The sequence below is a fragment of the Salipiger thiooxidans genome, assembly GCF_900102075.1.
Classification (GTDB): Bacteria; Pseudomonadota; Alphaproteobacteria; order Rhodobacterales; family Rhodobacteraceae; genus Salipiger; species Salipiger thiooxidans.
In genome coordinates, this window is the sequence record NZ_FNAV01000003.1 from 282,800 (window position 1) to 338,956 (window position 56,157).

General features: G+C 68.2%; 53 protein-coding genes (1 of these 53 running past the window's edge). 37 read left to right on the forward strand and 16 right to left on the reverse strand.

The window, feature by feature from the left end; translation table 11 throughout:
- Positions 1 to 185: 185 nt before the first annotated feature.
- Together BLQ77_RS05710 and BLQ77_RS05715 are read right to left on the reverse strand one after the other, a co-directional pair.
- Complete coding sequence (locus BLQ77_RS05710; protein WP_008886579.1) at positions 186 to 389, reverse strand: hypothetical protein; 204 nt, start codon at positions 387 to 389, stop codon at positions 186 to 188.
- Positions 390 to 573: 184 nt separating this feature from the next.
- Positions 574 to 1,134, reverse strand: coding sequence for a L,D-transpeptidase (locus BLQ77_RS05715; protein WP_040384666.1), 561 nt, complete (start codon positions 1,132 to 1,134; stop codon positions 574 to 576).
- 144 nt (positions 1,135 to 1,278) lie between these two features.
- Between BLQ77_RS05715 and trxC the strand changes: the two genes are divergently transcribed.
- Positions 1,279 to 1,710: a thioredoxin TrxC gene (trxC, locus tag BLQ77_RS05720; protein ID WP_040384669.1), complete on the forward strand. Its 432-nt coding sequence runs from the start codon at positions 1,279 to 1,281 to the stop codon at positions 1,708 to 1,710.
- Between the two features lie 15 nt (positions 1,711 to 1,725).
- Here the strand turns inward: trxC and BLQ77_RS05725 are convergent, their stop codons facing one another.
- From BLQ77_RS05725 to BLQ77_RS05735, 3 genes are read right to left on the reverse strand one after another with little or no spacing between them, the layout of a single operon-like run.
- Positions 1,726 to 2,361 carry a MotE family protein gene (locus BLQ77_RS05725; protein WP_089956509.1) on the reverse strand — a complete coding sequence of 212 codons (636 nt, stop codon included), beginning with the start codon at positions 2,359 to 2,361 and terminating at the stop codon, positions 1,726 to 1,728.
- Positions 2,358 to 2,723: a hypothetical protein gene (locus BLQ77_RS05730; RefSeq protein ID WP_089956511.1), complete on the reverse strand. Its 366-nt coding sequence runs from the start codon at positions 2,721 to 2,723 to the stop codon at positions 2,358 to 2,360. The genes BLQ77_RS05725 and BLQ77_RS05730 overlap by 4 nt, the downstream gene beginning before the upstream one ends.
- A 10-nt stretch (positions 2,724 to 2,733) precedes the next feature.
- Complete coding sequence (locus tag BLQ77_RS05735) at positions 2,734 to 3,291, reverse strand: flagellar basal body-associated FliL family protein (RefSeq protein WP_089956514.1); 558 nt, start codon at positions 3,289 to 3,291, stop codon at positions 2,734 to 2,736.
- A 117-nt stretch (positions 3,292 to 3,408) separates the two neighbouring features.
- Here BLQ77_RS05735 and fliF point away from each other — a divergent pair, with 117 nt between their 5' ends.
- The 4 genes from fliF to fliP are packed head-to-tail and all read left to right on the forward strand — an operon-like array spanning position 3,409 to position 6,648.
- Positions 3,409 to 5,034: a flagellar basal-body MS-ring/collar protein FliF gene (gene fliF, locus BLQ77_RS05740; protein WP_089956515.1), complete on the forward strand. Its 1,626-nt coding sequence runs from the start codon at positions 3,409 to 3,411 to the stop codon at positions 5,032 to 5,034.
- Complete coding sequence (locus tag BLQ77_RS05745) at positions 5,031 to 5,636, forward strand: FliH/SctL family protein (RefSeq protein WP_089956517.1); 606 nt, start codon at positions 5,031 to 5,033, stop codon at positions 5,634 to 5,636. Before fliF ends, BLQ77_RS05745 begins: the two co-directional genes overlap by 4 nt.
- The gene (locus BLQ77_RS05750; protein WP_008887219.1) at positions 5,629 to 5,916 is read left to right on the forward strand and encodes a FliM/FliN family flagellar motor switch protein; all 288 of its coding nucleotides are present in this window, start codon (positions 5,629 to 5,631) and stop codon (positions 5,914 to 5,916) included. The genes BLQ77_RS05745 and BLQ77_RS05750 overlap by 8 nt, the downstream gene beginning before the upstream one ends.
- A 3-nt stretch (positions 5,917 to 5,919) precedes the next feature.
- Entirely contained in the window at positions 5,920 to 6,648 is a 729-nt protein-coding gene (gene fliP / locus BLQ77_RS05755; RefSeq protein ID WP_089956519.1) for a flagellar type III secretion system pore protein FliP, read from the forward strand.
- 198 nt (positions 6,649 to 6,846) lie between these two features.
- Here fliP and trhO read toward each other — a convergent pair whose 3' ends face one another.
- Complete coding sequence (trhO, locus tag BLQ77_RS05760; protein ID WP_089956521.1) at positions 6,847 to 7,773, reverse strand: oxygen-dependent tRNA uridine(34) hydroxylase TrhO; 927 nt, start codon at positions 7,771 to 7,773, stop codon at positions 6,847 to 6,849.
- A 225-nt stretch (positions 7,774 to 7,998) separates the two neighbouring features.
- On the opposite strand from trhO, the gene BLQ77_RS05765 reads away from it, so the two are divergent.
- From BLQ77_RS05765 to BLQ77_RS05815, 11 genes are all read left to right on the forward strand, one after another.
- Positions 7,999 to 9,444, forward strand: coding sequence for an alanine/glycine:cation symporter family protein (locus BLQ77_RS05765; RefSeq protein ID WP_089956523.1), 1,446 nt, complete (start codon positions 7,999 to 8,001; stop codon positions 9,442 to 9,444).
- 60 nt (positions 9,445 to 9,504) lie between these two features.
- Positions 9,505 to 10,098, forward strand: coding sequence for a bifunctional nicotinamidase/pyrazinamidase (gene pncA, locus BLQ77_RS05770; protein ID WP_089956526.1), 594 nt, complete (start codon positions 9,505 to 9,507; stop codon positions 10,096 to 10,098).
- A 70-nt stretch (positions 10,099 to 10,168) separates the two neighbouring features.
- On the forward strand, positions 10,169 to 12,520 hold the full coding sequence (locus BLQ77_RS05775; protein ID WP_089956529.1) for a hybrid sensor histidine kinase/response regulator: 2,352 nt from the start codon (positions 10,169 to 10,171) through the stop codon (positions 12,518 to 12,520).
- A complete protein-coding gene (gene pncB / locus BLQ77_RS05780; RefSeq protein ID WP_089956532.1) occupies positions 12,457 to 13,746 on the forward strand; it encodes a nicotinate phosphoribosyltransferase in 1,290 nt (429 codons plus the stop codon). Before BLQ77_RS05775 ends, pncB begins: the two co-directional genes overlap by 64 nt.
- A gap of 86 nt (positions 13,747 to 13,832) precedes the next feature.
- Positions 13,833 to 15,254, forward strand: coding sequence for a homospermidine synthase (locus tag BLQ77_RS05785; protein ID WP_089956537.1), 1,422 nt, complete (start codon positions 13,833 to 13,835; stop codon positions 15,252 to 15,254).
- A 225-nt stretch (positions 15,255 to 15,479) separates the two neighbouring features.
- Positions 15,480 to 16,565, forward strand: coding sequence for a histidinol-phosphate transaminase (gene hisC, locus BLQ77_RS05790; RefSeq protein ID WP_008886589.1), 1,086 nt, complete (start codon positions 15,480 to 15,482; stop codon positions 16,563 to 16,565).
- A complete protein-coding gene (locus BLQ77_RS05795; RefSeq protein WP_089956540.1) occupies positions 16,562 to 17,491 on the forward strand; it encodes a prephenate/arogenate dehydrogenase family protein in 930 nt (309 codons plus the stop codon). Before hisC ends, BLQ77_RS05795 begins: the two co-directional genes overlap by 4 nt.
- Before the next feature lie 91 nt (positions 17,492 to 17,582).
- Positions 17,583 to 18,521 carry an extensin family protein gene (locus BLQ77_RS05800; RefSeq protein WP_089956544.1) on the forward strand — a complete coding sequence of 313 codons (939 nt, stop codon included), beginning with the start codon at positions 17,583 to 17,585 and terminating at the stop codon, positions 18,519 to 18,521.
- Between the two features lie 54 nt (positions 18,522 to 18,575).
- The gene (locus BLQ77_RS05805) at positions 18,576 to 19,010 is read left to right on the forward strand and encodes a VOC family protein (RefSeq protein ID WP_089956547.1); all 435 of its coding nucleotides are present in this window, start codon (positions 18,576 to 18,578) and stop codon (positions 19,008 to 19,010) included.
- 150 nt (positions 19,011 to 19,160) lie between these two features.
- Positions 19,161 to 20,213, forward strand: a complete 1,053-nt coding sequence (locus tag BLQ77_RS05810) for a cytochrome-c peroxidase (protein ID WP_089956550.1) — start codon at positions 19,161 to 19,163, stop codon at positions 20,211 to 20,213.
- A 205-nt stretch (positions 20,214 to 20,418) separates the two neighbouring features.
- Positions 20,419 to 20,961, forward strand: a complete 543-nt coding sequence (locus tag BLQ77_RS05815) for a hypothetical protein (RefSeq protein WP_089956554.1) — start codon at positions 20,419 to 20,421, stop codon at positions 20,959 to 20,961.
- A 110-nt stretch (positions 20,962 to 21,071) separates the two neighbouring features.
- Here the strand turns inward: BLQ77_RS05815 and BLQ77_RS05820 are convergent, their stop codons facing one another.
- Positions 21,072 to 21,632: a TlpA family protein disulfide reductase gene (locus BLQ77_RS05820; protein WP_040384794.1), complete on the reverse strand. Its 561-nt coding sequence runs from the start codon at positions 21,630 to 21,632 to the stop codon at positions 21,072 to 21,074.
- A 22-nt stretch (positions 21,633 to 21,654) separates the two neighbouring features.
- On the opposite strand from BLQ77_RS05820, the gene argH reads away from it, so the two are divergent.
- The 9 genes from argH (at position 21,655) to cueR (ending at position 32,376) form a co-directional block, all read left to right on the forward strand.
- The gene (argH, locus tag BLQ77_RS05825) at positions 21,655 to 23,046 is read left to right on the forward strand and encodes an argininosuccinate lyase (RefSeq protein WP_008886680.1); all 1,392 of its coding nucleotides are present in this window, start codon (positions 21,655 to 21,657) and stop codon (positions 23,044 to 23,046) included.
- A complete protein-coding gene (locus BLQ77_RS05830; protein WP_089956558.1) occupies positions 23,043 to 23,189 on the forward strand; it encodes an argininosuccinate lyase in 147 nt (48 codons plus the stop codon). Before argH ends, BLQ77_RS05830 begins: the two co-directional genes overlap by 4 nt.
- On the forward strand, positions 23,186 to 23,503 hold the full coding sequence (locus BLQ77_RS05835; protein WP_089956561.1) for a DUF2834 domain-containing protein: 318 nt from the start codon (positions 23,186 to 23,188) through the stop codon (positions 23,501 to 23,503). The genes BLQ77_RS05830 and BLQ77_RS05835 overlap by 4 nt, the downstream gene beginning before the upstream one ends.
- Positions 23,504 to 23,684: 181 nt before the next feature.
- Entirely contained in the window at positions 23,685 to 24,950 is a 1,266-nt protein-coding gene (gene lysA / locus BLQ77_RS05840; protein WP_089956565.1) for a diaminopimelate decarboxylase, read from the forward strand.
- Positions 24,951 to 24,987: 37 nt separating this feature from the next.
- On the forward strand, positions 24,988 to 27,558 hold the full coding sequence (locus BLQ77_RS05845; protein ID WP_089956569.1) for a TIGR02302 family protein: 2,571 nt from the start codon (positions 24,988 to 24,990) through the stop codon (positions 27,556 to 27,558).
- A gap of 182 nt (positions 27,559 to 27,740) precedes the next feature.
- On the forward strand, positions 27,741 to 28,937 hold the full coding sequence (gene rlmN / locus BLQ77_RS05850) for a dual-specificity RNA methyltransferase RlmN (RefSeq protein WP_089956573.1): 1,197 nt from the start codon (positions 27,741 to 27,743) through the stop codon (positions 28,935 to 28,937).
- Positions 28,938 to 29,031: 94 nt separating this feature from the next.
- The gene (locus BLQ77_RS05855) at positions 29,032 to 29,463 is read left to right on the forward strand and encodes a hypothetical protein (protein ID WP_242661635.1); all 432 of its coding nucleotides are present in this window, start codon (positions 29,032 to 29,034) and stop codon (positions 29,461 to 29,463) included.
- Between the two features lie 46 nt (positions 29,464 to 29,509).
- Entirely contained in the window at positions 29,510 to 31,993 is a 2,484-nt protein-coding gene (locus BLQ77_RS05860; RefSeq protein ID WP_089956576.1) for a heavy metal translocating P-type ATPase, read from the forward strand.
- Entirely contained in the window at positions 31,990 to 32,376 is a 387-nt protein-coding gene (gene cueR, locus BLQ77_RS05865) for a Cu(I)-responsive transcriptional regulator (protein ID WP_089956580.1), read from the forward strand. Before BLQ77_RS05860 ends, cueR begins: the two co-directional genes overlap by 4 nt.
- A gap of 496 nt (positions 32,377 to 32,872) precedes the next feature.
- On the opposite strand, the gene aspS is transcribed toward cueR, so the two are convergent.
- Positions 32,873 to 34,654: an aspartate--tRNA ligase gene (gene aspS / locus BLQ77_RS05870; protein ID WP_089956582.1), complete on the reverse strand. Its 1,782-nt coding sequence runs from the start codon at positions 34,652 to 34,654 to the stop codon at positions 32,873 to 32,875.
- Between the two features lie 185 nt (positions 34,655 to 34,839).
- On the opposite strand from aspS, the gene BLQ77_RS05875 reads away from it, so the two are divergent.
- The 9 genes from BLQ77_RS05875 to BLQ77_RS05915 all read left to right on the forward strand — a co-directional run bounded on the left by BLQ77_RS05875 (position 34,840) and on the right by BLQ77_RS05915 (position 46,136).
- The gene (locus tag BLQ77_RS05875; RefSeq protein WP_089956585.1) at positions 34,840 to 36,072 is read left to right on the forward strand and encodes an SAM-dependent methyltransferase; all 1,233 of its coding nucleotides are present in this window, start codon (positions 34,840 to 34,842) and stop codon (positions 36,070 to 36,072) included.
- A gap of 292 nt (positions 36,073 to 36,364) precedes the next feature.
- Positions 36,365 to 39,700, forward strand: a complete 3,336-nt coding sequence (gene carB, locus BLQ77_RS05880) for a carbamoyl-phosphate synthase large subunit (protein WP_089956588.1) — start codon at positions 36,365 to 36,367, stop codon at positions 39,698 to 39,700.
- 179 nt (positions 39,701 to 39,879) lie between these two features.
- Entirely contained in the window at positions 39,880 to 40,341 is a 462-nt protein-coding gene (locus BLQ77_RS28405) for a hypothetical protein (RefSeq protein WP_131821991.1), read from the forward strand.
- Between the two features lie 409 nt (positions 40,342 to 40,750).
- On the forward strand, positions 40,751 to 40,924 hold the full coding sequence (locus BLQ77_RS28675) for a hypothetical protein (protein ID WP_165617036.1): 174 nt from the start codon (positions 40,751 to 40,753) through the stop codon (positions 40,922 to 40,924).
- A 146-nt stretch (positions 40,925 to 41,070) separates the two neighbouring features.
- Positions 41,071 to 42,591 carry a 2,3-bisphosphoglycerate-independent phosphoglycerate mutase gene (gene gpmI / locus BLQ77_RS05895; RefSeq protein WP_008887217.1) on the forward strand — a complete coding sequence of 507 codons (1,521 nt, stop codon included), beginning with the start codon at positions 41,071 to 41,073 and terminating at the stop codon, positions 42,589 to 42,591.
- Positions 42,588 to 43,715, forward strand: coding sequence for a murein hydrolase activator EnvC family protein (locus BLQ77_RS05900; protein WP_089956614.1), 1,128 nt, complete (start codon positions 42,588 to 42,590; stop codon positions 43,713 to 43,715). The genes gpmI and BLQ77_RS05900 overlap by 4 nt, the downstream gene beginning before the upstream one ends.
- Positions 43,716 to 43,722: 7 nt before the next feature.
- Entirely contained in the window at positions 43,723 to 45,072 is a 1,350-nt protein-coding gene (locus BLQ77_RS05905) for a S41 family peptidase (RefSeq protein ID WP_040384795.1), read from the forward strand.
- 114 nt (positions 45,073 to 45,186) lie between these two features.
- A complete protein-coding gene (locus BLQ77_RS05910) occupies positions 45,187 to 45,672 on the forward strand; it encodes an RNA pyrophosphohydrolase (protein ID WP_089956844.1) in 486 nt (161 codons plus the stop codon).
- Positions 45,669 to 46,136: a hypothetical protein gene (locus BLQ77_RS05915; protein ID WP_089956617.1), complete on the forward strand. Its 468-nt coding sequence runs from the start codon at positions 45,669 to 45,671 to the stop codon at positions 46,134 to 46,136. Before BLQ77_RS05910 ends, BLQ77_RS05915 begins: the two co-directional genes overlap by 4 nt.
- Before the next feature lie 52 nt (positions 46,137 to 46,188).
- On the opposite strand, the gene BLQ77_RS05920 is transcribed toward BLQ77_RS05915, so the two are convergent.
- Both BLQ77_RS05920 and BLQ77_RS05925 read right to left on the reverse strand, forming a co-directional pair.
- The gene (locus tag BLQ77_RS05920) at positions 46,189 to 47,460 is read right to left on the reverse strand and encodes a lytic murein transglycosylase (RefSeq protein WP_089956620.1); all 1,272 of its coding nucleotides are present in this window, start codon (positions 47,458 to 47,460) and stop codon (positions 46,189 to 46,191) included.
- Between the two features lie 65 nt (positions 47,461 to 47,525).
- Positions 47,526 to 48,236, reverse strand: coding sequence for a helix-turn-helix transcriptional regulator (locus BLQ77_RS05925; RefSeq protein WP_089956624.1), 711 nt, complete (start codon positions 48,234 to 48,236; stop codon positions 47,526 to 47,528).
- 85 nt (positions 48,237 to 48,321) lie between these two features.
- On the opposite strand from BLQ77_RS05925, the gene BLQ77_RS05930 reads away from it, so the two are divergent.
- Positions 48,322 to 49,044 (forward strand): glutathione S-transferase family protein, encoded by a 723-nt coding sequence (locus tag BLQ77_RS05930; protein ID WP_165617037.1) that lies wholly within the window; start codon positions 48,322 to 48,324, stop codon positions 49,042 to 49,044.
- Here BLQ77_RS05930 and rnr read toward each other — a convergent pair.
- Both rnr and dapE read right to left on the reverse strand, forming a co-directional pair.
- Positions 49,016 to 51,322, reverse strand: coding sequence for a ribonuclease R (rnr, locus tag BLQ77_RS05935; protein WP_089956631.1), 2,307 nt, complete (start codon positions 51,320 to 51,322; stop codon positions 49,016 to 49,018). The genes BLQ77_RS05930 and rnr overlap by 29 nt on opposite strands.
- Positions 51,323 to 51,596: 274 nt before the next feature.
- The gene (gene dapE, locus BLQ77_RS05940; protein WP_089956635.1) at positions 51,597 to 52,739 is read right to left on the reverse strand and encodes a succinyl-diaminopimelate desuccinylase; all 1,143 of its coding nucleotides are present in this window, start codon (positions 52,737 to 52,739) and stop codon (positions 51,597 to 51,599) included.
- 156 nt (positions 52,740 to 52,895) lie between these two features.
- Between dapE and BLQ77_RS05945 the strand changes: the two genes are divergently transcribed.
- Positions 52,896 to 53,237 carry an ArsR/SmtB family transcription factor gene (locus tag BLQ77_RS05945; protein ID WP_089956638.1) on the forward strand — a complete coding sequence of 114 codons (342 nt, stop codon included), beginning with the start codon at positions 52,896 to 52,898 and terminating at the stop codon, positions 53,235 to 53,237.
- A complete protein-coding gene (locus tag BLQ77_RS05950; protein WP_089956641.1) occupies positions 53,234 to 53,698 on the forward strand; it encodes an SRPBCC family protein in 465 nt (154 codons plus the stop codon). The genes BLQ77_RS05945 and BLQ77_RS05950 overlap by 4 nt, the downstream gene beginning before the upstream one ends.
- 56 nt (positions 53,699 to 53,754) lie before the next feature.
- Here the strand turns inward: BLQ77_RS05950 and BLQ77_RS05955 are convergent, their stop codons facing one another.
- The 4 genes from BLQ77_RS05955 to dapD form a co-directional block, all read right to left on the reverse strand.
- On the reverse strand, positions 53,755 to 54,087 hold the full coding sequence (locus BLQ77_RS05955) for a DUF8846 family protein (RefSeq protein ID WP_008886844.1): 333 nt from the start codon (positions 54,085 to 54,087) through the stop codon (positions 53,755 to 53,757).
- 96 nt (positions 54,088 to 54,183) lie between these two features.
- A complete protein-coding gene (locus BLQ77_RS05960) occupies positions 54,184 to 55,218 on the reverse strand; it encodes a sodium:calcium antiporter (RefSeq protein ID WP_089956647.1) in 1,035 nt (344 codons plus the stop codon).
- Positions 55,219 to 55,222: 4 nt separating this feature from the next.
- Positions 55,223 to 55,468 (reverse strand): GlsB/YeaQ/YmgE family stress response membrane protein, encoded by a 246-nt coding sequence (locus BLQ77_RS05965; RefSeq protein ID WP_008886602.1) that lies wholly within the window; start codon positions 55,466 to 55,468, stop codon positions 55,223 to 55,225.
- 131 nt (positions 55,469 to 55,599) lie between these two features.
- Positions 55,600 to 56,157 carry the 3' portion of a 2,3,4,5-tetrahydropyridine-2,6-dicarboxylate N-succinyltransferase gene (dapD, locus tag BLQ77_RS05970; protein WP_008887233.1) on the reverse strand. The gene runs 270 nt beyond the window's last position, so only the last 558 of its 828 coding nucleotides appear in the window; its start codon lies off the right edge, out of view; the stop codon is at positions 55,600 to 55,602.

The following is a 56,157-nucleotide window of genomic DNA, read 5'->3' on the forward strand; positions in this document are numbered from 1 at the left end:
TCTGGGTCTGGGTCTGGGTCTGGGTCTGGGTCTGGGTCTGGGTCTGGGTCTGGGTCTGGGTCTGGGTCTGGGTGACCCTGCGGAGATGCGTCTTACGCAGACCCGCCCGGATCGACCTGACCACGTTTGCGATTACAAGCCCGTCCACCGGGCGCCATCGCCCCTTGCGACCGTCCTGCCAATGATCAGTTCGGCGCGGTTGCGGCCAGAGCCTTGGAACTGGCGCCCCGGCGCAGGGCAGCTGCAACGAAGGGGAGCAGCCCCAGACCGAGCGCGAGGGCGAAGTAGAGGGTGACGGCGGACCCGGCCGACCATCCGAATATGCCCCAGGCGGTGAAACCACCGAAGAAGCCAAGAAAGCTGCCCATCAGAAGCGCGATAACTGCCATGCGACTCTCCATCTCCACCCCCCGGTTTAGGTCCAAAGTCCTTACAAGTCGTTAATCGCCACGGATTCGGGCGCGAATGTGGCATGGAACGGGCGCGAGCCGGCTTGTCAGTGGGGCAAATGGATAGGGCCGCACCGATGTGGCGCGGCCCCGGACTGGCCTGATCAGGCGATCTGTTTTCCGCTCAGAGAACGGTGACCGGCGTGCCGACGGGCACGCGGTTGTAGAGGTCGATGACATGCTCGTTCAGCATCCGGATGCAGCCGTTCGACACCGAGCGCCCGATCGATTGCGGCTCGGTGGTGCCGTGGATGCGATAGAACGTGTCGCGCCCGTTCTGGAACAGGTAGAGCGCGCGGGCCCCGAGCGGATTCGTGGGGCCGCCGGGCTGCACGTAGTCGTTGTTGCGGAAGCGTCCATAGGAGGACGGGTCCCGCTCGATCATTTCCTGCGTCGGACGCCAGGTCGGCCATTCCTTCTTGACCTGGATGACCGCGTCCCCGGTGAACTCCAGCCCGGCGCGGCCGACGCCGACGCCGTAGCGGATGGCCTGGCCCGGTGCGGTCACGAAATAAAGGAAATGCGCACGGGGCAGGATCAGGATCTGGCCGGGCAGGAGGTCGGCCTTGATGCGGACCTGCTGCGGGCGAAACTTCTCTTCGACTTCGAATGCGTGGGCCGGAAGGCCTGCGGCAATCGCGGTCCCGGCAGTGGCGGTGGCAATGAAATTGCGACGGGTGATCATGGACAAAGCTCGAATTCCCTCGGGTCAGCGGTTCTCATTCTCTCCAGCCCTAACGCGAAATCAATGCGGAGTTTCCTCCGGGGATTGTCACGATGGCGTGGGGGACACATATATTTTAAAATGAATGTGAAAAAGGGGCCAATCATGGTCAAATTGATCTGTTTCGACTGCGGGCAGACCAACCGCGTGCCCGAGGACCGGCTCGACGCGGGTCCGAAATGCGGAACCTGCGGCGCCGCGCTGGTCGAAGGCAAGGCGCGCGAGTTGGATGCGTCGACGCTGGCGAAGGCGATTCGCACCGACGAGATGCCGCTCGTGGTGGACTTCTGGGCGCCCTGGTGCGGGCCCTGCCGAATGATGGGGCCCGAGTTCTCGAAGGCGGCCGGTGCGATGAAGGGGCGGGCGCGGCTGGTCAAGGTCAACACCGAGATGCACCCGCAGGCCGCCGCGTCGTTCGGCATCCGCGGCATCCCCACGATGATCGCCTTTTCCGGCGGGCGCGAGGCAGGCCGGCAGTCGGGCGCCCTGCCCGCGGCGCAGATCGAGGCCTTCGCCTCGGGTGCCGGTCGTCGCTGAGCCCGCATCGCCAGGTCACTGGCGGGGCGCGCCCGCGTTGCGCCCCGCCAGCATGACGCTGATCGTGTAGGCCTTTTGCGGTGTCAGCCCGGCCATGATCGCGGCGGCGGCATCGGGCCTCATTCGGGCGAGAAAACCTGCGGCGAACTCAGGATCCATCTCTTCGAAGAGGATGGCGGCCTGCTTGGGCTTCATGGTCGCATAGACCTGCGTGAGCCGCTCGACGTCGTCCTCGGCGGCGCTCTGTGCGGTGGCGAGGGTGGCGCGGAGCTTCTGTTCGGCCTCCTCCATGGCGACGAGCTTGCGCTCGATCTCGGCCTCGGCGACCGAGAGCGCCTGCATCCGGGCCTGAATCGCCTCCTCCCGGGTGGCGACGCGTTCCTCGCGCTGGCGCAGCGCCTCCAGGATGGGCGCGATATCCTCCTCGGCGGCGCAGGAGAGCGGATCCTGCGCGTCATGCTTCGCGGCGGGCTGGCCCGCCTGATCGCCGCCGGGTTCCAGCGCAAACGCCGCGCCGGCCTGCACCGCGAGGCGCGCCACGGCCGAAGCGATGAGCAATCCCCCGATCACCGCGAGCACCCCCTTGTTGCGACGGCGCGGACGCCGGGCGGGTTTGCCCTTGGCGGGCGTCTTGCGCAGCCACGAGATCACCGCGAGGCTCCGCGCGCGGGATGGCGGAAGAACACCGGTTCCGGCTCGTTGCCGGGCCTGGATGCGGGCTCGGCACCGGCGGGCATGTCGTGCATCGAGGCGAGCATCAGCTCGAGCCGCTTCGCCACGTCCTCGGCCCGGGTGGTGAGCGTCTCGAGCGAGGCGGAGGAGTCCTTGGCCGCGGTCTGCGCCGCCCCCAGCGTGCGCGTCAGGTCGTCGACCTGCACCGAGAGCACCGCGACCGCGCCGCCGACCCCGTTTTCGAGATCGGTGAAGCGCGACAGGCGCCGGGACAGCACGAAGCAGTAGAAGCCGGCGCCCAGGGCACCTGCCGCGAGCAGGATGTCAGCGATCAGTTCCATCTGGGACCCCTCAATTCAGCACGAATTCCATGATCAGCAGGTCGCGCACGCGATCCTCGCCGGCCACGAGCTGGACCCGGCGCAGCATCTGCGAGCGAATCCGGATGAGCGCGCCGGGTGCCTCGATGTCCGAGGGGTGCAGCGCGCGCAGGTAGTTGTTCAGAACGTCGACCACCCGCGGCTTCAGCGATTCGACCTCGGCCATGTGGGACGGGGGCACCTCGAGACTGGCGAGGAAGCGCAGGTGATGCATGTCCGAGCTCGGCCCCATCGAGATGATCATCTGCGGCATCTCGATGAAGGCGACGTTGGCGTCGGGCAGGGGCGCGCCATGATCGTCGGCGGCATGCGGGTCGTGGGCGCCGGCCGCGGCGGTATCACCATGACCATCGGCGGGCGCGGTGTGGTCGCCCCCGCCACCGAATGGCAGCAGCCCCGAGAACGCGGCATAGAACCCGCCGCCGCCGCCCACGAGCGCCAGAACGACGCCGATGATCAGCGGCAGTTTCGAAGATTTCTTCTTCGGTTCTTCATCCTCGCCGGGGACATCCGCAGCGGCATCCGTCATGGGCCGACCTCTTCTTCAACCTCGCCCCGTTATAGCCCTGCAGGGACTAACCGATTGTTAAGCCTGATAGTCCAATGATGCGGGTACCGAGCAGAACGGTCGGAACGGAGGTTGGTCTTGCAACAACTCGCGCAAATCTGGGAGGGGCTCGGCGCCCGGCGGCGGATCATCGTCCTCGCCGCGACGGTGGGCGTGATTCTCGCGGTCCTGACGATGGCACGGATGGCGGGGACGCCGTCCATGGCGCTGCTCTACGCCGGGCTCGAGAACGGCGCCGCGGGTGAGGTCGTCGAGGCGCTTGAACAGCGCGGCGTCGTCTACGAGGTGCGCGGCGGTGCCATTTTCGTGCCCGAAATGGAACGCGACGCCCTGCGCATGACCCTCGCGAGCGAGGGGCTGCCCGCCAATTCCAACAAGGGATACGAGCTGCTCGACGGGCTGTCCGGGTTCGGCACCACCTCGCAGATGTTCGACGCCGCCTACTGGCGCGCGAAGGAGGGCGAGCTGGCGCGCACCATCGTCGCCAGCCCCTACATCGCCAGCGCGCGGGTGCACATCGCCAACAGCTCGGCCAATCCCTTCCAGCGTGACGTGCAGCCCTCGGCCTCGATCTCGGTCACCAGCACCGGCGAAGTGCTGTCGCCCGCCCAGGCGCGGGCGCTGAAATATCTCGTGGCCTCGGCGGTGCCCGGGCTCGTGCCCGAGCAGGTGGCGGTGATCGATGGCAAGGGCGGGCTGATCGGCGCCGAGGACGAGGTCGGCAGCGGCCCCACCGCCGAGGACAAGGCCGACCTGCTGCGCGACCGGGTGCAGCGGCTGGTCGATGCGCGCGTGGGGCTCGGCAACGCGGTGGTCGAGGTCAGCGTCGACACGGTCACCGAGAGCGAGACGATTCGTCAGCGCCAGTTCGACCCCGAGAACCGGGTGGTGATCTCGACCGACACCGAGGAGCAGTCGAGCACCTCGCAGGACACCGGAAGCGGCAACGTGACCGTGGCCTCGAACCTGCCGGACGGGCAGGCGGGCGGCGGCGACAGCTCCTCGAGCCAGAGCAATGAGACCCGCGAGCGGGTGAACTACGAGGTCTCCGAGACCATGCGCGAGGTGACCCGCGTACCCGGCGCCATCAAGCGGCTGACCGTCGCGGTGCTGGTCAACGGCACCTACGACACCGCCGCCGACGGTACCCAGCTTTTCGTGCCGCTGCCCGACAACGAGCTGACGGCGCTGCGCGATCTCGTGGCCTCGGCGGTCGGCTTCGAAGAGCAGCGCGGCGACGAGATCACCATCCGCTCGCTGCCCTTCGAGCGCCCCGAGGGTCTGGGCACCGGCCCGATCGAGCCCGACTGGTTCGCCCTGCAGCTCGATCCGATGATGCTGATCCAGATGGCGGTCCTGGCGCTGGTGGCGCTGATCCTCGGCCTCTTCGTGGTGCGCCCGATCCTGACCGGTTCCGCCCGCGCGGCGCTGCCGGGGGCGGAAGGCGGCGCGCTGGCGCTGCCCTCGGGCGGCACCGTGCTCGACGGTGAAATCGACGACGGCGACGAGGGCTTCGCGCCACTGGCGGACCTGGGCAGCGGCGAGGGGTTCGGAGGCGGGTTCGGCGGCATGGGCATGGTCGATTTCGACTCGCCCGTGGCTGAGGACCCGGTGGACCGGCTGCGCGGCCTCATCGAGCAGCGTAAATCCGAGACGGTCGAGATCCTGCGCAGCTGGCTTGACGAGAAGGAAGAGGCGCAATGACCCGGCTCGCGGAGGTGCTCGAGGATTTCGGCAGCGCGGTGGCCACGCCCGCGGCGCCCGCTGCGCTGCATGACGACGGCGCGATCGAGGCGGCGCGGCTCGAGGGGTTCGACACCGGCTACCGCGCGGGCTGGGATGACGCGATCAAGGCGCAGAACGACGACCACGCCCGCATCGCCAGCGATTTCGCCCAGAACCTGCAGGACCTCTCCTTCACCTATCACGAGGCCTACAGCCAGGTGCTGAACGGCATTTCGCCGCTGCTCGAGGACGTGGTGGGCAAGCTGCTGCCCGGCACGCTGCGCGATACGCTCGGCCTGCACATCTCGGACCAGCTGGGCGCCATGGCGCGCGAGATCGGTGCGCTCGAGGTTCAGATCGCCGTGGCGCCCGGAAACGCCGAGACGGTCACTCCGTTGATCGAGCAGGACTTCGGCTTCCCGCTCACGCTGGTCGAGGATGACACGCTGACCGACGGGCAGGCCGATATCCGCTTCGGAGAGACCGAGAAACAGATCGACCTGCGCGGCCTGCTGAGCGACGTCGCGCAGGCGGTGCAGGGGTTCGTGCACGACAACCGGAGAAAGAACTCCCATGGATGACCAGACCGAAGCCACGCGCCCCGAGACAGCGACGCCCTTCACCTCGGTTCCCATCGAGATCACCGTCTCGGTGGGCCGCGCGCGGCCGCTGGTGCGCGACCTGCTGAAGCTCGGCGAGGGGTCGGTGCTGACGCTGGACAAGCGGCTCGAGGACCCGGTGGAGCTTTACGTCGGCGACCGGCTGATCGGCATCGGCGCGCTCGAGGTGCTCGAGGGCGGCGAGAACGGCCAGCTCGCGGTGCGCCTGACCGAGGTGGTCGATCTGAAGAACCCGTCCTGAGCGATGCACCGGCTCATCGCGCTTACGGGATTTGCGCTGCTGATGCAGGCCGGCCCCGCCGCGGCACAGGAAATCACCCTGAACCTCGGCGAGGGTGGCTCGGTCACCGCCGCGAGCCTGCAGCTCATCGCCCTGATCACCCTGCTGAGCCTCGCGCCCGGCATTGCGATCATGGTGACCTGCTTCCCCTTCCTCGTCACCGTGCTGTCGATTCTCCGGCAGGCGATCGGGTTGCAGCAGTCGCCGCCCAACATGCTGATCGTGAGCCTCGCGCTCTTCCTCACCTATTTCGTCATGGAGCCGGTGTTCACCGAGGCCTGGACCAACGGGGTCGCGCCGCTGCTCGACGAGCAGATCGAGGCCCGCGAGGCCTTCGAGCGCACACTCGAGCCGTTCCGCGGGTTCATGGCCACGCGGATCGACCCGGACACCTTCGCCAACATTGCGGACCTGCGTCCCGATGCGCGCGGCACCGAGCTCGATCCCGGCGCACCGCTGTCATTGCTGGTGCCGAGCTTCATGCTCTCCGAGATCGCCCGCGCCTTCCAGGTCGGCTTCCTGATCTTCCTGCCGTTCCTGATCATCGACCTCGTGGTCGCGGCGGTGCTGATGTCGATGGGCATGATGATGGTGCCGCCCGCCATCGTGTCGCTGCCCTTCAAGCTGGCCTTCTTCGTCATCGCCGACGGCTGGTCGCTGCTCGCCGGGTCACTGGTGCGAAGTTATTTCTGAAGGAAGACGGAAGACGGAAGACGGAAGACGGGTGCGATGCGCGTGGCGCGTGGCCCAATGACGTCATGACGTCGAAAGTTGCGGTCCCGCCGAGCCATTGCGCCAAGGCTCATGACATCATGTGCTGAAGGCCAATAGGCGGCACCCAAGGCACTCAAGGCGCGCGACGCCATCACGCCCAGACCGGAAGCCCCCCGCTCAATACTCCGGATCCTCGGGGACGTCCGCGTGCAGGTGGCGCTCGCCGCGGGCGCGGGCGAGCGCGATCTGCTTCTGGCGCTCACGGAAGCGGGCCTTGTCCTCGTCCGAGGTCTCGTCGATGCAGAGATGGCAGGACACGCCCTGCTCGAATTCGGGGCGCTCGCGGTCCTGCGGCAGGATCGGCCGGCGGCAGGCGTGGCACAGCTGGTGCGGCCCCTCGCGCAGGCCGTGTCCGACCGACACGCGGCCGTCGAAGACGAAGCATTCGCCCTGCCACGAGCTGTCGTCGGCTGGCACGTCCTCGAGGTACTTCAGGATTCCGCCCTTGAGGTGGAAGACCTCTTCGACGCCCTGTCCGAGCAGGTAGTTGGTCGATTTCTCGCAGCGGATCCCACCGGTGCAGAACATCGCGATGCGCTTGTTGTGGAAGCGCTCCTTGTTGACCTCCCACCACGCGGGAAACTCGCGGAAGCTCGCGGTGTGCGGGTCGATGGCGCCCTCGAAGGTACCGATGGCGATTTCGTAGTCGTTGCGGGTGTCGATGACCGCCACGTCCGGCGCACGGATCAGGTCGTTCCAGTCCGCGGGCTCGACGTAATGCCCCACGCGCGCAAGCGGGTCGACGTCGGGCTGGCCCATGGTCACGATCTCGCGCTTCAGCCGCACCTTCATGCGGGCGAAGGGGCGCTCCTCGGCGGTCGAGAGCTTCCACTCGATGTCGGCGCAGCCGGGCAGGGCGCGGACATGGGCGAGCACCGCGTCGATGCCCTCACGCGGGCCGGCGACGGTGCCGTTGATGCCCTCGCGCGCCAGCAGCAGCGTGCCGGTGACGGCGTGGTCGCGGCACAGATCGAGCAGCGGTTGCCGCAGGGAGTCCGGATCGTCGAACCGGGTGAAATGATAGAGCGCGCAGACGGTGAACATGGCGCGACAGATAGGCCCGCGACACGGCCCCACGCAAGCGGTCAGGACGCCGCGGTCCCGAAATTTCCGCCGCATGCCGCGCATATTCGTGGCGAAATCTGCGCAAATCTCTGGAGAATAGGGTTTTTCGCTTTGCTGATCAGGCCCCGGCTCCTAGGGTCGTGCCAATATCCGGCGGATCCCGCGTCAGAGACGGGGCCGGGAACACAAGCGGGGGACAGGCGCATGGGCTTTCTCGACACGATCTTCAACGCGATCAACGATCTGACATGGGGGTGGGCGCTGGTGCCCTTCCTCGTCGTCCTCGGGGTGTTCTTCACCGTGGCGAGCGACTTCGTGCAGTTCCGCTTCTTCAAGCGCATGTTCAACGTCCTGCGGGCGGGCAGCGAGACCGACGACCCGACGAAGATCAGCGCCCGCGAGGCGCTTTTCGTGTCGGTCGGCGGCCGCGTCGGCGGCGGCAACATCGCGGGCGTCGCCGTGGCGATCACCGCCGGCGGCCCGGGCGCTGTGTTCTGGATGTGGGCGATCGCGCTGGTGGGCATGTGCTCGGGGCTGATCGAGGCCACGCTGGCGCAGGCATACAAGCGCACCAGCGCCGCGGGCGACTACCGCGGTGGTCCCGCACGGTCGATCATCCACGGGCTGGGCGAGAACTACCGCTGGCTTGCGATCATCTACGCGGTCTGCCTGATCGCCTCCTTCGCCATCGGCTTCAACGCCTTCCAGGGCAACACCGTCGCGGGTGCGGCGCAGGACAGCATGGGCATCCCGCGGGTCGCCACCGGCGCGCTGCTCGCGGTGCTGACCGGGATCATCGTCTTCGGCGGCATCCACCGCATCGCCAAGGCCGCGGACGTGATCATTCCGGTCATGGCCATCGGCTACATCGGCATGGCGCTGATCATCATCCTGCTGAACATCACCAGCCTGCCCGGCGTGATCTGGGACATCGTCGCCAACGCCTTCGGTTTCCGCGAGGCGGTTGCCGGTGGCATGGGGGCGGCCATTGCCAACGGGCTGCGCCGCGGGCTCTTCTCGAACGAGGCCGGGCTCGGCTCGGCGCCCAACGTCGCGGCCACCGCCTACAACCTGCACCCGGTGAGCCAGGGCATCACCCAGAGCTTCTCGGTCTTCATCGACACCATCGTCATCTGCTCCTGCACCGCCTTCGTCATCCTGCTGGGCGACGTCTACCAGCCGGGGGCCGAGGGCATCGACGGCGTGGCGCTGACCCAGCAGAGCATGGTCAACCATGTCGGCACCTGGGCGCAGTACTTCCTGACCTTCGCCATCCTGCTCTTCTCGTTCAGCTCGATCATGTACAACTACTACCTCGGCGAGAACGCGCTGACCTTCATGACCGAGAAGCCCGTCGCGCTGCTGGTGCTGCGCATCGCGATCATCGGCATCGTCTTCCTCGGCGCGACCGCGCCCGGGGCGACGGTGGTGTTCTCGTTCTCGGACCCGATGATGGGCATCCTGGCCATCGTGAACCTGCTGGCGCTGATGATGCTCTTCCCGATCGCGCAACGGCTGATCCGCGATTTCCGCGACCAGATCAGGCGGGGCGTCGCCAAGCCGATCTTCGATCCGGCCGACTTCCCCGACCTCGACGTCGACCCGGGCGCCTGGCCCGATGCGCCCTCCGCGCGCCGCCCCGCGGAGTGACCCCCGGGCGCCCCCTGTCCGCGGGGGCGCTCCTGACGCCGTATTGAGGGAGCCGCGCCGATGCATGCGCTGATCGTCATCGACCTGCAGGTGGATTTCTGCCCGGGCGGCGCGCTCGCGGTGGCGGGCGGCGACGAGATCGTCGGCCCGGTCAACGCGATGATGGCGGAGTTCGACGCCGTCATCCTGACCCAGGACTGGCACCCGGCAGAGCATTCCTCCTTCGCCGCCAACCATCCCGGCAAGGCGCCCTACGAAATGACCGAGATGCCTTACGGGCCGCAGGTGCTCTGGCCTGTGCATTGCGTGCAGGGCAGCGCCGGGGCCGCCTTCCACCCCCGGCTCGACACCGACCGCGCCGATCTGGTGATCCGCAAGGGCTTCCGGCCCGCCATCGACAGCTATTCCGCCTTCTTCGAGAACGATCGCAGCACCCCCACCGGGCTCGAGGGCTACCTGCGCAGCCGCGGCATTGACACGCTGACCATGGTCGGGCTCGCGCTGGATTTCTGCGTGCAGTACTCGGCGCTGGATGCGGCCAGGCTGGGCTTTGACGTCACCGTGCGCGAGGGCGCCTGCCGCGGCATCGACCTCGACGGATCGCAGGCGGCGGCGCAGGCGGCGATGGCGGCGGCGGGCGTCACGCTGGCCTAGGCGCCGGGCTTGCGCATTTCTTAACCATCAGCGCGCTACAAGGGCCGGGCCAACTTCTCGGGGTCCGCTCATGGCCGAAAGCCACGCAGAGGAAAATCCGTCCCTCGCCGCGTTCGAGGTGCGCAACAGTCCCGAGGGGCTGCTGCGTCGCTATGCGCGCGGCCGGGTCCGGCATTTCGCGGCGCGGCAGATCGCGACGGTGAGCGGAGCAATCGCGCTGTGGCTGCTGGTGTCGCCCAGTGCGGCGCTGCTGGTGACGGTGCTCGCCATTGGCGGCGAACTTGTGGACTGCGCGCTGCTCGCACGGGTTCCGGCACTGCTGGCGCGCGGGGTTCCGGTGCACCGGCTGCTCGCGCTTACCAGCTTCACCGCCGGGATCCAGGGGCTGACCGTCGCGGCGACGGTGCTGGTCGCGCAGGGCACCGCGTTGGAGGGCGAGGCATCGCTCTTCAGCTTTGCCTTCCTCCTGGCGGCGGTGCTGAACGCGGGCGTGGTGCGGCGCTACCACCCGCAGGCCGCCAATATCCGCATCGCGATCTTTGCGGTCACCGGCGTCGCGGGCTACGCGCTCGAGGAGATGTTCGGCGAAAGCGTCGAGGGGCTGATCTACAACGCCTTCGGTCTGGCGATGCTCGGCTTCATCGCCTTCGTCTTCCTGCGCTTCGTCGACCGCGCCGAGCGTCGCCGCACCGAGGACAGCCGCCGCCTGCTGGTCGGGCAGGAGGCGCTGGAGCGCGCCAACAGCGACCTGCGCGAGTCGCAGGCCGAGGCGCGGCAGCTGGCGCTCGTGGCGCGGCACGCCAACGATTCCTTCATGCTGCTCGACAACGCCCTGCGCATCATCTGGGTGAACGAGGGCTTCACCCGGATGAAGGGCTTCCACGCCGATGAGGTCATGGGCCGCACCCCGGTCGAGGTGCTCGCCGGGCCCGACAGCGATCTCGAGGCGCTGACCGAGATCTCGCGCAGCGCTCTCGCCGGCGAGCCGCTGCGCATAGAGATCCTCAACTATACCAAGGACGGTCGCCAGATCTGGGTCGAGGCGGTGTTCGCGCCGATGCTCGACGCCAGCGGCACCGTCGAGAAGGTCATCGTGACCGAGCGCGACATCACCGACGCGCGGCTGCGCGCGATCGAGCTTGCCGACGCCAAGGAGCGGGCGGAATCCGGCGCCCGCGCCAAGGCCGCCTTCCTTGCCACCATGAGCCACGAGATCCGCACGCCGATGAACGGCATCATCGGCATGGCGGACCTGCTCTCCGACGGGGCGCTGTCCGAGGACCAGCAGCTCTACGTCGCGACGATCCGGACCTCGGCCGAGGCACTGCTGAAGATCATCAACGACATTCTCGACTACTCGAAGCTCGAGGCGGACAAGTTCGCCATCGTGGCCGAGCCCTTCTCGCTTGCTGCCTGCATCCGCGACGCCGCCGGCATCCTGCGGCCGCAGGCGCTCGAGAAGGGGCTGTTCCTCGACATCTGCCACGAGCGACCGCTGCCCGACAGCGTGCTCGGCGACAGCGGGCGGCTGCGGCAGATCCTCATCAACCTGCTGGGCAACGCGGTGAAGTTCACCGCGACCGGAGGGGTGACGCTGACCACGCGGGTCGAGGGCGACGATGCCGGCGTGGCGCTGACGGTGACCGTGCAGGACAGTGGCATCGGCGTGGCGCCCGACCGGGCCGAGCGCATCTTCGACCAGTTCGAGCAGGCCGATGCCGAGACCACCCGGCGATTCGGCGGCACCGGGCTCGGGCTCGCCATCTCGCGCGAGCTGGCGGTGCGCATGGGCGGCGGGCTGCGGCTGGTCGAGGGCCGTGGCCCAGGCGCCTGTTTCGAGCTGACGCTGCGGCTGGCGAAGGCCGGCGCCGAGCCCGCGGCGCCCAATGTCCGGATCCCGCTGGACGAGCAGCTGCTGCCGTTCCGCCTTCTGCTGGCCGAGGACAACGGCACCAACCGGCTGCTGGTGAAGCGCTTCCTCGAAGGGCACATGATCACCATCACCGAGGCGCTCAACGGCCGCGACGCGGTCGAGCGGGTGCGCATCGACCAGCCCGACGTGGTGCTGATGGACATGTCGATGCCGGTGCTCGACGGGCTCGCGGCCACCCGCGCCATCCGCGCCTCGGACCAGCCGCAGCCGTGGATCATCGCGCTCACCGCCAATGCCTTCGACAGCGACCGCGAGGCCTGCCTCGCCACCGGGATGGACGACTTTCTCGGCAAGCCGCTGCGGAAAAGCGCGCTGCTGGCGGCACTTGCACGGGCGCAACGGCACTGGACGGGGGAGAAAGCCCTTGGCCCTCCGGCGCAGGATGCCGTATCAGGGGGCTCGACCCCTTCGGATGAGGCCTCGCAGTGGAAATCGCCACCAGAGTCTGGAACCACAAGTGGAAGATCGATCCGATCGTCCGCTCGCTGATCGATACCGACTTCTACAAGCTGCTGATGTGTCAGTCGGTCTTTCACAACCGGCGCGACGTGAAGGTGACCTTCAGCCTCATCAACCGCTCCAAGCACGTCCCGCTCGCCAAGCTCATCGACGAGGGCGAGCTGCGCGAACAGCTCGACCACATCCGGTCGCTGTCGCTGACCCGGGGCGAAAGCACATGGCTGCGCGGCAACACCTTCTACGGCAAGCGCCAGATGTTCCGCTCGGACTTCATGGAGTGGTTCGAGAACCTGCGCCTGCCGCCCTATTTCCTCGAACGCGTCGGCGACCAGTACGAGCTGACCTTCGAAGGCTCCTGGCCCGAGGTCATGCTGTGGGAGATCCCGGCGCTCGCGGTGCTGATGGAGCTGCGCAGCCGCGCCGTGCTCAATGACATGAAGAAGTTCGAGCTGCAGGTGCTCTACGCGCGCGCCGCCACCAAGCTTTGGGAGAAGATCGAGCGCCTGCGCGAGCAGCCCGGGGTGAAGATCGCGGATTTCGGCACGCGGCGGCGACACAGCTTCCTCTGGCAGGACTGGTGCGTGCAGGCGATGACCGAGGGGCTGGGCGAGAACTTCACCGGCACCTCAAACTGCCTCATCGCCAAGAACCGGGATCTCGAGGCCATCGGCACCAATGCCCACGAGCTGCCCATGGTCTACGCCGCGCTTGCGCAGGATGACGCGGCGCTGGCCCGCGCGCCCTATGACGTGCTCGCCGACTGGCACCAGGAGCACGAAGGCAACCTGCGCATCATCCTGCCCGACACCTACGGCACCGAGGGCTTTCTCGAGCGCGCCCCCGACTGGCTCGCCGGCTGGACCGGCATCCGCATCGACAGCGGCGCGCCCGAGCAGGGCGCCGAGGCGGCCATCGCCTGGTGGAAGGCGCGCGGCGAGGATCCGACCCGGAAGCTGGTGATCTTCTCGGACGGGCTCGATGTGGAGAAGATCCTCGAGCTCTACCGCAAGTTCCAGGGCCGGGTGCGGGTCTCGTTCGGCTGGGGCACGCTGCTCACCAACGATTTCCGCGGGCTCACCCCCGACGACCGGCTGGCGCCGTTCAGCCTTGTCTGCAAGGCGGTGAGCGCCGATGGCCACCCGACGGTGAAGCTCTCGGACAACCCCAACAAGGCGATGGGGCCCGCCGCCGAGATCGAGCGCTACAAGAGGGTGTTCCGCGTCGGCGAGCAGGAGCGGCGCGACGTCGTCGTCTGAAGCGCGCGGGGCACTAAGTCTCGCCTGTTGCAACCCGGTTGGCGCTGACCCACAGGCAGCTCCCGCACATCAGAAGGACGGCACGCATGGCAGAGGAATACCCGGTCTACGGACGCATCGACGGGCCCATCGTCATGATCGGCTTCGGGTCGATCGGCAAGGGGACCTGGCCGCTGATCGAACGGCACTTCGACTATGACGCCGACAAGTTCACCGTGATCGAGCCCGACCCGAGGCAGACCAACTTCCTGCGGCAGCACAAGATCAACCACGTGACCACCCGGCTCACGCCCGAGAATTACCGCGAGGTGCTGGGCGGGCTGTTCTCCGAGGGCAAGGGCTTCTGCGTCAACCTCTCGGTCGATACCTCGTCGCTCGACATCATGAAATTCTGCCGCGAGATCGGGGTGCTCTACATCGATACCGTGGTCGAGCCCTGGGCCGGTTTCTACTTCGACACCGAGAACAACGCCGAGCGCACCAACTACGCGCTGCGCCAGAAGGTGCGCGACGAGAAGGCGGCGAACCCCGGCGGCACCACCGCGGTCAGCTGCTGCGGCGCCAACCCGGGCATGGTGAGCTGGTTCGTCAAGGAAGCGCTGCTGACCCTGGCGCGCGACACCGGCCGCAGCGTCGATACGCCCAGCGACCGCGCCGGCTGGGGCAAGCTAATGCAGAGCCTCGGCGTGCAGGGCGTACACATCGCCGAGCGCGACACCCAGGCCCGCCGCCAGCCGCGGCCGCGCGGCGTCTTCGTCAACACCTGGTCGGTCGAAGGCTTCATCGCCGAGGGCTTCCAGCCCGCGGAGCTTGGCTGGGGCACGCACGAGCCGTGGTTCCCCGAAAACGGCCACAGCCACGACACCGGTTGCAAGGCGGGCATCTGGATCGAGCGTCCCGGCGCCATCACCCGCGTGCACACCTGGTGCCCGACGCCTGGCCCGCAGTTTGGCTTCCTCGTGACCCACAACGAGGCGATATCGATCTCGGACTACTACACCGTCGGCGACAAGGACGCGCCCGATTTCCGGCCGACCTGCCACTACGCCTACCACCCGTCCGACGACGCGGTGCTGTCGCTGCACGAGATGTTCGGCTCGGGCCGCCAGCAGGAGAAGCACCACATCCTCGACGTGGACGAGATCGTCGAGGGCATCGACGAGCTTGGTGTGCTGCTCTACGGCCACGAGAAGAACGCGCTCTGGTACGGCTCTCGCCTGTCCAACGACGAGACCCGCGACCTCGCGCCCTACCAGAACGCCACCGGCATGCAGGTCACCAGCGCGGTGCTCGCGGGCATGGTCTGGGCGATCGAGAACCCGCAGGCCGGCATCGTCGAGACCGACGAGATGGACCACGCCCGCTGCCTCGAGGTGCAGACGCCCTACCTCGGCCCGGTCGAGGCGCATTACACCGACTGGACCCCGCTGCAGGACCGCTGGGAGCATTTCCCCGAGGACATCGACGAGACCGAGCCCTGGGCGTTCCGCAACGTGCTCGCCACCTGAACGCCGTGGCATGGCGCGGGGCATCCCCTGCGCCATGCGCGCCGGAACGGGCGGCGCCGGGCGCCTGTCGAAAGAGCAGCCCCCGCGCCCCGGAAAATTCGCAATAACTTGTATCGCTTTCCGACATCTCGCCCATTGGTCGTGCGTCGAAAGCGACACATGGTGTTGCGGGTGGTTCCCGAAACGCTCTAGAAGGGCGCGGCACGTTATTTTGAAGGTGGTAACATGGCTGGCATCGAACCGCGGCCCGGCATCATGGACATCGCCCTTTACGTCGGCGGCAAGTCGCGCGTCGAGGGCGTTTCCAACGTCATCAAGCTCAGCTCGAACGAGAACCCGTTCGGCCCGTCTCCGGCGGCGCAAGAGGCGGTCCGCCGTGTCGTGCACGAGATGCATCGTTACCCCTCCACCGACCATGCCGAGCTGCGCCAGGCGATTGCCGAGGTGCACGGGCTCGAGGCCGAGCGCATCATCCTCGGCGTCGGCTCCGACGAGGTGCTGCAGTTCCTCGCCCAGGCCTATGCCGGCCCCGGCGACGAGGTGATCCACACCGAGCACGGCTTCGCGATGTACGAGATCCTCGCCCGCGCGGTCGGAGCGACGCCGGTCGAGGTGGCCGAGACCGAGCGCGTGGTCAGCGTCGACAACATCCTCGCGGCCTGCAACGAGCGCACGCGGCTGGTGTTCATCGCCAACCCCAACAACCCGACCGGCACCATGATCGGCCTCGCCGAGATCGAGCGGCTGGCCGAGAACCTGCCGCCGCAGGCGATCCTGGTGCTCGATGGCGCCTACGCCGAATACGTCGAGGGCTATGACGGCGGCGCCCGTCTCGTCGAGGCGCGCGGCAACGTCTTCATGACCCGTACCTTCTCCAAGCTCTACGGGCTTGGCGGGATGCGCGTCGGCTGGGGCTATGGCCCGCAGGAGATCATCGACGTGCTGAACCGGGTCCGGCAGCCGTTCAACCTGTCGAACGTCGCGCTGGTGGCCGCCGAGGCGGCGCTGCGCGACACCGCCCACGTCGAGAAGAGCCGCGAGGACAACACCCGCCTGCGCGCCTGGCTGGCCGAGGCGCTGGCCGAGCATGGCGTGCCGTCGGACGCCTCGACCGCCAACTTCGTGCTGGCGCGTTTCGCCAGCGCCGACGAGGCCGGGGCCTGCGACGCGTACCTGCAGAAGCAGGGGATCATCGTGCGCCGGGTGACCGGCTACGGGCTGCCGGCGGCGCTGCGCATCACCGTGGGCGACGAGGCATCGTGCCGCCGCGTGGCGCATTGCATCGGCCTGTTCAAGGCGGGCGAGCGATGACCTACCGCCGTGTCGCGCTGATCGGGCTCGGGCTCATCGCCTCCTCGATGTTCTGGGCCATGCGTCGCGCCGGGATGGACGCGCATGTCACGGGCTATGCCCGCAGCGAGGAAACCCGCGAGACCGCCCGCCGCATCGGCCTGTGCGACACGGTCTGCGATAGCGCCGAAGAGGCGGTGAAGGATGCCGATCTCGTGGTGCTCGCCGTTCCGGTGGGCGCCATGGGCCGGGTGGCCGAGGCCATCGCGCCCTATCTGAAGCCGGGCTGCACCGTGACCGACGTGGGCTCGGTGAAGAAGGCGGTGATCGAGGCGGTGGGTCCGCACATCCCCGAGGGCGTTGATTTCGTCCCCGCCCACCCGATGGCGGGGACCGAGCATTCCGGCCCCGAATCCGGCTTCGCCTCGCTCTTCGACAACCGCTGGTGCCTGATCGTGCCCGACGGTGCGCGCGAAGAAGCGACCGACCGGCTCGAGGCCTATTGGCGGGCGCTGGGCGCCAACACCCAGCGCATGGAGGTCGAGCATCACGACCTCGTCTGCGCGGTGGTGAGCCACGTGCCGCACCTCATCGCCTACACCATGGTGGGCGTGGCGGACGACCTGCGCCGGGTCTCGGACCAGGAGGTCATCAAGTTCTCGGCCGCCGGTTTCCGCGACTTCACCCGGATCGCGGCCTCGGACCCGACCATGTGGCGCGACGTGTTCCTGACCAACAAGGAAGCCTCGCTCGAGATCCTCGGGCGCTTCACCGAAGAGCTCTTCGCGCTGCAGCGGGCGATCCGCACCGGCGACGGGGACACGCTTTTCGACTATTTTACCCACACGCGGGCGATCCGCCGTGGTATCGTCCAGGCGGGGCAGGACACCGATGCCCCCGACTTCGGACGGATCAGGAAAGAGCAAGGCGGTTCGGGACAAGGCTGAATCGCCCTGCGCGGCCTCATCCTCGCCGGGTCGGTGCGAACTCGGATCCCGGGCGGCCACGCGCTTCCCGGAGCAGGATGAAAGGGCAGGCATGCGGATAGTTTGGGCGTCGGCGCTGACGGCAGGGCTTGCGGTGCAGGCGATGGCGGCAGCTCCCGAAAGCTCGGTGCGCCCGATGCCGCGGGCCGCGGTCGAGACGGTGGCGCCCGCGCCTGTTGCCGAAACCAGGACCCCTCTCAAGCCCATGGTCGCGGACGCCGAAGCGCAGATCCGCCCCGCCGCCCGTCCCTCGAGCATCGAGGCGATCTTCCACCGCGACGTCGCCGACGAGCTGCGCGCCGCAGGCGTGCCCGGCTTCGTGCCCGAGGATGCCGCGCTGGGCATCGCCCGCGCCACCGCCTTTGCCGCGCGCTCGCCGCAGGCCATCGCGCTGTCGCTGCGGCCGCTGCTGCGCCCGCCGGCGATGGTGGAAAAGGCCATGGCCCGGCGGCAGGAGCGTGCGCGCGGCGCGGTCTGCGGCGATCTGGCATTGCAGGGCCAGCACGTCGGGCACGTGCCGGGCCGGATCCCGGCCTGCGGGGTGCAGGACGCGGTGAAGATCCGTTCGGTCGCGGGCGTCACCCTGAGCCAGCAGGCGGTGATGGACTGCACCACCGCCAAGACCCTCAAGCGCTGGGTGGAGAGCGGACTGAAACCGGCGGTCGGAAGCCAGGGCGGCGGCGTCGCCGGGCTGCGCGTCGCGGCGCATTACGCCTGCCGGACCCGCAACAACCAGCCCGGCGCCAAGGTCAGCGAGCATGGCAAGGGGCGCGCCATCGACATTGCCGGGGTGCGGCTCAAGGACGGCTCCGAGATCAGCGTTTTGCGCGACTGGGGCCGCGGCGCCAAGGGCGCCTCGCTCAAGCGGATGCACGGCAGCGCCTGCCGCACCTTCGGCACGGTGCTGGGGCCGGGCTCGGACGGGTATCATCGCGATCACCTGCATTTCGACACCGCCCGGCACCGCAGCGGCGGCTCCTACTGCCGCTGAGCGCGCTTGCCTCGCGGCGCGCTCCGCCGCAGGCTGGCGGCGGGAGGACACTGCATGAAACTCACCCTGCATCACATCAACCTGTCGACCGAGAAGGTCGGAGAGATGACCGACTTCTACCGCCGCGTGCTGTGCCTGAACGACACCGACCGCGACATCCCCGCGCTCGAGAAGGGCAAGGGCTACAGCGGCGAGGTGGGCTTCGTCTGGGACGGCGCGGTGCAGGTGCACCTTGCGGAAAAGGACGTGATGGCGGGGTTCAAGACCGGCCAGATCGTCAACCCGCTGGTGCGCGGCCACATCGCCTACCGGACCGACGATCTCGACGCCTTCCGTGCCCATCTCGAGGCGCAGGGCGTGCCCTATTCCGACTGGGGCCACGCGGCGGTGAAGGGCTGGCGGCAGATCTTCTTCTACGATCCCGACGGCAACATCATCGAGGTGCACGAGGTCTCGGCCACCCCGGACGGGGCCGCGGACAGCTCCTAAAGATGACCATTATGCCTTTGTTTAAAAAGAGATAAATTCTCGGATTCGACGGCCGGACTTGCGCTGGATCAAGGTGGCGCCTCCGATAGTTTATAATGGTTCTAAACGGAAGCTCGCGGACACCACCTTCCGGAACGAACGGAGACCGTCATGTTCCCCAAAGCAACGCTACCGGCCACGGCGCTGGCCGTGATCCTCGGCGCCCAGTCTGTCGCGGCGCAGGACCTGCGCGCCGACGCGCTCGAGTATTTCTCGGCCCTGCCCTCGACCATTCCCGCGGTCAGGGAGAACCCGATTACCCCGCAGAAGATCGACCTCGGCAAGGCGCTGTTCTTCGACCCACGCATGTCGGCCTCGGGCGTGTTCTCGTGCAACTCGTGCCACAACCTCGCGACCGGCGGAGACGACAACCTCGAGACCTCGATCGGCCACGGCTGGCAGAAGGGCCCGCGCAACGCGCCCACGGTGCTGAACGCGGTGTTCAACGCGGCGCAGTTCTGGGACGGTCGGGCGCCGGACCTCGCGGCGCAGGCCAAGGGACCGGTGCAGGCGGGCGTCGAGATGGCCAACACGCCGGACAACGTCGTGGCGACGCTGACCTCGATGCCGCAATACGTCGCGTGGTTCACAGACTCCTTCCCGGACGAGGCCGAGCCGGTCAGTTTCGACAACTTCGCCAAGGCCATCGAGGCCTACGAGGCGACCCTGCTGACCCCCGCGCCCTTCGACGCCTGGCTGAACGGCAACGACGACGCGATGACCGGGACGGAACTCGCCGGGCTGCAGACTTTCATGGATGCGGGCTGCGTGGCCTGCCACAACGGCATCAACGTCGGTGGGCATGACTACTACCCCTTCGGCCTGATCGAGAAGCCCGGCGCCGAGGTGCTGCCCGAGGGCGACAAGGGCCGCTTCGCCGTGACCGAGACGGTGGACGACGAATACGTCTTCCGCGCCGCCCCCCTGCGCAACATCGCGGTGACCGCGCCCTATTTCCACTCCGGCGTGGTCTGGGACCTGAAGACCGCGGTCGAGATCATGGCAACCTCGCAGCTCGGCGCCGAGCTGTCGGACGAGGAGGTCGACAACGTCGTGGCCTTCCTCGGAGCGCTGACCGGCGAGATGCCCGAGGTGGTCTACCCGGTGCTGCCCGCCGAGACCGCGGGCACCCCACGACCCTCGGGCGAGGTGATCGTCGAGTAACCGGGCGATTCGCCCCGTCGCGGTGGCGCGGCCGGGGGTTTGCCGGCCCTTCCGGAAACGGTCTTCCCGCGGCCGGTGGCATTGTTCACCGACCGCGGTGCTATGAAGTGCTTTGTGGCGGGAATTGGGCGGGGCGCTTGTCCCACGCCAGATTCTCGACAAAGTTCCCCTTGCGGTGGGGGCCGCTGAACCGGAGACGATCGTCATGCGCGCCCGTGTTGCGGCCATCCTGGCCGTGCTGAACGCTACGCCTCTATCCGCCGACATCGGATGGCAGACCGCGCGCATGGCGCCCGGTTCGCTGATGCTGATGGAGGACGAGCGCGGAGAGGGTCTCAGCCACGCGGCCCGCGGCAGAACGGCGGGATTCTTCCGGTTCGACACCTACGAGGGCAAGGGCGATGCTCCGGTCTACGCCGGCAGCTACGACACCAATGACCGGGGCGAGGGGGTGCGCAGCGTGTCCGCCGATGGCAGAATCACGCGCTGCGAGTCGCACCGCTGCGCCCGACCCCTCGGGGCGAGCAGCCATGTCATCGTCCGTTCCGATGGCTTTCGCGAAACCCGCAAGCCGGTGACGCGCGAGACCGCGCCGGGGCCGGCGTGGAAGGAATGGGGGCTCGACGGGCTCGTGGCCACCGGAGGGCCGGAACCGGACCGCTTCGGTGCAGCCAGGAACGGCTGGCGCAAGGACCACGCGGGCGGGGCAAAGACCTGCTCGCTGTGGCTCATGCTTGCGCTGCGCTGAGGGCGCGATCCGGGGACCGCACGAGGACAGACGCTGGCAAAGAATGACGCGGGGCAGGGGAACCTGTCCCGCGTTTTCGTCTGCAGCGTGTCCCGTGGCCCGGGCGGGCCTCAGCCCTCGCCGCCGATCAGCGCCGAAAGCACGGCGCGGGCGTTCTCGGAATCCCACTCGGCATCGCCCATCAGCCGCGCCACCTCCTGACCCTCGGGGTTCAGGATCACCGTGACCGGCAGCCCCAGCACCGCCATCTCGCGCGAGAGCTTGGAGCCCGGGTCGCGGTGCAGTGGCAGGTTGTCGACGCCGATCTCGGCGAAGAACTCGGTCATCGCGGGCGGCGGGTTGCGGCCGGTGGCGATGGTCACGACCTCGAAGCGGTCGCCGCCAAGCTCGTCCTGCAACGCCGAGAGCGCCGGCATCTCCTTGCGGCAGGGGGCGCACCACGTGGCCCAGAAGTTCACCAGCACCCATTTGCCGTTCCAGTCGGACAGGCTCAGAGGTTCCCCCTCGAAGGTGGCGAACGCCGCCTGCCCGGCCGGTTTCGGCGCGGAATGGAAGCTCAGCTTCTTCATGTCGCCGTCGCGCAGCCCGTCGGCGGCAGCGACGTCGGCGAGGGCCGGATTTGCAAGCGCCGCGGTGGCGGTATAGAGGAGCGCGAGCGCCAGTTTTCTCATGATCCCTCCCGGAGTGAACACCATGTCCGACAAGTCCTCGAACCAGATGTGGGGCGGCCGCTTCGCCGCAGGCCCCGATGCCATCATGGAGGCGATCAACGCGTCCATCGGCTTCGACAAGCGGCTCGCGGCGCAGGATATCGCCGGCTCGAGGGCCCATGCCGCGATGCTGGCGGCCACGGGCATCATCAGTGATAGCGATGCCGAGACCATTCGGGAAGGTCTGCTCACGGTACTGTCAGAGATCGAAAGCGGGAACTTCGCCTTTTCGACCGCGCTCGAGGACATCCACATGAACGTGGAGGCGCGGCTGAAGGAGGTCGTCGGCGAACCGGCTGGCCGACTGCACACCGCCCGCTCGCGCAACGACCAGGTCGCGACCGACTTCAAGCTCTGGGTGCGTGACCAGTTCGACGCCTTCGAGAGCGGGCTGCTGGCGCTGATCCGCGCACTGGTCGACCAGGCCGAGGCCGGCGCCGAGTGGGTGATGCCGGGCTTCACTCACCTGCAGACCGCGCAGCCGGTGACCTGGGGCCACCACATGATGGCCTATGTCGAGATGTTCGCCCGCGACCTGAGCCGCGCCCGGGACGCCCGCGCCCGGATGAACGAAAGCCCGCTCGGCGCCGCGGCGCTGGCCGGCACCGGCTTCGCCATCGACCGCCACATGACCGCCGAGGCCCTGGGCTTCGCGCGCCCGGCGGCGAACTCGCTCGACGCCGTCTCGGACCGCGACTTCGCGCTCGAGTTCCTGAGCACCGCCAGCATCTGCGCCATGCACCTCTCGCGCTTCGCCGAAGAGCTGGTGATCTGGTCCTCGGCCCAGTTCCGCTTCGTGGCGCTGTCGGACCGGTTCTCCACCGGGTCCTCGATCATGCCGCAGAAGAAGAACCCCGATGCCGCCGAGCTCATCCGCGCCAAGATCGGCCGGATCTTCGGCGCCAACGTGGCGCTGATGACGGTGATGAAGGGCCTGCCGCTGGCCTATTCCAAGGACATGCAGGAGGACAAGGAGCAGGTCTTCGACGCCGCCGACAACCTGATGCTGGCGCTGGCCGCGATGGAAGGCATGGTCAAGGACATGACCGCCAACGTCGCCAACCTCGAAGCCGCCGCCGCCGCGGGCTTCTCGACCGCGACCGATCTCGCCGACTGGCTGGTGCGCGAGACCGGGCTGCCCTTCCGCGAGGCGCACCACGTCACCGGCGCGCTGGTCGCCATGGCCGAGAAGAAGGGCTGCGACCTGCCCGACCTGACGCTCGCCGAGATGCAGACCGTCAGCGGCGCGATCACCGAGGGTATCCATGACGTGCTCGGTGTGCATAACTCGGTCGCGAGCCGCCTGAGCTACGGTGGCACCGCCCCGGTCCGGGTGCGCGAACAGGTGGCCCGCTGGAAGGAGATCCTGGCATGAGAACGATCCTGACGCTCGGAGTGGTGGCGCTGCTGGCCGCCTGTGGTGCCGATGGCGAGCCGATCGCTCCCGAGAAGCGCGGGACGCCCGAGCCGGGCATCCGCATCTCGGGCGCGGCGGAGATCGGGGTCAGCAGCCGGTGAGCCTCCGGCTCCGGCACCTCTGGCTCGCGCTTGCGATCTGGGGCGCGGTGCACCCGATGGTCCATTTCCTCGGCTGGTTCCAGCGCGAGGGCTGGTCGCTGCCGGGGCTCGTCGTCGCCTGGTTCGCCAACCCGGCGGTTGCGGGCTTGACCTGGGACCTGCTGATCTCGGCGCTGGTGCTGGTGCTCTGGGTGCTGGCCGAGGTCGCGGTGCGCCGCAACTGGGACGCGCTCTGGGCGATCCCCGCCACCTGCTTCATCGGCGTGAGCTGCGGGTTGCCGCTCTATCTCTGGCTGCGCTCCCGACCGGTCTGACCGGAACCCGAAACAACCTGCGCCACGCCCTGCGCATCCAATGGCCGAAAATATCCCGGGGGAGTCTCCGCAAGGAGACGGGGGCAGCGCCCCCGGCCACCTCGCCACCTGGCCGAAGGCAGGGGGTGGCGCGGCGCGCGGCCTTACGCTAAGGGCAGCCCGTCACACTTCGGAGCCAGGCATGGATCATTTTCTCTATCGCAACGGGCAGCTCTATGCCGAGGACGTGCCGGTGTCCGAGATCGCCGCCGCCGTGGGCACGCCGGTCTACATCTATTCCACCGCTACCCTGCTGCGCCATTTCCGGCTCTTCGACGAGGCGCTGGACTGGGGCCCGCACCTCGTCTGCTACGCCATGAAGGCCGCCTCGAACCAGGCGATCCTCAAGACGCTGGCCGCCGCGGGCGCCGGCATGGACGTGGTCTCGGGCGGCGAATACGCGCGCGCCCTTGCCGCGGGCGTGCCCGGCGAGCGCATCGTCTTCTCCGGCGTCGGCAAGACCCGTGACGAGATCCGAACCGCGCTCGAAGGTGGCATCCGCCAGTTCAACATCGAGAGCGAGCCCGAGATGCGGGCGATCTCCGAGGTCGCGTCCGCCCTCGGCGTCGTGGCGCCGGTCACCGTGCGGGTGAACCCGGACGTGGACGCCAGGACCCACGCCAAGATCGCCACCGGCAAGAGCGAGAACAAGTTCGGCATCCCCATCGCCAAGGCGCGGCAGGTCTATGCCGAGGCCGCGGCCCTTCCGGGGCTCAAGGTGGTGGGCATCGACGTGCACATCGGCTCGCAGCTGACCGAGCTCGACCCCTTCGCGCTGGCCTACCGCAAGGTGGCCGAGCTGACCGAGGCCCTGCGCGCCGACGGGCACGAGATCAGCCGGCTCGACCTCGGCGGCGGGCTCGGCATTCCCTACACCCGCAGCAACGAGGCGCCGCCCCTGCCGGTGGAATACGGCCGCCTGATCGAGCGCGAGCTCGGCCATCTCGGCTGCGAGATCGAGATCGAGCCGGGCCGCCTGATCGCGGGCAACGCCGGCATCCTCGTCTCCGAGGTGATCTACGTGAAAGAGGGCGAGGGCCGGAATTTCCTCATTCTCGATGCCGCCATGAACGATCTGATAAGACCTGCGATGTATGACGCCCATCACGACATCATCCCCGTGGTCGAACCCGAGCCTGGCTGCGAACAGGAGCCCTACGACATCGTGGGCCCGGTGTGCGAGACCGGCGACACCTTCGCCAAGGCGCGGCTGATGCCCGCGCTGCGCGCAGGCGGGCTCGTGGCGTTCCGCTCGGCTGGCGCCTATGGGGCGGTGATGGCGAGCGAGTACAATACGCGGGCACTCATCCCCGAAGTGCTGGTGAAAGATGATCAATTCGCTGTCATTCGCCAGAGACCGAGCTTTGAGGATATCATAAACCGCGATAGCCTTCCCGAGTGGCTGTAGGGCATCCCTCCTGCGGCCCCGACCGCAGGAGACCTTCATGCCCGAGACGGGAAAGCCGCGACCGGACATCCTGAGCCCCATCAAATGGCCGCTTCGCCTGACCCTCTGGGGCATGGCGGCGGAGCGCATCACCCGCGCCTTCTGGCCGCTCTGGTCGCTGCTGATCGCGGCGCTGGGGCTGTTGATGCTGGGCGTGCAGGACATGGTCGCCGTCGAATGGGTCTGGGTCTCGACCGTCGCGCTTCTGGGCGCGGTGGGCTGGGCGGCCTGGCGCGGGGTGCGGATGCTGCGCTGGCCGCGCCGGTCCGAGGCGGTGGCCCGTCTCGACGGCACCATGCGCGGCAACCCGATTCAGGCGGCGCTCGACGATCAGGCCATCGGCTCTGCGGACACGGGCTCGCAGGCGGTCTGGCAGGCGCACCAGGCGCGGATGCGCAAGCGCCTCGCCGAGGCCAGGGCGGTGGAACCCGACCTGCGCGTTGCCAAGGCCGATCCCTTCGCCCTGCGCTACGTCGCGCTGCTGGCCTTCGCCGTGGCGCTGGTCTTCGGCTCGTTCCTGCGGGTCTCGTCGGTGACCGCGATGGGGCCCTCGGGCTCGGATCTCGCATCCGGCCCCGCATGGGAAGGCTGGATGGAGCCGCCGGGCTACACCCGCCTGCCCTCGGTCTATCTCAACGACATCACCGCGCCCGGCATCGACGTGCCCGAGGGCGCCCAGATCACACTCCGCATGTACGGCGAGGTCGGCGCGCTCAGCGTCGACGAATCCGTCTCGGGCCGCAGCCTGACGCCGGAGACGGCGCAGGAGACCGCACAGGATTTCGCCGTCGCGCATTCCGGCCGGCTCGCCATCGACGGCCCGGGCGGCCGCGCGTGGGAGATCTCGGTCACCGCCGATGCTCCGCCCAGCGTGGCGCGCGAGGGCGAGATCGAGTCGAGCTACGAGGGTGACGCCCAGATCCCCTTCACCGCCCGTGACGACTATGGCGTCGTCGGTGGCACCGCCCGGATCACGCTGGCGCTGGACGAGGTCGACCGCAGCTACCTGCTCGCCACCGAGCCCGAGCCGCGCGACGCCATCGAGGTGCCGCTTCCCATGCCGATCGCCGGCGACCGGGCCGAGTTCACCGAGACGCTGGTCGAGAATTTCTCCGAGCATCCGTGGGCCAACCTGCCGGTGAAGCTCGAGCTGAACGTCACCGACGAGGCCGGGCAGGCCGGCGCCTCGGACATCGAGACCATCACCCTGCCGGGCCGCCGGTTCTTCGATCCGCTGGCGGCGGCGATCATCGAACAGCGCCGGGCGCTGCTCTGGACCCGCGACAACGTCCCCGAGATTGCGCGGATCCTGCGCGCGATCAGCTACCTGCCCGACGACGTGTTCCGCTCGGCGGTGCCCTACCTGCGGCTGCGCGGCGTGCTGCGCGACCTCGAATCCTCGGGTGCGCAGATGACCGGCGAACAGCAGGACGTGCTGGCCAAGGCGATGTGGGATCTGGCGCTGATCCTCGAGGAGGGCGATCTTGCCTCGGCGCTCGAGCGGCTGCAGCGCGCGCAGGAGCGGCTGTCCGAGGCGATGAAGAACGGTGCCTCCGAGCAGGAGATCGCCGAGCTCATGCAGGAGATGCGCGAGGCGACCGACGACTACCTGCGGCAGCTGTCGCGTCAGGCGCAGCAGAATGCCGAGGACAATCCCGAGATGTCCCAGTCGCAGGACATGATGGAGATGAGCCAGAACGACCTGCAGCGCATGATGGACCGCATCCAGGAGCTGATGGAGCAGGGCCGCATGGCCGAGGCGCAGGAAGCGCTCGAGCAGCTTCAGCAGCTGATGGAGAACATGCAGGTCACGCAGGGCCAGCAGGGCCAGTCGCCGGGCGAGCAGGCGATGGAGGGGCTGGGCGATACCCTGCGCGAGCAGCAGGGGCTCTCGGACGAGGCCTTCCGCCAGTTCCAGGACCAGTTCAACCCGGGCCCGCAGGGCCAGCAAGGGCAACAGGGCCAACAGCCCGGCCAGCCTCAGCAGGGGCAGGGCGGTGACGGCCAGCAGCAGGGCCAGCAAGGTCAGCAGGAGGGTCAGTCGCAGCAGGGGCAGGGCGGCCAGCAGTCGCTCGAGGAAAGCCTCGCCGACCGCCAGCAGCAGCTGCGCAGCGAGCTGAACCGCCAGCGCCAGGGCCTTCCCGGCGCCGGAACCGAACCGGGCGAGGCCGCCCGCGATGCGCTGCGCCGCGCCGAAGAGGCGATGGACGGCGCCGAGGAGGCGCTGCGCGATGACGATCTCGCCGGGGCCATCGACCAGCAGTCGCAGGCCATGGAGGCGCTCCGCGAGGGCATGCGCAGCCTTGGCGAGGCGATGGCCCAGCAGCAACAGCAGAACCAGGGTCAGCAGGGCCAGCAGCAGGGCGGCAACCCCGGCCAGCAGCGTGACCCGCTGGGCCGCAACGCCGGCGCCAACGGCCAGATCGGCACCGACGAGAACATGGTGCAGGACGAGGACGTCTATCGCCGCGCCCGGGAACTGCTCGACGAGATCCGCCGCCGCTCGGGCGAGGGCGAGCGCCCCGAGGAAGAGCTCGAGTACCTCGAGCGCCTGCTCGAACGGTTCTGACCCGACGGGTCCGCGCCGCAGCGGGCCCGTGTACTGACCGGGGCGGCGGCCACCTTCAGGCACCGTCAGGGACTGACGGGCGGTCACGGGGTCCGGGGTCTTGAAACGGTCCCGACGCGCCCCTTTGTTTTTCTCGTCGAATCCTGTATGGAGCAGGCTTCTCCAGCCAGAGGACCAGAGTTATGGCCGCAGACGCGCCGATCACCCAGGACGTGGTGACGATCCCCCGCAAGCTGCCCGAGGGCGGCAGGCTGAACATCGTGGGCCTCACCCGCGATGCCCTTCGCGCTGCGCTGATCGAGATGGGCACGCCGGAGAAGCAGGCGAAAATGCGCGTCAACCAGGTCTGGCAATGGATCTACCACTGGGGCGTCCGCGACTTCTCGGTGATGACCAACCTGGCCAAGGACTACCGCGCCAAGCTCGAGGCGCATTTCGAGATCGCCCTGCCCGAGATCGTCTCGAAGCAGGTCTCGGCCGACGGCACCCGCAAGTACCTCGTCCGCATCGCCGGCGGCCACGAGGTCGAGACGGTCTACATCCCCGAGGAAGGCCGCGGCACACTCTGCATCTCGAGCCAGGTCGGCTGCACGCTCACCTGCTCGTTCTGCCACACCGGCACCCAGAAGCTGGTCCGCAACCTGACCGCGGGCGAAATCGTGGGGCAGGTCATGCTGGCGCGTGACGACCTCGACGAATGGCCCGCGCCCGGCACCGGCACCGGCGAGGATGGCCCGCGCCTGCTGTCGAACATCGTGCTGATGGGCATGGGCGAGCCGCTCTACAACTTCGACAACGTGCGCGACGCGATGAAGATCGTCATGGACGGCGAGGGCATCGCCCTCTCGCGCCGCCGCATCACGCTGTCGACCTCGGGCGTCGTCCCCGAGATCGCCCGCTGCGCCGAGGAAATCGGCTGCCTGATGGCGGTGAGCTTCCACGCCACCACCGACGAGGTGCGCAACAAGCTGGTGCCGATCAACAAGCGCTGGAACATCGAAGAGCTGCTGAACGCCCTGCGCGAATACCCGCGGCTGTCGAACTCCGAGCGGATCACCTTCGAATACGTGATGCTGAAGGACGTGAACGACAGCGACGCCGACGCGCGCCGCCTCGTGAACCTGATCAAGGGCATCCCCGCCAAGATCAACCTGATCCCGTTCAACGAATGGCCCGGTGCTCCGTACGAGCGCTCGGACTGGGAGCGGATCGAGCGCTTTGCCGACATCGTGCACAAGGCGGGCTATGCCTCGCCGATCCGCACGCCGCGGGGCGAGGACATCATGGCCGCGTGCGGGCAGCTCAAATCTGCGACCGAGCGGGCGCGCAAGTCGCGTGCCCAGATCGCCGCGGAAACCGGGCTCGACGGCGCCGCTTGATTTATCCGACAATTTAAGTCAGGATAAGCCTGTCCAGCCAGCCCGACGCGCGGGTAAGCCCGGCGTTCTGTGGTCACGCGGCTGGAGAGTGCTCATGCGTCACGAATATTTCAAAACGGTCGGCCCCGCGCTGAGGGTGCCGGAATGGCGAATCGTGCAGATGCTGCGGCGTCAGCAAGAGGCGGACCGGCTTGAGGCCGAGCTTGCCGGGGCCATCGGCCTCGAGCGCGCCCGCGCCTGCGTCGATGGTTTCGCGCAGCTCATGGCGCTGATGCGCCTGCACGCCTGGCATCCCCCGCTTATCCTCCGTCCCGGGGCCGAGGGCGTCAGCGACGACGAACGCAACCTGGCCCGTTTCGTGCTGCTCTCTGCCGAGCAGGACCGCGAGGCGGCGCTGGTCGAGGCCATGGCCATCGTCGTGCCGCAGGCGATCCTGCCGCTGGTTGCGGCCGGCGAGCGTGTCGGATTGCCGCTCTTGTGCGAGGAATGCCGGGACAGGCTCGACTGCCCCTTGACCTTCCAGTGACTGGAAGGAGTATATCCCGGCCAGAACCAGACGGAAGGAGTCTGACATGGCCACCGATAGCATGCGTTTCGAAGTCACTCGGCTGAACTGCGGGGGCTGCGCCGGGCGGGCGCAGAAGGCCCTCGCGGCGGTGCCCGGTGTCACCGACGCCAGCGTGAACCTCGCCAACCGCATGGCCCGGGTCGATGGATCGGCCGGTGTCGAGGCGCTGCGCGACGCGCTCGACCGCGCTGGCTACCCGGCGCGCGAGGCGCGGGTGACGCTGGCCATCGACGGCATGAGCTGCGCCTCCTGCGTCAACCGCGTCGAGAAGGCGCTGAGCGCCGTTCCCGGCGTGCTTTCGGCCCATGTGAACCTCGCCAGCGAGAGCGCCGAGGTGAGGCTGCTCGCGGGCAGCGTGGACGGCGCCGAGCTTGCCCGCGTGGTGGGCGAGGCAGGCTACAAGGCGCGCCCGGCGGGCGACGACAGCGCCGAGCGCGACGCCCGCAAGGATGCGGAGCTGCGCACGCTGAAGCACGACCTGATCGTCGCCGCGGCGCTGACCCTGCCGGTCTTCGTGCTCGAGATGGGGGGCCACATCTTCCCCGGCTTCCACCACTGGATCGCCTCGACCATCGGCACCACGACCTCTTGGGTGTTGCAATTCGCGCTTGTCACCGCGGTGCTCGTGGGCCCCGGCCGGCGGTTCTACCGCATCGGCCTGCCGCTGCTGTTCAAGGGCGCACCCGACATGAACGCGCTGGTGGCGCTCGGGACGCTGGCGGCCTGGGGCTATTCCACCGTGGCGTTGTTCCTTCCCGGGCTGCTGCCCGAGGGCGCGCGCGCGGTCTATTTCGAGGCGGCGGCGGTGATCGTCACGCTGATCCTGCTGGGCCGTTTCCTAGAGGCGCGAGCCAAGGGCCGCACCGGCGCCGCGATCCGGCGGCTGGTGGGGCTGCGCCCGGCCACCGCGCGGGTCGAACGCGATGGCGCAATCGCTGAGCTGGCCATCGACGAGGTGCAGCCCGGCGACGTGGTGCATGTCCGCCCCGGCGAGCGCATCGCCGTCGACGGCGAGCTGCTCACGGGGCGCAGCTACGTCGACGAGAGCATGATCACCGGCGAACCGGTTCCCGTGGGCAAGGGCCCGGGCGACCCGGTCGTCGGCGGCACGGTGAACGGGCAGGGGGCGCTCAGCTTCCGGGCCACCGCCGTGGGCGCCGACACCATGCTGGCGCGGATCATCTCGCTGGTCGAGGATGCACAGGGGGCGAAACTGCCGATCCAGGCGCTCGCCGACCGCGTGGTGGTGTGGTTCGTGCCCGCGGTGATCGCCGCGGCGGCGCTGACCTTCCTCGCGTGGCTGGTCCTCGGGCCGTCTCCGGCGCTGACCCATGCGCTGGTGGCCGGGGTCTCGGTCCTCATCATCGCCTGCCCCTGCGCCATGGGCCTCGCCACGCCCACCTCGATCATGGTGGGCACCGGCCGCGCCGCCGAGCTCGGCGTGCTGTTCCGCAAGGGCGACGCGCTGCAGCGACTCGAATCGAGCAAGGTGGTGGCCTTCGACAAGACCGGCACGCTCACCGAGGGCAAGCCCGCTCTGGCGCGCTCCGAGGCGGCGCCGGGCTGGGACGTGGCCGAGGTGCTGCGGCTGGCGGCGAGCGCCGAGCAGGGCTCGGAGCACCCGATCGCGCGGGCGCTGGAGCAGGCCGCCGAGGGGCTGGTACAGCCCGAGGTGGTCGAGGCCATCGCCGGGCACGGGCTGCGCGCCACGGTCGAGGGGCGCCGCCTGCTGGTCGGTGCCAAGCGCCTGATGGTGCGCGAGGGCGTGGCCATGGCCGGGCTCGAGGCCGCGCATGACGAGATCGCCGCCGCTGGCCAGACGCCGGTCGTGGTGGCCATCGACGGGCAGGTCGCCGGGGTCTTCGCGGTTGCCGACCGGGTGAAGCCAGGGGCCAGGGCCGCGGTCGCGGCGCTGCACGCGCAGGACATCCGCGTGGCGATGATCACCGGCGACACGCAGGCAACCGCCAGGGCCATCGCCGCCGAGCTGGGCATCGACCATGTCGAGGCCGAGGTGCTGCCCGAGGGCAAGCTCGCCGCGGTCAAGGTGCTGCGCGAACGGTTCGGTGCCGTGGCCTTCGTCGGCGACGGCATCAACGACGCCCCGGCGCTGGCCGAGGCCGAGGTGGGCATCGCCATCGGCACCGGCACCGACGTCGCCATCGAGAGCGCCGACGTGGTGCTGGTCTCGGGGGACGTGGCCGGCGTGGTCGAGGCGTTTCACGTGAGTCGCGCGGTGCTGCGCAACATCCGTCAGAACCTGTTCTGGGCCTTCGGCTACAACGTCGCGCTGATCCCGGTCGCGGCCGGGGCGCTTTACCCGGCCTTCGGTCTGCTGCTGTCGCCGATGCTGGCGGCGGGGGCGATGGCGCTGTCCTCGGTCTTCGTCCTGACCAACGCGCTGCGGCTGCGGCGGCTGTCACCCGCGATGCGCAGCGGCGCCACCCGGGCGGGGCGCGAAACCCTCGTGGCGGAGCCGGCGGAATGAATATCGGTCAGGTCTCCGAGCGGGCGGGCATCCCCGCCAAGACGATCCGCTACTACGAAGACATCGGCCTCGTGACGCCGAAGCGGTCCGGGAACGGTTACCGGGCGTTCTCGGAGGCGGATCTGCACAAGCTTGCCTTCCTCGCCCGCGCCCGGGCGCTTGGCTTCAGCATCGAGGACTGCCCCAAGCTGCTGGGGCTCTACGAGGACGAAACGCGCGAGAGCGCCGACGTCAAGGCGCTGGCGTCCGAGCATCTCGTGGCGATCGAGGAGAAGATCGCGCAGCTGCGCGAGATGCACGACACGCTCGGCCGGCTGGTCGATGCCTGCCACGGCGACCACCGCCCGGACTGCCCGATCCTCGCAGGACTGGCGGAGGAATAGGGCTCACGGGTGTGCGGGCGGCGCGGTGTCGAGTACCGCACCTCTGTGCGCGAAGCCCCCGCGCGGAACCAAGGCGAAGCCGCCGCGCATCGCCGGCCCGCCCCCCGGGCTGGCGATTTGGCTGGCCCGGGTGCTGCGTGTCGAGGTCCTTCGGACGTGGCCGGGATAAATCGAGAGGCTCGTAGTTCGCATCGCCATCTCGCGGACCGGCGATGCGCGGCTCATGTTTCTCTGGAACGGGGGGGGCGACGGGACGTCATCCGGGCTGGCGATTTGGCTGGTCCGGGGGCCGCGTGTCGAGATCCTTCGGACGTGGCCGGGAAAAAGCGAGAGGATCGACTGTCGGATCGCCACCCCGCGGACCGGCGACGCGCGGCGCCCGTTTCGCTGGAAGCGGGAGGCCACGGGGCGGCTCCCGTCGGTTGCCCCACACCCCGGCAGAACGAAAAAGGGCGCCCCGCGGGCGCCCTTTCGTCGGTCAGACAGTGGCCGAAGCTCACTCCTGCGGGATCACCCGCAGCGACAGCTCCATGAGCTGGTCCGAGGTCGGCTCGGAGGGCGCCTGCATCATCAGGTCCTCGGCGCGCTGGTTCATCGGGAACATGATGACCTCGCGGATGTTCGAGGTGCCGGCCAGCAGCATCACGATACGGTCGATGCCGGCGGCGCAGCCACCGTGCGGCGGGGCGCCGTACTGGAACGCGGTGTAGAGACCGGCGAAGCGCTTCTTCACCTCGTCCTCGCCGTAGCCCGCCAGCTCGAAGGCTTTGAGCATCACGTCCGGCTTGTGGTTCCGGATCGCGCCCGAGACCAGCTCGTAACCGTTGCAGGCGAGGTCATACTGGAAGCCCTTCACGGCGAGGGGGTCGCCCTCGAGCGCCTCCATGCCCCCCTGCGGCATCGAGAACGGGTTGTGCTCGAAGTCGATGGCGCCGGTTTCCTCGTCCTTCTCGTAGATCGGGAAGTCCACGATCCAGGCGAAGGCGAAACGGTTCTTCTCGGTCAGGCCGAGCTCTTCGCCGATCACGTCACGTGCCTTGCCCGCGACGCGCTGGAAGCTCGCCGCCTTGCCGCCGAGGAAGAACGCCGCGTCGCCGACGCCGAGACCCAGCTGCTGGCGGATCGCCTCGGTGCGTTCGGGGCCGATGTTCTTGGCCAGCGGGCCGGCGGCTTCCATCTCGCCGTTGGCTTCACGCCAGAAGATGTAGCCCATGCCGGGCAGACCCTCTTTCTGGGCGAAGACGTTCATCCGGTCGCAGAACTTGCGCGAGCCGCCGGTGGGGGCGGGGATGGCGCGGATCTCGGTGCCGTCCTGCTCGAGCAGCCTGGCGAAGATCGCGAAGCCCGAGCCGCGGAAGTGCTCGGAGACGTCCTGCATCTCGATCGGGTTGCGCAGGTCGGGCTTGTCGGTGCCGTACTTGAGCGCGGCTTCCTTGTAGGGGATCTGCGGCCAGGAGGCGGGATCGTCGACCGATGCGCCGCCGCCGAATTCCTCGAACACGCCCGCGATCACCGGCGAGACGGTGTCGAACACGTCCTGCTGGGTGACGAAGCTCATCTCGAGGTCGAGCTGGTAGAAGTCGGTGGGCGAGCGGTCGGCGCGCGGGTCCTCGTCGCGGAAGCAGGGCGCGATCTGGAAGTACTTGTCATAGCCCGACACCATGATCAGCTGCTTGAACTGCTGCGGTGCCTGCGGCAGCGCGTAGAACTTGCCCGGGTGCAGGCGCGACGGCACGAGGAAGTCGCGGGCGCCCTCGGGCGAGGACGCGGTGATGATCGGCGTCTGGTATTCGCGGAAGCCCTTGTCCCACATGCGGCGGCGCATCGAGGCCACCACGTCCGAGCGCAGGGTCATCGAACGCTGCATCTCCTCGCGGCGCAGGTCGAGGTAGCGATAGCGCAGGCGGGTCTCTTCCGGGTACTCCTGATCACCGAAGACCATGAGCGGAAGCTCCTTCGCGGCGCCGAGCACCTCGAGCTCACGGACGAAGACCTCGATCTCGCCGGTGGGAAGCTTGGGGTTCACGAGGCTTTCGTCGCGGGCCTTGACGGTCCCGTCGATGCGGATGCACCATTCCGAGCGGACCTTCTCGACATCGGCGAAGGCCGGGCTGTCCGGGTCGCAGAGCACCTGCGTGATGCCGTAGTGGTCGCGCAGGTCGATGAACAGGATGCCGCCGTGGTCACGGATGCGGTGCACCCAGCCCGAGAGGCGAACGGTGTCGCCCACGTTCTCCTTTTTCAGGTCTGCACAGGTGTGCGTGCGATAGGCGTGCATGTGGGATGCCCCTTAGGAAACTGCTGGAAAGTTAGGCGCCGATACAGCGCGCGACGGACCGGAAGTCAAGGGAATCGGGCGCCGAACTTGCCGAAAAGGTCGTGTGACTTAACCTTTCTTAAGACCCGCGCGCGGTTTGCCGCCAAGGGTCGATACCGAATCTCATTGCACAAAGGGGTCTTATCATGTGGAGGACCGTGCTCGATAAGATGTTGAGGAAGCTGGTCGTGACGGGCCGGCTCAACCTGACCTGGCCGGATGGCACCACCGAAAGCTACGGACCGGGCGGAGATCTGGAGGCCGATGTCGCGCTGGCCGACGACGGCATCGTGCGCGAACTGGGCCAGCGGCCGGTGCTGGCGCTCGGCGAGGGCTACATGGATGGCCGCATCGTGGTGGCGCCGGAGCAGGTCTATGACTTCGTGGCGCTGCTCGTGCGCAACCAGCAGATGGGCGAGATGCCCAAGTGGTTCAACATCGTGCAGGCGGTGCGCGGCTGGACCCGCGGCATCGAGCAGCGCAACAACCCGCTGCGCAGCCAGCGCAACGTCCAGCACCACTACGACATTTCGGACGATCTCTACCGGATCTTCCTCGACAGCGACATGCAGTATTCCTGCGCCTATTTCACCCGGCCCGGCATGACGCTGGAAGAGGCGCAGAAAGCCAAGAAGGACCACATCGCCCGCAAGCTGCTGATCAAGCCCGGGATGCGGGTGCTCGACATCGGCTGCGGCTGGGGCGGCATGGCGCTGACGCTGGCACGCGACTACGGCGCCCATGTGACCGGCGTGACACTCTCCGAGAACCAGCTGGCAACGGCGCAGGCCCGGGCCGAGGCCGAGGGCGTGGCGGACAAGGTCGACTTCCGGCTGCTCGACTACCGCAAGATCGACGAGACCTTCGACCGCATCGTGAGCGTCGGCATGCTCGAGCACGTGGGCTACCCGCATCTCGACGAGTACTTCGCCAAGGTCGACGAGCTGCTCGCCAAGGACGGCGTGTCGCTGATTCACAGCATCGGGCACGTGTCCGAGCCGGCGGCGACGTCGATGTGGATCGACAAGTACATCTTCCCCGGCGGCTACATCCCGTCGCTCTCCGAGGTGTCGGCGGCGATCGAACGCACCGGGCTCTGGGCCACCGACGTCGAGGTGCTGCGCGGTCACTACGGCACGACGCTGCACCACTGGCGCGACCGGTTCGAGGCGGCGCTGGACCAGATCCGCGGCATGTATGACGAGACCTTCATCCGGATGTGGCGATTCTACCTCGTGGTCTGCGAGGCGGCCTTCGAGGAGACCTTTCAGGGCGTCTTCCACCTGCAGCTCGCGCATCGCCAGTACGCGGTGCCGACCACGCGGGACTACCTCTATAGCCCAGGCGCCGCCGACGCGCTGATGCACGCCGCGCAGTAGCGGGGCAGGGCACTTCGGGTCTTCGCGCAGATCCGAACGGCCCGGAAGCGCCCCGCCCGCCGGGATTTTCCTGCGCGGCCCGCCAGTGGGCCGCGCCGCGGCACGTGCCGCATCCGGCCGGGCCCGCCGGATGACGCTCTTCCGAACCCCGTGTGACCCGGGCGGAATGGGGTTGCAGACCCACGGCTCTTGTCTATAACGCACGACAATTTGCGGGCAGCTGCGACTCCTCCGCGCCTTGCCGCGTGCCCGCCGAATGCGCCCAGACAGTCCGAGAACCAGAGGTCGAACGATGCCCAAGAGAACCGATATCAAATCCATCATGATCATCGGCGCAGGGCCCATCATCATCGGTCAGGCCTGCGAATTCGACTATTCCGGCGCCCAGGCCTGCAAGGCCCTGCGCGAAGAAGGCTACCGGGTGATCCTGGTGAACTCGAACCCGGCCACGATCATGACCGACCCCGAGCTCGCCGATGCCACCTACATCGAGCCGATCACCCCCGAGGTCGTCGCCAAGATCATCGAGAAGGAGCGCCCCGACGCGCTGCTGCCGACCATGGGCGGCCAGACCGGCCTCAACACCTCGCTGAAGCTCGAGGAAATGGGCGTGCTCGAGAAGTTCGGCGTCGAGATGATCGGTGCCAAGCGCGAGGCCATCGAGATGGCCGAGGACCGCGCCCTGTTCCGCGAGGCGATGGACCGCATCGGGCTCGAGAACCCGGCCGCCACCATCGTCACCGCGCCGAAGAAGGACAACGGCAAGGCCGACCTTGACGCAGGCGTCGCCATCGCGCTCGAGGCGCTCGAGGACATCGGTCTTCCGGCGATCATCCGCCCCGCCTTCACCCTGGGTGGCACCGGCGGCGGTGTGGCCTACAACCGCGAGGACTACATCCACTTCTGCCGCACCGGCATGGACGCCTCGCCGGTGAACCAGATCCTCGTCGACGAGTCGCTGCTGGGGTGGAAGGAATACGAGATGGAGGTCGTCCGCGACAAGGCGGACAACGCGATCATCGTCTGTTCCATCGAGAACGTCGACCCGATGGGCGTGCACACCGGTGACTCGATCACCGTGGCGCCGGCGCTGACGCTCACCGACAAGGAATACCAGATCATGCGCAACGGCTCGATCGCCGTGCTGCGCGAGATCGGCGTCGAGACCGGCGGTTCCAACGTGCAATGGGCGGTGAACCCCGAGAACGGCCGGATGGTCGTGATCGAGATGAACCCGAGGGTGTCGCGCTCTTCGGCGCTGGCCTCCAAGGCCACAGGCTTCCCCATCGCCAAGATCGCCGCCAAGCTCGCCGTGGGCTACACGCTGGACGAGCTCGACAACGACATCACCAAGGTGACGCCGGCCTCCTTCGAGCCGACCATCGACTACGTGGTCACCAAGATCCCGAAATTTGCCTTCGAGAAGTTCCCGGGCTCCGAGCCCTACCTCACCACCGCGATGAAGTCGGTGGGCGAGGCGATGGCTATCGGCCGCACCATCCACGAGTCGCTGCAGAAGGCGCTGACGTCGATGGAATCGGGCCTCACCGGCTTCGACGAGGTCGAGATCGAGGGCGCTCCCGAGAAATCCGCCGTCATCAAGGCGATCAGCCAGCAAACCCCGGACCGCATGCGCACCATCGCGCAGGCGATGCGCCACGGGCTGTCGGATGACGAGATCCACGGCGTCACCATGTTCGACCCGTGGTTCCTTGCCCGTATCCGCGAGATCGTCGAGGCCGAGGAAGAGGTCCGTGCCGCCGGCCTGCCGCAGGACGAGGGCGGCATGCGCCAGCTCAAGATGCTGGGCTTCACCGACGCGCGCCTCGCCAAGCTCACGGGCTTTTCCGAGAAGGACGTGCGCAACCGCCGGACCTCGCTCGGCGTCACCGCCGTGTTCAAGCGCATCGACACCTGCGCCGCCGAGTTCGAGGCGCAGACGCCCTACATGTACTCCACCTACGAGATGCCGATGATGGGCGAGGTGGAATGCGAGGCGCGTCCCTCGGACAAGAAGAAGGTCGTCATCCTCGGCGGCGGTCCGAACCGGATCGGTCAGGGCATCGAGTTCGACTACTGCTGCTGTCACGCCTGCTTCGCGCTGACCGCCGCGGGTTATGAGACGATCATGATCAACTGCAACCCCGAGACCGTGTCGACCGACTACGACACCTCGGACCGGCTGTACTTCGAGCCGCTGACCTTCGAGCACGTGATGGAGATCCTCCGCGTCGAGCTCGAGCGCGGCACCCTGCACGGCGTCATCGTGCAGTTCGGCGGCCAGACCCCGCTCAAGCTTGCCAACGCGCTCGAGGCCGAGGGCATCCCGATCCTCGGCACCACGCCCGACGCCATCGACCTCGCCGAGGACCGCGAGCGGTTCCAGGCGCTGGTCAACCAGCTGGGTCTCAAGCAGCCGAAGAACGGCATCGCCTCGACCGACGCGCAGGCGCTGGCCATCGCCGACGACATCGGCTTCCCGCTGGTGATCCGCCCCTCCTACGTGCTGGGCGGCCGGGCGATGGAGATCGTCCGCGACATGGCCCACCTCGAGCGTTACATCAACGAGGCCGTGGTGGTCTCGGGTGACAGCCCGGTGCTGCTCGACAGCTACCTCTCGGGTGCGACCGAGCTCGACGTGGACGCGCTCTGCGACGGCGAGAACGTGCACGTGGCGGGCATCATGCAGCACATCGAGGAAGCCGGCGTGCACTCGGGCGACAGCGCCTGCTCGCTGCCGCCCTACTCGCTCTCGGCCGAGGTCATCGACCGGATCAAGGAGCAGACCGTGGCGCTCGCGCGTGCCCTGCGCGTGGTCGGCCTGATGAACGTGCAGTTCGCGATCAAGGACGGCGAGATCTACCTCATCGAGGTCAACCCGCGCGCCTCGCGCACCGTGCCCTTCGTCGCCAAGGCGACGGACTCGGCCATTGCCTCCATCGCGGCGCGGATCATGGCCGGCGAGCCGCTGTCCAACTTCCCGCTGCGCGAGGGCTACGCCGCGGACACCGACTACGACACCACCGACGTTCCGATGGCGGATCCGATGACCCTCGCCGACCCGAACATGCCCTGGTACTCGGTCAAGGAGGCCGTGCTGCCCTTCGCCCGCTTCCCGGGCGTCGACACCATCCTCGGGCCGGAGATGCGCTCGACCGGCGAGGTCATGGGCTGGGACCGCTCCTTCCCGCGCGCCTTCCTGAAGGCGCAGATGGGCGCGGGCACCCACCTGCCGACCGAGGGCAACGTGTTCTTCTCGATCAAGGACGCCGACAAGACCGACCAGATGATCGAGGCGGCACAGGTGCTCTCGGGCATGGGCTTCAAGCTGATCGCCACCGGCGGCACGGCGAAGTTCCTCGAGGCCGCGGGCATCGCCTGCGAGGTGGTCAAGAAGGTCTACGAGGGCCGTCCCAACGTGGTCGACATGATGAAGGACGGCGGCATCCAGCTGGTGCTCAACACCACCGAGGGCGCTGCCTCGGTCGAGGACAGCCGCGAGATCCGCTCGGTCGCTCTCTACGACAAGATCCCCTACTTCACCACCGCCGCCGGGGCGCATGCCGCGGTGATGGCGATGAAGTCCCGCGAGGAGGGGGAGATTGTGGTGAAGTCGCTGCAGGGGTGAGTGAGACTTGAGGCCAGCTTGCAAGGGGGTGGGGGACCGCCCCCTTTTTTTGCCTCAAGTCTAGATGTTGGGTCTTCGGGCGCTCTGGACCCCATGATTCAGGACTTTGTTGCGGTCAAGTCTGATCCGCCTTGAAGTCTTTGGGTTGACTCGGCGCGCTCGCGATTCTACAAACACTCATGGCACGAGCGAATGAAACCCTTCTTGAATTCTTGGGCCGGCGTGAGGCCGAAATAAAGTCTCTGCGCGCAGAGCTTCTGCAAGAACTCAGGCAGATCAAGGCGGCGAAGCAAGTAGTTTCACCTCGTGAGGGTGACGAGGCTGAGCCGCTCGAAACTCAACTGCGTTCCGAAAAAATGACTATTAAACAAATGGTTGTTGAGGTCCTCAGGAATTCTGAGGGTGGGCAGAGCGCCGAGGCGATTGTAGGCTTGATATTGTCGCGATTTGGAGTCGAGGTGGCGCGCACAAGTCTGTCTCCTCAATTGTCGCGGCTAAAGAATCAAGATGGCCTGCTATCCTACAACGATGAGGAGGCCACTTGGAGTTTGCTCCGCACAGAAACCGATAGGCAGGCAATGTTGATGCCTGGCTTGGAGGCGGAGAGTTCCGAACAAGAGGAGGGAGATCCGCTCATATGAAAAGAAGATGATCTGGTGCAGGCTCAGCAGATGCTTGCACCTTAAAGGAAGAAAGCCGGTCCCAAAGGACCGGCCTTCCCGCAAAATACTAGGAGCCGTAGCTCGAAATACTTCGTCTGTCGCAAGATTTTGTATTTCACGCGTTGCGGCTCCTTTCAAGGATTTCTTTGAGAGGAAGCGATATGTCGCTCCAACGCTACTACATCAATCAGAACGCTCAGTATCAGGACGGCGTTCATGAAGTTCACAAGGATAACGGCACTTGCCCGTATCCTCCTCAGCTCGGGAATCGACGAGACTTAGGATGGCATTCATCCTGCGCTGAGGCGTCCAACGCTGCCCGCAATCTTGGGTTTCAGCGCAATGATGGTTGCTACTGGTGCAACAGCACGTGTCATACGAGGTAAAAATGGCAACCAATCCGCCAAGTGGCGACGGAAAGCGGAACGGTGCGGTTCGTGGCCGCTCCCAGACGCAGGCTCCGAATGGAAACTGGGTGAAGCGCGACGCCAAAACAGGGCGCTTCATGGATCAGAAGACTTCAAGCAAGACGCCGTTCAAGGGCGTTCGCAAGGAGAAGTAGTACAGGGGGCGGGGCGGAAGCGCCCCGCCCTTTCCGCTAGTATAGCTCTGGCGCGGCTTCGCGCGAAGACCGTGACACCGCATCCTCTCCACATCCCCCTGCAACCCTGCTAAGCCTCCCCTGACCGCAGCAGGAGGGCCGCTCACATGACCACGCCGAAACCCGTTGTCCTGACCATTCTCGATGGATGGGGCCTCCGCGACGATGCCGCGTTCAATGCCCCCAAGCTCGCCCGCACCCCGACCATGGACCGGCTCTACGAGACCTGCCCCAACGCCACGCTGGTGACCTTCGGGCCCGACGTCGGCCTGCCGACCGGGCAGATGGGCAACTCCGAGGTGGGCCACACCAACATCGGCGCGGGGCGCGTGGTCGCGATGGATCTCGGGCAGATCGACCTTGCCATCGAGGACGGCAGCTTCTTCGACAACGAGGCCATCAAGGCCTTCGCCGCCACGGTGAAGGACGCCAAGGGCACCGCGCACCTGATGGGCGTGGTCTCGGACGGCGGCGTGCACGGCCATATCGAGCACATCAAGGCGGCGGTGAAGATGGTCACCGACCTCGGCTGCAGGGTCGTCGTCCACGCCATCACCGACGGGCGCGACGTGTCGCCGAAATCCGGCGAGGCCTTCGTCAGGGCGCTGAACGACAGCCTCCCCGAGGGCGCCAGCATCGGCACCGTGATCGGGCGCTACTACGCCATGGACCGGGACAACCGCTGGGAGCGGGTCGAGCAGGCCTATGACGCGATGATCCTCGGCAAGGGCGAGAGTGCCCCCGACCCGGTGACCGCGGTGAGCCAGAGCTACGCCAAGGACAAGACCGACGAATTCATCCCGGCCACGGTGATCGACGGCTACGAGGGGCTGAAGGCCGGTGACGGCTTCTTCTGCATGAACTTCCGCGCCGACCGTGCCCGCGAGATCCTCAAGGCCATCGGCGAGCCCGGTTTCGACGGCTTCGAGCGCGACAAGCCCGAGCTGTCGGCGCTGCTGGGGATGGTCGAGTATTCCGACGCCCACAATGCCTACATGGCTACCGCCTATCCCAAGCGCGTCATCGTCAACACCATCGGCGAGTGGGTGGCCAAGCACAAGCTGCGGCAGTTCCGCCTGGCCGAGACCGAGAAATACCCGCACGTGACCTTCTTCCTCAACGGCGGCAAGGAAGAGCCCGAGGAGGGTGAGGACCGCTTCATGCCGAAGTCGCCCAAGGTGGCGACCTACGACCTGCAGCCCGAGATGTCCGAGCCCGAGGTCGCGGACCGGTTCGTCGCCGCCATCGAGAGCGGTGAGTACGACCTGATCGTGACCAACTTCGCCAACCCTGACATGGTGGGACACACCGGCGTGCTCGAGGCGGCGATTGCCGCCTGCGAGGCGGTGGACCACGGGCTTGGCAGGGTGGTCGCGGCGCTCGAGAAGGTCGGCGGCGCGATGCTGGTGATCGCGGACCACGGCAATTGCGAGACCATGTGGGACGAGGCCACCAACGGCCCGCACACGGCGCATACCACGAACCTCGTGCCGGTGATCCTGTATGGCGGGCCCGAGGGGGCGAAGGTGCATGACGGCAGGCTCGCCGACGTGGCACCGACGCTGCTGCAGCTGATGAACCTCGAACAGCCCGAGGAGATGACGGGCCAGAGCCTCATCGACCTGTGAAACGCATCGCGCTGGCCCTGACACTGCTGGCGACGCCGGTCCTCGCACAGGATCCGGCCGAGGCCGCGCGTGCCGCGGCCTCGGCGCTGGAGCAGGCCTCGATGCAGCTTGATGCCGCCGAAAGCGCCCGTGACCGGGTGCGCGCGCTCACCGGCACGGTGAAGGCCTACGAGGCGGGGCTGGCCGCGATGCGCGGCGGGTTGCGCGACGCGGCCATCCGCGAGACCGAGCTTACCCGGCGCCTGCAGAGCCAGGAGGCGGAGATCGCCCAGCTTCTGGGCGTCCTCTCGAGCCTCGGGGGCCGCGCTGCGCCCTCGGCGATGCTCCACCCCCAGGGCCCGGTGGGCGCCGCACGGGCGGGAATGATGCTGGCCTCGGTGACCCCGGGCCTCAGCGCCGAGGCGCAGGCGCTTCGCGCGGATCTCGACGAGGTGACCGCGCTGCGCACGCTGCAGCAAAGCGCGGCCGAGACCCTGCAGCAGGGACTTGAAGGCGTGCAGCAGGCGCGCACCGACCTGAGCCAGGCCATCGCCGACCGGACCGACCTGCCGACGCGCTTCACCGAGGATCCGATCCGCACGGCGATCCTGATCTCGTCGACCGAGACGCTCGAGGGGTTCGCCAGCGGACTGTCGCAGATCACCAGCGACGAAGTGCCGACCGAGCTGCCGCCCATCGAGGACCGCAAGGGCGCGCTCGGGATGCCGGTGCAGGGCCAGATCCTGCGCCGCGCGGGCGAGGCCGACGCCGCGGGCGTGGCGCGACCGGGCATCGTCATCGCCACCCGCCCCGAGGCGCTGGTCACCACGCCTACGGCGGCGACGGTGCGCTACAGCGGGCCGCTGCTCGATTACGGGCTGGTGTCGATTCTGGAGCCGCAGCCGGATCTGCTCTTCGTGATCGCCGGACTCGAGGTCGCCTACGGCCGCGCCGGCGAGGTTCTGCCCGAAGGATCGCCAGTTGGCCTGATGGGCGGGACGCCGGACGGCACGAACCCTGCGGCAGGGGCGTCACCATCTGTTGAAGGGGGTGGCGCTGGACGCACGGAGACGCTCTATATAGAGGTCAGACAGGGCGACAGGCCCGTGGACCCGCTCACGTGGTTCGCAAGCGACAAGGGATGATATGGGCATGAACAAGTTTCTGATGGCCGCAATCGGCGGCACGGTCGCCGGCGTCGTCGCGACAACGCAATTCGTGGGTCCGCTCGTGGCTCAGGAAGCCGACAAGCAGGCCAGCGTCTACGAACAGCTCGACCTGTTCGGCGACATCTTCGAGCGCATCCGGGCGCAATACGTCGAGGACGTCGAACCGGGCGAGCTGATCGAGGCCGCGATCAACGGCATGCTGACCTCGCTCGACCCGCACTCGAGCTACCTGCCCCCCGATGACGCCGAGAACATGCGCGTGCAGACCCGTGGCGAGTTCGGCGGTCTCGGCATCGAGGTGACGCAGGAAGACGGCTTCGTGAAGGTGGTCTCGCCGATCGACGACACCCCGGCGGCCGAGGCGGGCATCGAGTCCGGCGACTTCATCACCCACGTCGACGGCGAGTCGGTGCTGGGCATGACCCTCGACGAGGCGGTCGACCTGATGCGCGGCCCGGTCGGGTCCGAGATCGTCATCACCGTGGTGCGCGAGGGCGAGGAAGAACCCTTCGACGTGACCATCACCCGCGACACCATCAAGCTCACCGCCGTGCGCACCCGTCTCGAGGGCGACACCGTGGTGCTGCGCGTCACGACCTTCAACGACCAGACCTATCCCAACCTCGCGGAAGGGCTGGCCGAGCGCATCGAGGAAGCCGGTGGTGCCGACAAGGTTAACGGCATTGTGCTCGACCTGCGCAACAACCCGGGCGGCCTCCTGACCCAGGCGATCAAGGTTTCGGATGCCTTCCTCGACAAGGGCGAGATCGTCTCGACCCGCGGCCGCAACCCCGAGGACGGTGAGCGCTTCAACGCCACCGAGGGCGACCTGACCGACGGCAAGCCGATGGTCGTGCTGATCAACGGCGGTTCGGCCTCGGCCTCCGAGATCGTCGCCGGCGCGCTGCAGGATCACCGCCGCGCCGTGGTCGTGGGCACCAAGAGCTTCGGCAAGGGCTCGGTCCAGACCGTGATGCCGGTGCGTGGCGACGGCGCGATGCGCCTGACTACCGCGCGCTACTACACGCCGTCGGGCCGCTCGATCCAGGCGCTCGGCGTGTCGCCGGACATCGTGGTCCAACAGCCCCGCCCGCGCCCGGAAGAGGAAGAGGATGAGGCGACCAACCGTTTCAGCCGCTCCGAGGCCGACCTGCGCGGTCGTCTCGACAACGACAGCCTCACCGAGGAGGAGGTTCGCCAGATCGAGGAGGACCGTGCCAAGGCCGAGGCCGCGGCGGCGCTGCGCGAGGAGGATTACCAGCTCGCCTACGCCATCGACATCCTCAAGGGCCTGAGCGTTCTCGAGACCGAGAAGGCGCAGCTCGAACAGTGACCGTGTCGGCGGGGGGCATGATCGTTCCTCCGCCGTCGCCACCCCCGGCCTTGCCCCCGCCGGGCGCCCGCAGTTCCAAGACGAGAGGCTCCGATGACGGCAAAGACCAAGGACCTGACCGCAGAGGACATCGCGAAGCTGCCCTATCGCCCCTGCGTCGGCGTGATGCTGGTGAACGCGGCGAACGAGGTCTTCGTGGGCCAGCGCATCGACAGCGAGATCCCCGCCTGGCAGATGCCGCAGGGCGGTGTCGACAAGGGCGAGGCGCCGCGCGACGCCGCCCTTCGCGAGCTCTGGGAAGAGACCGGCGTGATCTCGGATCTGGTGACCGTCGAGGCCGAGAGCCCCGAGTGGTACCCCTACGACCTGCCGCATGACATCGTGCCCCGGATCTGGAAGGGCCGTTTCCGCGGGCAGGAGCAGAAGTGGTTCCTGCTGCGCTTCCACGGCACCGACGAGCAGGTCAACATCGAGACCCACCACCCCGAGTTCTCAACCTGGCGCTGGCTGGCGCCGTCCGAGGTCGTCGGCCAGATCGTGCCCTTCAAGCGCGCCGTCTACGAACGGGTGCTTGCCGATTTCGCGGAGTACCTGTCATGAAACGCCTGCTTCTCTCGCTTCTGGCCTCTGCCGTGCTGGCGCAACCCGCGCTGGCGCTGAGCTGCGCCCCCGCCGACCTCAGCCGCGACTTCCGCGCTGCCGCCGAGTCCGAGGACACCTGGGTGGTGGTCGAGGGCGTGGTGACGCCGGATCGCGCATCGCTGCCGACCTCGTCCGACGACAAGGGCGTGCCGCGCACGCTGAACGCGCGGCTCAAGGGCATGTCGCTGGGGGCAGGCGGCTTCGTCAACGAGTTCGACGCCGACATCACGGTGAACGTGACCTGCGCCGGTCCGTGGTGCGGCTCCGTCCCGTCAGGCAAGGTGCTGGCGTTCCTCAGGCAGCAAGACGGGACCCTGGTGATGACCAGCGGTCCGTGTCCGGCGATGCTCTACGCCAACCCCACCGACGCGCAGAAGGCCGAGATCGTCGCCTGCGTGACCGAAGGCAGCTGCGGCCAGTAGGTAGCCAGAGGGCATACGGGGGCCGGGGAACGGCCCCCTTTTCACGGAATGATCAGCGCAGGGCCTCGAGCACCTGCAGCGAGGCGTAGCCATCCGGCACCGCGCCGATGCTCTGCTGGTAGCCGCGCACCGCGTCGATGGTGAGCGGGCCGATACGGCCGTCGATCTTCTCGGGGTCGAAACCCGCGTCGCGCAGCCGCTCCTGCAGTTCGAGCCGTTCGTCCAGCGTCAGCGCCCGGTCCTCGCGCGGCCAGCCGTGGCGGATCTCCGGCCCGCCGAGGATGCGGTCGCCAAGGTGACCGACCCCGATGACATAGGCATCGGCGGTGTTGTAGCGCTCGATCACTGCGAAGTTCTCGAAGATCATGAAGGCCGCGCCCTGATGGCCGCCAGGCAGCAGCACCGAGGCCGGGCCGTGGTCGGCGATGGGCTTGCCGTCCATGTCGGTCACGCCGAGCGCCGCCCAGTCCGAGGGCAGCTTCTCGATCTCGCGGTCGGCGAGCGTGTAGTCGAAGCCCTCGGGCAGGCGCACCTCGACGCCCCACGGCTGGCCCTTGGTCCAGCCGTTCTCGGCGAGGTAATGCGCTGCCGAGGCCAGCGCGTCGGCGGGATCGTCCGACCAGATGTCGCGGCGGCCGTCGCCGTCCCAGTCCTGCGCCAGCGCAAGGAACGACGAGGGCATGAACTGCGTGTGTCCCATCGCACCGGCCCACGAGCCCTTCATGTTGGCGGGCACCGTGTCGCCGCTCTGCAGGATGGTCAGCGCGTCGACGAGCTGGCCCTCGAAGAAGGTCCCGCGCCGGGTGTCATAGGCGAGCGAGGCCAGCGAGCGGATCACCGGCTCGGTGCCGCGGAAGGTGCCGAAGGCACTCTCGAGACCCCAGATCGCCACGACGGCCTGCTTGTCGACGCCGTAGCGCTCCTCGATCCGGTCGAGCAGGGCGCGATTCTCGGCAAGAGCCTTCTTCCCGGCGGCGATGCGCGCCTCGGAGGCGGCGCTGTCCAGGTAGACCCAGACGGTCTTGGTGAACTCGTTCTGGTTGCGGTCGCGCTCGATCACCTTGGCGTCGTACTCGACGCCCCGGAAGGCGGCGTCGAAGACCTCGGGCGTGATGCCCTGCTCCAGCGCCCGGCTGCGGAAGTCGCGGACCCAGTCCGCGAACCCGGCGGCGCCCTTGACGTCCTGCGGCGCGCGCACCGCGGTGCCCTGCGTCGACACGAAGGGCCGTGCCTCGGGGCGCAACGACGCGTGCGGCGCGGTGGCCTGCGCGGCGGCGCCGGTGGCGAAAATGCTCATGAATATGGTCAGGGCCCGCATTCTCATGGCGGCTGCTCCTCTCCTTGTGCCTCGCGCCAAGGGTATCCTGTCCGCGCGGTTTTGCGAAGGGCTCAGCCGGCGCGGTCGCGGTTTCCCGCTATCTCCTCGCGCAGCCGTTCGAGGTAGCTGCGCAGAAGCGGCACCCGCTCGGGGCGGAAGCTGTCGCCGGTTATCTCGAGCGCCGCCATCCGGTCGAGGCGGAACATCCTGAAATCCTTCCGCAACAGGCACCACGCCAGCAGGCAGTGGCTGCGGTCGAAGAGCACGATGGAAAGCGGCTTCACATGGCGTGCGGTGGCCTGCCCGGCGGCGTCGACGTAGTCGAAGCAGATCGCGACCTCGGTGCGCATTGCCTGCCGGATCGCCCGCGAATCGACAGCCGGGGGTACCGGCGGGTCGAAGCGGTGCGCGGTCAGCACCGCGTGGCGCAGCTGCTGCGCCTGCCGTTCCGGCAGCCGCGCGCGCAGCTTCGAGAGCGCGCTCTGCGCCCCTTCGGCGAGCGCCGGATCCCCAAGCGCGGCCACCTCGCTCAGCCCCAGCACCAGCGCCTCGATCTCGTCGTCGGTGAACGACAGCGGCGGCATGTGCGGGTCCTCGATCAGCGTGTAGCCATAGCCCGCGGCCCCGTCGATCACCGCGCCGAGGCCGCGCAGCGCCTCGATGTCGCGGTAGAGCGTGCGCTCCGAGACGCCGGTCTCCTGCGCCAGCGCGGCGGCAGTGGCGGGCGAGGGCAGGCGGCGCAGCGCCTGCATGAGCTGAAAGAGGCGGACGGTCCGGGACATGACCCGATCATGCTGCCACGTCCTGACGGAAACTGACAGGAGTCTCGCGCAGGATCGGGGACAATCCCTGTCAGGAGCCCGACCGATGCTGATCCTTCGAAGCTTTCGCCCCGGCGGCGGCGAACCCAGTTACAGCCCGTTCTGCGTCAAGGCCATGTGCCTGCTGGAGATGTCCGGCATGGACTGGCGACCGCGCTGGGAGACCATGCCCAACGGTCCCTACCGTCACCTGCCCGCGCTCGAGACGCCCGACGGCGTGATCGGCGACAGCAACCTCATCCTGCGCTGGCTCGAGGCGCAGGGCGCGCCGATGTTCCCCGGCTTCGACGCCACCGCCCGCGCAATGGCCCACATGACCATCCGCACCATCGAGGAAAGCCTGCGCCACGCGCTGACCACGCAGCGCTGGATCGACGACGCCGGCTGGCACCACACCAAGCCCGCCCTCTTCGGCGCCATGCCCGCGCCGTTGCGCGCGGTGCTGCCCGAGCTGTTCCGTGGCAGGGTCCGCAAGGGGCTGCACTGGCAGGGATTCACCCGCCTCAGCGAAAGCGACCGCATGGCCTGGGTCGGCGCCGATCTCGACGCGCTCGAGGACGTGCTCGGCGACGGCGACTGGCTGTTCGACGCCCGGCCCTCGGCCGCCGACTGCGCGGCGGTGCCATTCCTCAGCATGATGAACGCCCACCCGGTGGACACGCCCCTGCGCCGCGCGCTGCGGTCGCGGGGACGGCTGATGGACTACGTGGCGCGGGGGCGGTTGCAGCTCTACCCGGAGGTCAGCTCTTCGTTGTCCGTCGCCGCGTGACCTTGCGCTTGACCTTGGCGTCCTTGTGCCGGGCCTTCGCCTCCTTGCGGCGCGGGGGCCCGCCGGGCTTGCCACGCCCGCCGCCGCCGGGACGGCGCGACGGCCGCCCGGTGCCACGGCCCTGCGGCATCTCGGCATCCTCGAGCTCGAGCAGCTCGAGCCCGATGCCGCCGGTGACCGGCGCCGCATCCACGAGCTTCACCAGCACCCGCTGGCCAAGCGCGATGATGACCCCGGTGTCGGCACCCATCAGCGTGCCCGCCTCGCGGTCGAAGTGGAAATACTCGCGCCCGAGGTTGCGCATCGGGATGAGCCCGTCGGCGCCGGTCTCGTCGAGCTTCACGAAGACCCCGAACTTGGCGATGCCGCTGATGCGCCCGCCGAACTCGGCCCCGATCCGGTCGCTGAGATAGGCGGCGAGATAGCGGTCGTTGGTGTCGCGCTCGGCCATCATCGACCGCCGTTCGGTGTCCGAGATGTGCTGCGCGGTCTGCTCCAGCCGCTCGATCTCCTGCTCGGTGAGCCCGTCGTCGCCCCAGCCATGGGCCGAGATCAGCCCGCGGTGGACGATCAGGTCCGAGTAGCGCCGGATCGGCGAGGTGAAGTGGGCGTAGTTCTGCAGCGCAAGGCCGAAGTGGCCGAAGTTCGCGGGCGAGTAATAGGCCTGCGTCATGCTGCGCAGGGTGGCGAGGTTGATGAGCTCGGCCTCTTCCTTGCCCGCCGCGTCATGCAGCAGCTTGTTGAGATGCGCGGTCTTCAGCACCTGCCCCTTGGCCAGCGTCAGCCCCGAGGCCTCGGCGGTCTCGCGCAGGCTCTCGAGCTTGTCGGCGGGCGGTTCCTCGTGGACGCGGAACAGCAGCGGCCTGCGCTTGGCGATCAGCGTCTCGGCGGCGGCGACGTTGGCGAGGATCATGAACTCCTCGATCAGCCGATGCGCGTCGAGCCGCTCGACGAAGTTGACCGAGGTCACCTTGCCCTCGTCGCTCAGCACCACCTTGCGCTCGGGCAGGTCGAGATCCAGCGGCTGCCGCCGCGCCCGCGCCGCCTTGAGCGCGGCATAGGCGGCATAGAGCGGCGCGATCACCGGCTCGAGCAGCGGCCCGGTCTTGTCGTTGGGTGCGCCGTCCTGCGCCGCCTGCACCTCCTGGTAGGTCAGCGAGGCGGGCGAGCGCATCAGCCCGCGCACGAACTTGTGGGATGTCTTGTTGCCCTCGGCGTCGATCACCATGCGCACGGCGATGCAGGCGCGCGGCACGCCCTCGTGCAGCGAGCAGAGATCGCCCGAAAGCCGGTCCGGCAGCATCGGCACCACCCGGTCGGGGAAGTAGCTCGAGTTGCCGCGCTTCTTGGCCTCGCGGTCGAGCTTCGAGCCCGGCCGCACGTAATGCGCCACGTCGGCGATGGCGACCCAGAGCACATGGCCGCCGGCGTTCTTCGGGTCCTCGTCGGGTTCGGCAAAGACCGCGTCGTCGTGGTCGCGCGCGTCCGACGGATCGATGGTGACGAGCGGCACCTCGCGCAGGTCGGTGCGGCCCTTGAGCCCGGCGGGCTTCATCTGGTCCGCCTCGTCGACCACCTCGGGCGGGAAGTCGTCTGGGATGCCATGCTGGTGGATCGCAATGAGCGACACCGCCTTGGGCTCGGACGGATCACCGAGCCGCATGACGATGCGCGCCTTGGGCAGCCCCATGCGGGTGGCGCGGGGGCCGGCCTGCTCGGCCTCGACCAGCTCGCCGTCCTTGGCGCCGTGGGTGGCGTCGGGGCCGACGATCCACTCCTTGTCCGCGCCCTTGTCGATGGGCAGGATGCGGCCGCCCTCGGCGCCCTTGCGGAAGATGCCCACCACCTTGCGGGGGCTCATGCCGATGCGCCGGATCAGCCGCGCCTCGTAATTGTGGTCGGCCTCGTGAACCACCTGCAGCCGCGCGAGGATCCGGTCGCCTTCGCCGAGCGCCGGGTCCGAGGCGCGCGGCACCACCAGCACGATGGGCTCGACGCCCTCGCCATGCCACTCGAGCGGCAGCGCGAAGAGATCTCCGTTCTCGTCCGGCGCGCGGACCTGCAGCACCGACACCGGCGGCAGCCGGTCGGGGTCGCGATAGGTCTTCTTGCGCTTCTCGAGATGGCCCTCGGACTCGAGTTCCTTGAGGATGCGCTTCAGGTCGATGCGCGCAGCCCCCTTGATGCCAAAGGCCTTGGCAATGTCACGTTTGGCGGAAAGGGTCGGGTTCGCGGCGATCCAGTCGAGGATCTCCGCCTTGCTCGGCAGGGTGCTCATGCCTCTCAGCTAGCATGCCGAAAGGCAGGCGTCATGACGATTCTCGCACCGGTTCCCCCGGGTGCCGCGCCCCTGCTTCCTCTGGCTCCAAATATCCCGGGGGTCCGGGGGCAGAGCCCCCGGCCGGTCGGACGCCAAGCGTCCGAATTGTCTATCAGGCAGACGGACGCCAAGCGTCCGAAACACCTGTCATTCAGGCGCACGCAAAGCGTCCGGGTGACCCGCCCCAAATCAGCCTTCCCACAGCCGCAAAGCCGGAAGGGGCGGGTGCGCGTCAGGTCGCGAAATAGTCGCGCAGGATTCGGGTGTAGATCGCCCTGAGCTCCCCGATCTGCGCGACCGGCACGTTCTCGTCGACCTGGTGCATGGTCTTGCCGACCAGCCCGAACTCGACCACCGGGCAGTGGTCCTTGACGAAGCGCGCGTCCGAGGTGCCGCCGGTGGTCGACAGCTCCGGCCGGCGCCCGGTCTCGGCCTCGACCGCGCCCGCGATCAGGTCCGAGAGCGCGCCCGGAGGCGTCAGGAAGCTCTCGCCCGAGATCTTGATCCGCACCTCGGTGGTGCAGCCGAACTCGGCGTCGATCTTCGCCGCCTCCGCCCGCAGCCACTCGGACAGCGAGGCGCCGGTATGGGCGTCGTTGAAGCGGATGTTCACCGCGGCGCGGGTCTGCGCCGGGATCACGTTGGTGGCCGGGTTGCCGGTATCGATGGTGACCACCGCCAGCGTCGTGGCGTCGAAATGCTCGGTGCCGCGGTCGAGCTCGTGCGAGGCCAGCCGGTCCATCAGCCGCGCCACCGCCGGCATCGGGTTCAGCGCCCGGTGCGGGTAGGCCGCGTGGCCCTGCCGCCCGGTCACCGTGAACCACGCGGTCATCGAGCCACGGCGGCCGATCTTCATCATCTCGCCCATCTCCGAGGGGCAGGTGGGCTCGCCCACGAGGCAGACCGACATGCGCTCGCCCTCTGCCGCCATCCAGTCGAGCAGCGCCACGGTGCCGTGCTCGGCGTCGCCCTCCTCGTCGCCGGTGATCGCCAGCACCACGGCGCCCTCGGGCGGGGTGTCGCGGACGAAATCCACCGCCGCCGCGGCAAAGGCCGCCACCCCGGACTTCATGTCCGTGGCGCCGCGGCCGAACATGATGCCGTCGCGGATCTCGGCGCCGAAGGGATCGGCGCTCCAGGCGTCGACGTCGCCCACCGGCACCACGTCGGTGTGGCCGTTGAAGCCGAAGGTGCGGGCGTGGCCCTTGTCGCCCCAGCGGGCATAGAGGTTCGAGATGCCGCCCCGGTCGACGCGGGTGCAGGCAAAGCCCGCGCCTTCGAGCAGCGATTGCAGCACGCCGAGGGCGCCGCCGTCGTCGGGCGTCACCGAGGGGCAGCGGATCAGGTCCGCGGTCAGCGCTACGGGATCGGTCATCTGGTGCTTGCCTCCGGTCTGGTGTCGCGCATGGCTACCGCGCCGGGGCAGACAAGGCAAATGCGTCCGGGTTCGGGGCGACATGCCCCTGCTGAAACTTAGCTTAACGGCTAAGTTTTTCTTGCCTCGGAGTGGCGCCGGAGATTACTTAGTCACATGGCTAAGCTTGACCCGATTCTCGATTTTCACTTCGCGGCGCTGGGGGACAGCACCCGGCGCGAGATCCTCAGCCGGCTGGCGCGCGGCAGCGCCACCGTGAGCGAGCTCGCGGCGACGCACGACATGGCGCTGCCATCGTTCATGGGGCACCTGAAGAAGCTCGAGGAGGCCGGGCTCATCGTCTCGCGCAAGGAAGGCCGGGTGCGGATCTGCACCCTGGCGCCTGATGCCTTCGTCCCGGCGCAGGACTGGCTGTCCGCGCAGCGCGATCTCTGGAACGGACGGCTCGACCGTCTCGACGACTACGTCACCAACCTGATGAAGGAACGCAACTCATGAAGCTCGACCCCGAAACCGACCTGTCCTTCACCCGCAAGCTGGCGGTGCCCCGGGCGCTGGTCTGGGAGTGCTGGACCACGCCGGAGCACATCCGGCACTTCTTCGTCCCGAGGCCGCACGAGGTGACCTCGTGCGAGATCGACCTGCGGGTCGGCGGTCGCTTCAACACGGTGATGAAGGTGGGCGCGCACGAGATGGACAACAAGGGCGTCTATCTCGAGGTGGTCGACGGCGAAAAGCTGGTCTTTACCGATGCCTACAGCGAAGGCTGGAAGCCCGCGCCGGACCCGTTCATGACCGCGATCATCCTGCTGGAGGACGACCCCGAGGGCGGCACGACCTACACCGCCATCGCGCGGCACCGCTCGCCCGAGGCGCGCAAGACGCACGAGGACATGGGCTTCTTCGACGGCTGGGGCACCGTGGTCACGCAGCTCGAGGAATACGCCCAGACGCTGTGACTCCTCGCGCCTGCGGGGAGGCGCGGACGCCACGACGCGTCACGAGGCGACGCGGATCAGCCCTCGTCGAAGAACGGCGTGATCTGGGCGACGATGACCGAGTTCTCCTCGAGCGCGCGGGCCATCAGCGCCTGCTCTTCCTCGTCGATCTCGTGACCCTGCGCGCGGCGTTCCTCTTCGGTGCCGTAGCCGGTCACGTCCAGAGGCGCGAGATCGGCCTGCTTGAGGATCGCCACGGTCTCGCGCACCGCCTCGGACTCGTCCACGCCGCTGGCATAGCACATCAGCGCCGCACCCGTCGCCTCGTCGGGCAGGCCGTCGCCCGCTTTGCGGCCGACTTCGACCACAAGGGTGTAGACCTGTTGCCGGGATGGTTTCTTGCTGGCCATGGGGTGCTCCGTCTTTGGCGCGGGAGCCATGGAGTGCGGCGCCCGTTCTGTCAAGAGCCCGGGCCCCGCACCCCGTTCCGCGCCGGTCGGGCGCCCTCAGTCGGGCGCGAAGAGTTCGACCGCGACGGCGCAGGCGTAGACCACCATCAGCAGCACGCTCTCGATGCCGATCCGGGCCGGTCCCTCGCGCTGGCGCAGGATCAGCCCGCCGAGCAGGATTGCCGTCATCAGCATGCCCGTCGCCAGCCAGTAGAGGTCGGTTTGCCCCACCGCCTGGTAGATCGAGCCCTCGCGGTAGGCGACGTCCGAGAACACCAGGAACAGCGTGTCGAAGGTGTTGCCGCCGATGATCCCGCCGACCGCCAGCTGCAGCGAGCCGCGCCGCACCGCCACCAGCGTGGTGACCAGTTCCGGCAGCGAGGTGATGACGGCGGTGATCAGTGCGCCGACGAGGCTCGAGGTCAGGCCGAAGCGGGTGATGAAGGCGCCGCCGACCTGGCTGATGACCCAGCCCGCGAGGCCCATGACCGCCACCAAGGCGGCGAAGACCAGCGCCGGCCGGAGCACCGGCGCGTCGGGGTCGTTCTCGTCGTCGGGCTCGTCGCGGCGGGTGTCGCGGGTCTCGACCGGGCGCCACATCGGGCTCTCGCTGACCGCGGCCGAGAGGCGCACGCCCCAGAGATAGGCGAGGAACATGACGATCGACACCGGTGACACGCCGAAATAGGCGATGTCCGGCCCGGCCATGCCGGCGATGGGCAGGCTGAGCAGGATCAGCAGCATCACCGCCTGGAACAGGTTGGCGGGCTCGGCGGCGGCGTGTTCGAGGTTTACCCGCCGGTGCAGCAGGTCGGCAATGGCGAGGAACAGCGTCTGCACCGCGATCCCGCCCACCGCGTTCGAGACGGCAAAGCTCGCGTCTCCGCCGGCGGCGCCGGTGACCGACACCACGACGCCCGACAGCGACGTCGCCCCGCCCAGCAGCACGCCGCCCGCAAGCGCCTCTCCGAGGCGGGTGCGGTCGGCGATGATGTCGGCAAGTGTGGTGGCACGGATGGATACGGCCACGACAATGGCCCCCGCTAGGGCAAAGACCCCCAGCAGGAGCGGAAGCGACAGACCCTGGATCAATGGATCAGCTGCGGACTTTGCGCACGATCCAGATCAGGCCGCTGGCACCGATGATGCCCACGATAAGCTGCGGCACCCAGGTGTTGGCGGCGTATATTCCCAGCAGGGAAAGAATGGTGTTGAGCACGACTGCGCCCACGATGCCGAGGATGATGTTCAGAAGTATGCCGGTGTCGGCCTTCATGATCATGCTGGCAATCCAGCCGGCGAGCCCGCCGACGATGATGGATGCGATAAGTCCAAGTCCCATGGTAAAACCCCCGTTCACGGTTAATCGTCCGGGGATTAACCGCGCTGGAGGCCCGTGGGTTCCCGGCGAAATTCCGCGTCGCGGCAAGTGCCCGCGCCGCCACGACGGGCGGCGCGGGCACGATCTCCGGATCAGTCGCGCAGCAGCTCGTTGATGCCGGTCTTCGAGCGGGTCTTCGCGTCGACGCGCTTCACGATGACCGCACAGTAGAGGCTGATGCCGTTCTTCGAGGGCATCGAGCCCGCCACGACCACCGAGTACGGCGGCACTTCGCCGTACATCACTTCACCGGTTTCGCGGTCGACGATCTTGGTCGACTGGCCGATGAACACGCCCATGCCCAGAACCGAGCCCTCGCGCACGATGCAGCCCTCGACCACCTCGGAGCGGGCGCCGATGAAGCAGTTGTCCTCGATGATGACCGGGCCGGCCTGCAGCGGCTCGAGCACGCCGCCGATGCCGACGCCGCCCGAGAGGTGCACGTTCTTGCCGATCTGCGCGCAGGAGCCGACGGTCGCCCAGGTGTCGACCATGGTGCCTTCGCCGACGTGGGCGCCGAGGTTCACGAAGGACGGCATCAGCACCACGCCCGGCGCGATGTAGGCGGACTTGCGGACGACGCAGTTCGGCACGGCGCGGAAGCCCGCGGCCTTCCACTGGTTGTTGCCCCAGCCCTTGAACTTGCTGTC

Coding starts and splice junctions, on each gene's coding strand:
- BLQ77_RS05710 (WP_008886579.1), bottom strand. CDS start 389: ATGGCAGTTATCGCGCTTCTGATGGGCAGCTTTCTTGGCTTCTTCGGT.
- BLQ77_RS05715 (WP_040384666.1), bottom strand. CDS start 1,134: ATGATCACCCGTCGCAATTTCATTGCCACCGCCACTGCCGGGACCGCG.
- trxC (WP_040384669.1), top strand. CDS start 1,279: ATGGTCAAATTGATCTGTTTCGACTGCGGGCAGACCAACCGCGTGCCC.
- BLQ77_RS05730 (WP_089956511.1), bottom strand. CDS start 2,723: ATGGAACTGATCGCTGACATCCTGCTCGCGGCAGGTGCCCTGGGCGCC.
- BLQ77_RS05735 (WP_089956514.1), bottom strand. CDS start 3,291: ATGACGGATGCCGCTGCGGATGTCCCCGGCGAGGATGAAGAACCGAAG.
- BLQ77_RS05745 (WP_089956517.1), top strand. CDS start 5,031: ATGACCCGGCTCGCGGAGGTGCTCGAGGATTTCGGCAGCGCGGTGGCC.
- BLQ77_RS05750 (WP_008887219.1), top strand. CDS start 5,629: ATGGATGACCAGACCGAAGCCACGCGCCCCGAGACAGCGACGCCCTTC.
- fliP (WP_089956519.1), top strand. CDS start 5,920: ATGCACCGGCTCATCGCGCTTACGGGATTTGCGCTGCTGATGCAGGCC.
- trhO (WP_089956521.1), bottom strand. CDS start 7,773: ATGTTCACCGTCTGCGCGCTCTATCATTTCACCCGGTTCGACGATCCG.
- BLQ77_RS05765 (WP_089956523.1), top strand. CDS start 7,999: ATGGGCTTTCTCGACACGATCTTCAACGCGATCAACGATCTGACATGG.
- pncA (WP_089956526.1), top strand. CDS start 9,505: ATGCATGCGCTGATCGTCATCGACCTGCAGGTGGATTTCTGCCCGGGC.
- BLQ77_RS05775 (WP_089956529.1), top strand. CDS start 10,169: ATGGCCGAAAGCCACGCAGAGGAAAATCCGTCCCTCGCCGCGTTCGAG.
- BLQ77_RS05785 (WP_089956537.1), top strand. CDS start 13,833: ATGGCAGAGGAATACCCGGTCTACGGACGCATCGACGGGCCCATCGTC.
- hisC (WP_008886589.1), top strand. CDS start 15,480: ATGGCTGGCATCGAACCGCGGCCCGGCATCATGGACATCGCCCTTTAC.
- BLQ77_RS05795 (WP_089956540.1), top strand. CDS start 16,562: ATGACCTACCGCCGTGTCGCGCTGATCGGGCTCGGGCTCATCGCCTCC.
- BLQ77_RS05800 (WP_089956544.1), top strand. CDS start 17,583: ATGCGGATAGTTTGGGCGTCGGCGCTGACGGCAGGGCTTGCGGTGCAG.
- BLQ77_RS05805 (WP_089956547.1), top strand. CDS start 18,576: ATGAAACTCACCCTGCATCACATCAACCTGTCGACCGAGAAGGTCGGA.
- BLQ77_RS05810 (WP_089956550.1), top strand. CDS start 19,161: ATGTTCCCCAAAGCAACGCTACCGGCCACGGCGCTGGCCGTGATCCTC.
- BLQ77_RS05815 (WP_089956554.1), top strand. CDS start 20,419: ATGCGCGCCCGTGTTGCGGCCATCCTGGCCGTGCTGAACGCTACGCCT.
- BLQ77_RS05820 (WP_040384794.1), bottom strand. CDS start 21,632: ATGAGAAAACTGGCGCTCGCGCTCCTCTATACCGCCACCGCGGCGCTT.
- argH (WP_008886680.1), top strand. CDS start 21,655: ATGTCCGACAAGTCCTCGAACCAGATGTGGGGCGGCCGCTTCGCCGCA.
- BLQ77_RS05830 (WP_089956558.1), top strand. CDS start 23,043: ATGAGAACGATCCTGACGCTCGGAGTGGTGGCGCTGCTGGCCGCCTGT.
- lysA (WP_089956565.1), top strand. CDS start 23,685: ATGGATCATTTTCTCTATCGCAACGGGCAGCTCTATGCCGAGGACGTG.
- BLQ77_RS05845 (WP_089956569.1), top strand. CDS start 24,988: ATGCCCGAGACGGGAAAGCCGCGACCGGACATCCTGAGCCCCATCAAA.
- rlmN (WP_089956573.1), top strand. CDS start 27,741: ATGGCCGCAGACGCGCCGATCACCCAGGACGTGGTGACGATCCCCCGC.
- BLQ77_RS05855 (WP_242661635.1), top strand. CDS start 29,032: ATGCGTCACGAATATTTCAAAACGGTCGGCCCCGCGCTGAGGGTGCCG.
- BLQ77_RS05860 (WP_089956576.1), top strand. CDS start 29,510: ATGGCCACCGATAGCATGCGTTTCGAAGTCACTCGGCTGAACTGCGGG.
- cueR (WP_089956580.1), top strand. CDS start 31,990: ATGAATATCGGTCAGGTCTCCGAGCGGGCGGGCATCCCCGCCAAGACG.
- aspS (WP_089956582.1), bottom strand. CDS start 34,654: ATGCACGCCTATCGCACGCACACCTGTGCAGACCTGAAAAAGGAGAAC.
- BLQ77_RS05875 (WP_089956585.1), top strand. CDS start 34,840: ATGTGGAGGACCGTGCTCGATAAGATGTTGAGGAAGCTGGTCGTGACG.
- carB (WP_089956588.1), top strand. CDS start 36,365: ATGCCCAAGAGAACCGATATCAAATCCATCATGATCATCGGCGCAGGG.
- BLQ77_RS28405 (WP_131821991.1), top strand. CDS start 39,880: ATGGCACGAGCGAATGAAACCCTTCTTGAATTCTTGGGCCGGCGTGAG.
- BLQ77_RS28675 (WP_165617036.1), top strand. CDS start 40,751: ATGGCAACCAATCCGCCAAGTGGCGACGGAAAGCGGAACGGTGCGGTT.
- gpmI (WP_008887217.1), top strand. CDS start 41,071: ATGACCACGCCGAAACCCGTTGTCCTGACCATTCTCGATGGATGGGGC.
- BLQ77_RS05905 (WP_040384795.1), top strand. CDS start 43,723: ATGAACAAGTTTCTGATGGCCGCAATCGGCGGCACGGTCGCCGGCGTC.
- BLQ77_RS05915 (WP_089956617.1), top strand. CDS start 45,669: ATGAAACGCCTGCTTCTCTCGCTTCTGGCCTCTGCCGTGCTGGCGCAA.
- BLQ77_RS05920 (WP_089956620.1), bottom strand. CDS start 47,460: ATGAGAATGCGGGCCCTGACCATATTCATGAGCATTTTCGCCACCGGC.
- BLQ77_RS05925 (WP_089956624.1), bottom strand. CDS start 48,236: ATGTCCCGGACCGTCCGCCTCTTTCAGCTCATGCAGGCGCTGCGCCGC.
- BLQ77_RS05930 (WP_165617037.1), top strand. CDS start 48,322: ATGCTGATCCTTCGAAGCTTTCGCCCCGGCGGCGGCGAACCCAGTTAC.
- rnr (WP_089956631.1), bottom strand. CDS start 51,322: ATGAGCACCCTGCCGAGCAAGGCGGAGATCCTCGACTGGATCGCCGCG.
- dapE (WP_089956635.1), bottom strand. CDS start 52,739: ATGACCGATCCCGTAGCGCTGACCGCGGACCTGATCCGCTGCCCCTCG.
- BLQ77_RS05945 (WP_089956638.1), top strand. CDS start 52,896: ATGGCTAAGCTTGACCCGATTCTCGATTTTCACTTCGCGGCGCTGGGG.
- BLQ77_RS05950 (WP_089956641.1), top strand. CDS start 53,234: ATGAAGCTCGACCCCGAAACCGACCTGTCCTTCACCCGCAAGCTGGCG.
- BLQ77_RS05955 (WP_008886844.1), bottom strand. CDS start 54,087: ATGGCCAGCAAGAAACCATCCCGGCAACAGGTCTACACCCTTGTGGTC.
- BLQ77_RS05965 (WP_008886602.1), bottom strand. CDS start 55,468: ATGGGACTTGGACTTATCGCATCCATCATCGTCGGCGGGCTCGCCGGC.